We start from the raw sequence: 55,039 nt of genomic DNA, 5'->3' as shown, positions 1-55,039 counted from the left end.
ACCCTGACCGAGATCGTGCTGATGCACGACCCACGGGTCGACTTCGTCTACCGGGGCGATCCGGCGATGATGAAGCTCGTTCCGCAGCATAAACGCCTGCTCGACCAGCCAGCCCATCTTGGGCTGCCGATCGGGAACCTGTCGAGCCAGTTCTTCGCGAACGTCTATCTAGATGTACTCGACAAGCGCGCGAAACACGTCCTCGGAGCGCGGCACTATATCCGGTACGTCGATGACTTCGTGTTCCTGCACGAGTCTCCAAAACGCCTGACTGAGATTCTCGCCGACGTGACGGCGTTCCTCCCAGAACGCCTCGGTGTTCGGATCAATCCACGCAAGACCATTCTTCAGCCGGTAGCCCGAGGCGTGGACTTTGTAGGGCAAGTTATCAAGCCGTGGCATCGCGTGACGCGCAAGCGCACGCGCAACGAAGCGCTTCGCCGCGTAATCGCAACGCCGGTCGATGATCTGATGTCAGTTGCGAACTCCTATTTCGGCCTATTGGGACAGGCGACAGCCAGCCACTATGACCGCGCGCGGCTCGCGAACGTCGTGCGATCGCGCGGGAAATCGGTCGATCAGAATTTCACGAAGACCTATCGGGGCGCATAACAACGCGACGGTCTATGAAGACCGGATCGCCTGAAACACATAAATCAAGATTTAACTCCGCAAGCGGACTGAAGGAAGAAAATGAATGCTCTGTTTTGGGTTATGGGCCGCGTCGACGGTCGCCTTGTCCTGAACATCGAGGAAGTCGCCGACACGATCGGCCTCGAAGTCCAGACCGTCTACAACCAACTCGGCGCGGGCGCGTTCCCGATTCCGATGCGGAAACAGGGTAAGCGATGGTTCGCTGATGCGCGCGACGTGGCCGAATACCTAGATGCGCAGCGCGAGCTAGCCCGGCAGGCCCATGACGCGCTACGGAAGCGAATGGGAATCGCAGCATGAACAAAAAAGCCGCGGATGCTAAGCACCGCGGCTTTTTTCTTATTCGCCTGTCGACACAGGGAAGTCCCGATGTAGGTCTCGCGCGCGGACTTGCGTATAGCGACGAAGCATCTTCCAGTCTCGATGCCCGCTCACTAGCGCGACTTGCTCGATCCGGTATCCCTGCTCAAACAGCCGCGAGACGCCTTCATGGCGAAGGTCATGGAACCGGAGGTCGACGATCTTCAACTCGCCGCAGGCGCGCGGGAAGATCGATGAGAAGCTATGCGCGTTGTAAGGGAAGACAAACGGACCACGCCGCGGCTGTCGACTGGCGATTTCGAACGCCTCGCCGAGAAGAGGGACAGTCTGATTGTTCCCGATTTTCTCTTCAGGATGCTTTCTATCGCGGATGACGATCGTCCGGTTTTCGCTGTCGAGGTCATCCCACAGAAGCGACGTTATCTCGCTTGCGCGCATCGCCGTCGCGACCGCGAACCGGATAATGTCAGACATCGGAATCACCTGACGCGCCTTGCCGTCGAAATGGCGGCAGAGCGCCTCAATCTCCTCCGACGTCGGACGCCGGTCACGCTCCTTTGACTTCGACAGCAGCCCGAGCATTTTCAGCGCGGGCCTCGCCTCGCGCACCGGCTGAGCCCGAAACGGGATTTTCCAGACCGTGCGCGCGACCGTCAGAAGCCCGCTCAGGTAGTTGAGTTCCAGACCGATCGTGACGCCGCCTGCGCCCATAGCGTTGCGGCGCTTCGCGTAGGCGATCATCGAAACGTCATCAAGCGACGCGAGCGAATCGTTCTTCATATGGCGGCGTAGCATTTTGAGCGCGCCGCGCTTCGATTTCCTGAATGGCCCAAACTCCTCCTCATAGCGGGTGACTAGGCTCGGAATGGTAAAATCCGCCAACGCGCGCGCGTCAGCAAATCCGCCGCTTCGAATCTCATCCTCGGCTTTCGTCGCCCACGCGACCGCCTGGGCTTTCTTATCGAAAGTCCTAGCGACGGGCTTATGCCCCTTAATTCTGACTTGAGCGCGCCAACGCTCGCCGACCTTGATGTAAGTTGCCATACCGTTCCCCGAGTAACATTTCAGTAACACCAACAGGGCAAATACTACCAAATAAGTAGCGTAATTGGGAAGAACCGCTACCGAAGGCGAAATACTTAACTCATTGATTTTTATGAAAAGCACTGCAAAATCAAGGCCGCGAAAGGTAGCCGTTGCCCCGATGATGGATTGGACCGACCGCCACTGCCGCTCGCTGCACCGCTTCATCTCACGGCACACGTGGCTGTATACCGAGATGGTGACGACAGGCGCCCTGCTCCACGGCGACGTGCCGCGCCATCTCGCGTTCACGCCCGACGAAGCGCCCGTCGCGCTGCAACTGGGCGGCAGCGAGCCCGACGACCTCGCCCGCTCGGCCAAGCTCGGCGAGCAATGGGGCTACGACGAAATCAACCTGAACTGCGGCTGCCCGTCCGAACGCGTCCAGCGCGGCGCATTCGGCGCGTGCCTGATGAACGAGCCGCAGCTTGTGGCTGACTGCGTGAAGGCGATGCGCGACGCGGTCTCGGTGCCGGTGACGGTCAAGCACCGCATCGGCGTGGATGCGGTCGAGGACTACGCGTTCGTGCGAGATTTTGTCGGCACCGTCGCGGATGCGGGCTGCACGGTTTTCATCGTCCATGCGCGCAACGCCATCCTCAAAGGATTGAGCCCGAAGGAAAACCGCGAGATTCCGCCACTCAAGTACGAATACGCCTGGCAGCTCAAGCGCGATTTTCCGCAGCTCGAGATCATCATTAACGGCGGCATCAAGACGCTCGACGAGGTGGCTTTGCACCTCGAGCACGTCGACGGCGTGATGCTCGGCCGTGAGGCTTACCACAACCCCTACGTGCTGGCCGGTGTCGATGCGCGCTTCTATGGCGCCAGCGAACCCACGCCTACGCGCGACGACATCGAAGCCAAGCTGATGCAGTACTGCGCGAGCGAAATGGCGCGTGGCACACATCTGGCCGCGATCACGCGCCACGCACTGGGGCTGTACCGCGGCGAAGCCGGCGCGCGCGGATGGCGGCGCGTGCTGTCGGACAATCGCAAGCTCGCCAAGGGCGACCTCGCGATCTTCGAGGAGGCGCGCGCGCACCTGCGCAGCCCTATGGAAGCGTCGCCCGCGCTTTCTTCTGAAATATTTGAATAAAGGGGCTAGGCAAGCCCGATCCACTATGTATATAATCTTGCTTCTTGATTGATGCCGCTCAAAAAGCAGCGCTAGCAAGGAAGCAGTAACAGTGGTGGCTGTAGCTCAGTTGGTAGAGTCCAGGATTGTGATTCCTGTCGTCGTGGGTTCGAGTCCCATCAGCCACCCCAAGAAATTCAAGCAAAAAGCCCGGTTCATTGAACCGGGCTTTTTGCTTTCTGGCGTTCGATTAGCTGCTCCCTCCTCTCCGCCATCAACTCAGCGAATGATCAGTCCCGTGGAGTCCTTATGAATTCCATCACACTACGGACTGCCGGCGACTCAACACCTTAATGCCCAAAGCGGCCTTTACCGTATGCAGAATGAGTAATTCAGGAAAATCTATTCACCACGAATAATATGCAGGACGCCAAATCAATAAATTCGAAAATATCGATGACATCCCGCCGTCACACTTGCGTAAAATCGCTTTCCACAGCGGGATAAATCCAATAGCACGCAATCGACGACGGAAATATCGACACCATGGAAAAATGGCTCGAACGACGCTTCACGCTTTCTGGCCGCGCCACGCGCCGCGAGTACGCCAGCACGATGGCGCTGTTCCTGATATTCGTTTACGCGCTCGACATTTTCACGCCCGAAGACGGGCTCGGCAACACGCTCCCGGCCACGATTCTCGGCATAGTGATTGTGTGCGTGGCATTCTGGGTTCTCATTGCTGCAATGGTGCGCCGGCTCCACGATATTGGCGTGAGCGGATGGTGGTGGTGGTTGATGGCAGCCATGCCGCTTGCCCAGATCGGCGTGGTGCTGCTGCTGTTTGTAGGCCCCGATAAATTCAACCGGACACGCTTTTATCCGGACCCACGCAAAAGCGAGGCGCACGCCTTCTGAAGCGTGCAAATTACCGGGCGGCGCCGTGCCGGCAACGAAGTAAGCCTCATTGCACAGCACCGCCGTCGATCCACGCGCGCGCCGCCTCGAAACCCGCCTCGGCCGCCGCATGCTCGGTCGACCAGAGGCGGTCGATATGGACCAGTTGCCAGTCGGTTACCAGGGCGCCGGCCTTGAGCACACGAAAGTGCGCCTTCACGCCCGTGAGCACCTGCTCGACCGCGACTTCGATATCGTAGTCCTTGTAGCGCTCTTCGTAGTCGCCCATGTCGATGCCTTTCGGCTCCATGATCGTCTCTCCGTCGTGGCTGAGTGACCCATCCTCGCACTTCCACGCCGAGCGCACAACTAAACTCACAAGCGCGCGATCGACACCTCCGTCGACTTCACGAGCGCGACGACTTCCGAGCCGACTTTCAGCTCGAGTTCGTCGACCGAGCGCGTCGTGATGACCGACGTGACTACACCGAACGGTGTGTCGACGTCGACTTCCGATACCACCGACCCGCGGATGATCTCCTTGACCTTGCCGCGGAACTGGTTGCGCACGTTGATGGCGGAAATGCTCATTGATTCGGCTCCTGAAGTTGATAAACGAAAATCGTCGGGTACGGGTTCTTTGCCCCGCAGTTACACTGCCCAGCGCACCTCGGCGGGTCGCAGGCCATAAGGCATTTCGTTGGCACGCGGCGCATGCGCGCTCGCAGGCGTCTCGCTGCCCAGCACGCGCCGGAGCACGCGTTCTTCGATCCCGGCAAAGCGTGCATCTGCGCGAGCTCGCGGGCGTTCGAGCGGCACGCGCTGGTCGAGTGCGATACAGCCCTGCTCCACCAGCAAAATGCGGTCGCCCAGCGCGACGGCCTCGTGTACGTCGTGGGTGACCAGTAGCGCGGTAAAGCGATGCTCGCGCCAAAGGCGCTCGATCAGCGCATGCATTTCGATGCGCGTGAGCGCGTCGAGTGCGCCGAGCGGCTCGTCGAGCAGCAACAGGCTCGGCCGGTGCACCAGCGCCCGCGCGAGCGCTACGCGTTGGCGCTGCCCGCCTGAGAGCCGCGCGGGCCATTCATCGGCGCGGGCGAGCAGCCCTACTTCATCGAGCACCGCGCGAGCGTCGTCGCGCGCCCCGCGCCCAAGCCCGAGCATCACGTTCTGGAGCACCGTCTTCCACGGCAGGAGCCGTGCGTCCTGAAACATCATGCGTGTCTCGAGCGGTGCGCCGTGCTCGTCGCGCCGCGTCAATTCGCCGGCATCGGGCGCTTCGAGCCCGGCGACGAGCCGCAGCAGCGTGGACTTCCCGCAGCCGCTTCGCCCCACGATCGCCACGAAGCTACCGCGCTCGATCGAAAGGTCAAAGCCATCGAGCACGACGCGATCGCCGTAGCGCTTGCTCACGCGACGCAATTCGACGGCGGGATCGTTCGCACGCGCGCCGCTGCGCGCAGTTGCCGTTTCTGTCGTTACTGGCGTGCGATGACCCTGATCGCCGGCGTGAATCCGTTGCGTGCCACGCGGCTCATCGGCCTCATGCGCTTCGCGCTCCTGAGTGCGCGGCAATTCGATCTCGGCCTCGAGATCGCGGCCCGCGACGCCGCCGAAGTGAACCGCCAACGTGCTTGCGTTCATGCATCGCTCCCTTGTTGATAGGCGGGGTGCCAGCGCAGCGCGACGCGCTCGAGCCATTTGGCGAGCCAGTCGGCGAGTTTGCCCAGCGCGGCATACAGAAGAATGCCAACCACCACCACATCGGTCTGAAGAAATTCGCGCGCGTTCATCGTCATGTAGCCGATGCCCGACTGCGCGGAAATCGTTTCTGCAACGATCAGCGTCACCCACATCAGCCCGAGCGCGAAACGCACGCCCACGAGAATCGACGGCAGCGCGCCCGGCAAAATCACCTCGCGATAGAGCGCAAAACCTCTGAGGCCGTAGCTGCGCGCCATCTCGATGAGGTTCGCGTCCACCGAGCGAATGCCGTGAAAGGTATTCACATACACCGGGAAGAACACGCCGAGCGCGACGAGAAACACCTTCGCCTGCTCCTCGATACCGAACCAAAGGATCACGAGCGGAATCATCGCGAGCGCAGGAATATTGCGGATCATCTGGATGGTCGAGTCGAGCGCGGTTTCAGCGGGCTTGAAGAGCCCAGTGGCAAGACCGAGCACGAGACCGATGCTGCCGCCAATCGCGAAACCCGAAATCGCGCGCCACGTGCTCACGCGCACGTCCTGCAGCATCTCGCCCGATTCGATGAGCGACCAGGCGGCCTTCACGACCGCGAGCGGTTCGGGCAGCACGCGTGTGGAAAGCGCGCCGCTGCGGGCGGCCAGTTCCCATGCGGCGAGAATCGCGAGCGGCACGAGCCAGGGAGCAATGCGGGCGAACGCCTTGCGCCCGACGAAGGCGAGTGGCCGCCCGCTACGTGGGGCTACGGCCGCTCCAGCGGCAGTCACGGCGGATTGATTCATCGATATGTCATCCTTATCATATTGCGCGGTTCGAGCGATGAGGCATCCGCGGGTGTCGCCACTCGGCGGCCTGACGCGCTATTGATTGCGGATCAGCTCTGGCTCACCTTCGGCAGATACTGATTGCCGACCACCTCACCGAACGGACCGGAGACTGGACCATCGGACGTCTTCGTACGACGCCCCGGCAAGAGCGGGAACACCAGCTCGGCAAAACGGTAGGATTCCTCAAGATGAGGGTAGCCAGAAAGAATGAAGGTCTCGATACCCAGTTGCGCGTACTCCTTCATGCGCTCCGCAACCTGTTCCGGATTGCCGACCAGCGCGGTGCCCGCGCCGCCGCGCACGAGGCCCACGCCCGCCCACAGGTTCGGATACACCTCCAGTTCCTTGCGGGTGCCGCGCTTGCCGCCGTGCAGCGCAGCCATGCGGCGCTGGCCTTCGGAGTCCATCTTGTTGAACGCGGACTGGGCCCGCGCAATGGTGTCGTCGTCGAGACGGCTGATGAGGCGCTCCGCTGCTGCCCACGCTTCTTCTTCGGTCTCGCGCACGATCACGTGCATGCGAATGCCGAAGCGGATCTTGCGGCCATGTCGCTCGGCCCGTGCGCGGATATCGGCGATCTTCTTTGCGACGGCCTCGGGCGGCTCGCCCCACGTCAAATAAGTATCGATGTGCGCGCCCGCCATGTCGTGCGCAGCCGGCGACGAGCCGCCGAACCACAACGGCGGATGCGGATGCTGCACCGGCGGATAAAGCGCCCTGCCCCCCTTCGAACTCAGGTGCTTGCCTTCGAAATCGATAGATTCATTCGTATGCGAAGCGGCCAGCAGCTTGCGCCAGATATGCAGGAATTCGTCGGTGATTTCATAGCGCGTGTCGTGATCGACGAACACCCCGTCGCCTTCGAGTTCGGCGGCGTCGCCTCCCGTCACGACGTTGACGAGCAAGCGTCCGTTCGAAAGGCGATCGAAAGTCGCAGCCATGCGCGCGGACAGCGCCGGCGACGAAAGACCCGGGCGAATCGCGACGAGGAACTTCAGGCGCCGCGTCACGGCAATCAGACTCGATGCCACAACCCACGCGTCTTCGCATGAACGGCCCGTCGGCAGCAGAACGCCTTCGTAACCGAGCGTATCGGCCGCGACAGCCACCTGCTGGAAATAGGCGAGATCAGCGGCGCGTGCGCCTTCGGCCGTACCCAGATAACGGCTGTCGCCATGGGTCGGGATGAACCAGAACACATTCATGCATTGCTCCTGCTTTTGTTCGAGCCGTGAAACGGAAATTCGGGGCGCGGCCCATGCGATTGCAAGGACCGAAACACCGGCGAGGCCGGCAGAGTCGATTACATCGGCGGGGTCACAACGGTGGCGCCGTCTTCATGGAGACCCAGTCTAGGGATCGCCCTAAGCGTTTTGAACGATTTTTTTTAGCTTAGGTTTTCCAATTTCGTGCTTTACGCGACGCTTTAACATACGCCGGTGCAATCACAGGCGCGGCGCGCCGATATAATGGCCCACACATCGACAATAATCCGGCCGGCCGCGCTTTTACGCCTTTTCATTTCAGGCATGCGCGGTCCTCGCCACGCAATCCTCGCGCCTCCTCATGCAAAAACTGATTTTGCCGTTCGTATCCGGCTTTCTGGCCTCACTGTTCTTTCGCGAGGCAACACTCGCGCTGCTGCACGCGGCGCAAGTCATCGACGCCGCCGGCTTCTCCACCGAGCCGTTCGCACCTGTCGGCCTGCCCGAATTCCTCGTCAATGCAATCTGGAGCGCGCTGTGGGCCATCCCGATGACGTGGCTGCTGCGCATCTCGCCGTCGCGCCCCGCGCCGTGGGTGCCGGCGTTCGTGTTCGGCGGCATCGTGCTCACTGCCGCGATGCTGTTCGTGGTCGATCCGCTGCGCGGCATCTGGCCGAGCGGCAACATGCTGCCTCGCGTCGCCATGGGCTTTGCGTCGAATGCGGTCTGGGGCTGGGGCGCACTCGTGTTCATGCGCGCTTTCATGAGCGAAACCAGCGAAGACTGAGCCGGCTCACGTGCGCGGCGCAAGATGCAGGTGCACCGCGCGCAGTACCCACCGGAGCAGATCTAATCCGGCAGCGCCCTCAGCGGATGCCCGGCCGCATCCCAAGGGCTCTTGAACATCGCCTGCACGTCGGCGGGCGGCACATCCTCGATACGCGCGAAACGCCAGTGCGGATCATTGTCCTTGTCGATAATGCGCGCGCGTATGCCTTCCATCGCGTCGCCCAAGGCAAAGCTCGACCGCGTGAGATCGAGATCGCGGCGCAACACATCGGCCATCGAACCTTCCGCCATCGACACCGCCTCTAGCGACACCGCCATCGACAATGGCGAGCGCTCGCGCAATACCCCCACGATCTGCTCGGCCCAGTCGCTTTGCGCATCCTTCGCATCGCGCTTCACGCTCTCCAGCGACGCCAGAATCGCCGCCACTGAGGGCCGAGAAAAATGCTGATCGATCCATGCGCGCGCAACGGCCAGCGCGGAGCACGCTACACCGCGCTGCACCGCCTCGCTCGAAGCGGCAGCGCCGCGAATCCGTTCGACGATTTCCTCGCCCGTTGCGAACGGCTCGGTCAGCAGTGCATCGAGCAGCGCGGGCCGCGCCGATTCGTCGATGAACACATCGGCAAGACCGGCGTATAGCGCGCTGTCTGCATCGATCGTCTCTCCGGTCACGGCGAGATAGCGCCCGAGCGCACCCGGCGTGCGCGCGAGGAACCAGCTCATGCCGACGTCGGGAAAGATCCCAATGCGCGTCTCCGGCATCGCCATGCGTGTCGTGCTGCCCACCACGCGCAGTCCGCCGGTGCGATGCGCGCCCTGCGAAATCCCCATACCGCCGCCCATTACAACGCCATTCAGCAGCGCGATATAAGGTTTCGGATAACTGAATATTGCATGATTCAGCCGGTATTCCTCGATAAAAAACGTATCAAGCGCATCCTGATCGCCAGCGCGGAACGACTCATGGAGAAAGCGGATGTCACCGCCCGCACAGAATGCGCGCGGATGACGCGTGTGCACGATCACGGCGAGCACTTCGGGGTCGTCGCGCCAGGCGTCGAGCGCGGCCTGCATCGAGCGAATCATCGCCGTGGACAGCGCGTTGAGCGCCTGCGGGCGATCGAGCTCGATGAAGCCGATGCGGTTCTCGACCTGCGTGAGCACGTACTGCGCTGCATCGGCGGCAAAGGCGCTTGCGGTGACTTCCTGTGACATGGCAATCGATCGATCAGGATGAAAGCACGATGAAAAAATGCGATCTGCGACAGCGCGCGCCATGCTCACGCCCTCAGCTAACCGCGCCCAGCGAGGCTATCACGACGGGCCCTCCTGCGCTTTCTCCGCTGCACGAGCCGGTGGCAGCGAACCGCCAAGCCAGCCACCGAGCCCGGCGTCGACGATCGGCGCCAACGACGCTTCACGCGCGAACCCCGGCCCGATCAGCGAAAACATCACCACGCCATGGAGCATCGCCCATAACGCGCGTGCGAGCAGCGCAGGCTCGCCTTGCGCGCCGCTGCGCAAATGCCCCGCGTTCGCAAGCGCTTCCAGCGCATCGGCAAACAAATCCGCTACGCGTGCGGCCTCCTCGCAAGGCAGCGCATCGCCCGGTTCGCCAAGCGCCGGCGGTTCGCTTGCCTCCCGCGTTTGCGCCCGGCCCGCCCCGTGCGCCCTAGAACGGCCACCCTCTCCCGGCTCCATATACATGAGCCGGTAAGCCTCCTGATGCGCGCGCCCAAATGCGACATAGGCATGCGCCAGCGCATGAAGCCGCTCCCACGGGTCGCGGATCTGCGCGCATGGTTCGAGATGCGCAAGCAACTGTGCAAAGCTCTCGCGTCCCAACGCGCGGGCAATCTCATCGCGGCTGTCGAAATGGAGGTAAAGCGAAGCCGGCGAATAGCCGATCGCCTCGGCAAGCTTGCGCATCGAAAGCGCATGAAGCCCGTCACGCGTCACGATGCGTCGCGCGGCATCGAGTATGCGCGCGCGCAGTGCCACGCGAAACGCGGTGGCGTCGGGATCTTTGGGTTCAGCGGTGTTCATGAGAACAGCCTGGGCGCGATTATCGAACCATCGCGCCGAACTCGTGCGGCGCGGGTACGCGCAGCGTCGTCAGGAAAACAGACGGCCCGGCGGGAAATGGCCGCTTTTGAGCAGTACCGGCGTGCCGTTGCTGAGTTCCAGATGCGTACGCGCGACAGCCTCGATGCGGGTGCGTCCCGCATCGAACGCCTGCATCCACGCCTCGCGTCCAGCGGACAGCGCACCGAAATGATCTTCGAGCGCCTCGACGGAGATCGTGCAGGGCACGCGCGCACCGTCCACCAGCGCCGGAAATCCCACGGTGAGAGTCGCATCATGCCAGGACGGCGCCTCGGAAGGGAAACGGATATCCATGTCCAGCCCCGTTGAAAATCTGCAGAAGAAAACCCGCGCCGGCGGGAGGCGAGATCGCATCCCATGTTACTCGCTGCACGCCGCGACAGGACCGATACGCGACATCGGGCGCCGTGCAAACGCTAGACGAATGGGCATGGAACCTGCAGCATTGGAACATGCCCGGCACGCGAGAAAAGCGCGCCATACAACCCTTTCACTATTGCAAGCGCGGCCTTGCATAAAGCAGAGCGCCAGCCCCGTTCAACGCAGGAGAACTATGGAATCGCACCTGAGAGGCCAATACTTCGAACAAAACCGCGAAATACCGGAGCCGCAGGCCGCGAGCCGCTGGTTCACTTACGCGCAGGAAAACGGCATCGAGGTCTCGCGCGCGATCAGCCTGTGGGAAGACGCGGCCACGCCCGAAGGCGAACGTAGCCGCGAGACCATCGCGAGCAGCGGCATCCGCATCGTGCCGCCTGAATACTGAATGACCTCGGTGTGGCCGCAGTGCGGGCTCGCAGTGCGGGCTTAGTGAGCCTGCATTTTTGAAAACAGATTCAGCACGACCACACCGGACACGATGAGCCCGAGTCCGAGCACCGCGGGCAGATCGGGCACCTGCTTGTAGAGCACCATCGCGACGAGCGTGATGAGCACGATGCCCACGCCGGACCAGACGGCGTAGACCACGCCCACGGGCAGATTCTTGAGCGTGAGCGAGAGACAGTAAAACGCGACGCCATAACCGGCGACTACCACCGCCGATGGCACGAGCCGCGAAAAACCCTCCGAAGCGCGCAGCGCGGACGTGGCAATGACTTCGGCGACGATGGCGATGATGAGAAAGAGCCAGGGAGACATGCGCATCGCGTCACGCCTTCGCAAGCGCGAGCTTGCTGTAGTCGGCGCCGAGATGCGCGCACAGCGCCTCGACCACGAGTTCGTGATCGGCGCGCTGCGGCAGGCCCGAAACCGTCACCGAGCCGATCACGCCGGCGCCCGCGACGGTCAGTGGAAATGCGCCGCCGTGCGTGGCGTAATCGGCCACGGGCAAGCCGTTTTTCTCGGCGAGCGAAGAGCCCGACTGCTGCACGCGCAGGCCGATTGCGTACGAACTACGCCGGAAATGCTCAACCACGCGAGACTTGCGGCGCGCCCACTCGACGTTTTCGGGCGTCGCGCCGGCAAGCGCGCAGAAGAACAGTGGCAAACCAAAGGTGCGCACGTCAATGACAACCGCGTGCGAACGCGCAACAGCAAGCTCACGCAACGAAGCGCCGAGTTGCCAGGCGCGATCGGCGTCGAAACGGGGGAACACCAGCGCGTTTTCCTGCGCGGCTATCGATTGCAGATCGAGGGCGATGTCCATGAGAGGTGATGAGGCTGAGTCAGGGGCGAAAAGGTTGGGCGGCGCGCGACTTCTGCTGCGGCAACCGGGCACACGATTCTAGCCTGGCGCCCTGCGCAAACGGCCCGGGTGCAGCCTCGCCCGCCCTGTCCGCAATCGTTCTGCAATCGGTCAGAAGGTTATTCGTTAATTGTTGTTGCGCCGCGGCGAGATTTGCCCTATAATCTTTTTCTCTGACGGACGCGGGGTGGAGCAGTCTGGCAGCTCGTCGGGCTCATAACCCGAAGGTCGCAGGTTCAAATCCTGCCCCCGCAACCAAAGCCTGTTCATGTTCGAGGCTTTGCGAAAAAATCGTCGTGCCATCAAACCCGCTTCGGCGGGTTTTTTGTTGTCCAGCGAAATCTGTCCCGAACACGGGCAATATTGGGGGACCGTTCCATGAAGAAACGAGCATTCGTTTGTTTGGCACTTGCTGCCGCCTCTATCGGCGTGGCCAGCATGGCATACGCGACCGATGTTAACGTGGGAATCAACGTGGGTACCCCCGTCCCTGTCGTGGTCGCGCCGCCACCGCCCGCCGCTATCGTCGTCACGCCTGGTTGGCATGGCGACCGCTATTGGGATGGCCGTCGTTACTGGGACCGCGACGACTGGGAACGGCACCATCACCACGACAAAGGTTGGCACTGCCCGCCCGGACACGCCAAGAAAGGCGAATGCTAATCGGGCATCCCATCCGGTTACGCACGTAGCATGAAAAGAAGCCCGGCCTCGCGCCGGGATTAATGAGATGGTCAGCCTCTCCCGCCGCCGACGTAAAAACAGCCCCGATCTGGGTACCCGGTCGGGGTTTTTCATTGGCGCATCGTGTGCCCGGTTGCTCATGCCAAGGATGAAGCCTGACGCATTGTTCGAGGTAATCCCGGCTGAAATCGACCGATTTCCCATCGGCACACCAGCAGACGCGCCCCGCTATACCGGGAATCCGCGCCCGCTCCCGTCGCCCCGCCCTGCGGTGATACACTCGCATCACCCATCCCCCTATCGTGCCCATGAAATTCTGCTCGACTTGTGGTCAGGCGGTCAGCCTGCTCGTTCCGCCCGGCGACAACCGCGAACGCTACGTCTGCTCGCACTGCGGCACCATCCACTACCAGAACCCGCGTAACGTGGTCGGCACCGTTCCCGTCTGGGAAGACAAGGTGCTGCTGTGCCGCCGCGCGATCGAGCCGCGCTACGGCTACTGGACGCTGCCGGCGGGCTTCATGGAGATGGGCGAGACGACCTCCGAGGCCGCCGCGCGCGAAACGCTGGAAGAGGCCGGCGCGCGCGTCGAAGTACAGAATCTCTTCTCGCTGCTGAACGTGCCGCGCGTGCATCAGGTGCATCTGTTCTATCTCGCACGCCTGCTCGACCTCGATATCGAAGCCGGCGAAGAGAGCCTCGAAGTGCGCCTCTTCGAAGAACACGAAATCCCGTGGGACGACATCGCGTTCCCCACCGTTGGCCAGACCCTGCGTTTCTTCTTCGCCGACCGCCAGTCGGGTAGCTACGGCCTGCACACGGGCGACGTCCTGCGCTCCCTGCGCGACGGCTGACCGGCGTTACGGCGATGGTGCCCTGGCTTTCGCCCGACGACCCGTTCCCGCCTGTCGAGCGCGCCCTTGGCGCGTCGAGCGGCGCGCCGGGACTGCTTGCCGCAAGCGCCGACCTGTTGCCTTCGCGCCTCGTCGACGCCTATCGGCACGGCATTTTCCCGTGGTATTCGGACGGCCAGCCCGTGCTCTGGTGGAGCCCCGATCCACGCATGATCCTGCGCCCCGACGAGTTCAAGGTCTCGCCCTCGCTCAAGAAAACGCTCAAGCGCGTGCTGCGCGACCCCGCCTGGGAAATCCGCGTCGACAACGATTTCGCCGCCGTGATGCGCGCCTGCGCGAACGCGCCGCGACGTGGCCAGCGCGGCACCTGGATCACCTCCGATGTGATCGATGCCTATTCGAGCCTGCATCGCATTGGCGACGCGCACAGCATCGAAGCGTGGCTCGACGGCCAGCGCGTGGGCGGCCTCTATGGCGTCTCGCTCGGCAAGATGTTTTTCGGCGAATCGATGTTCGCGTCCATCACCGACGCCTCGAAGATCGCACTCGCCGCACTCGTCGCGCATCTACGCCGCAACGGCGTCGAGCTAATCGACTGCCAGCAGAACACCACCCATCTGGCCTCACTAGGCGGGCGCGAAATCGGGCGCAAGGCGTTCATCACCCATGTGCGCGCGACGGTGGGCGCAGGCGCGATCGGCTGGCGTTTCGATAAAAGCGTGCTCGCCGATTGGGTCCGCCAGGACCACGCCGACAACAGCGCCGTATCCGTACTCTAAGGCCACTCGAAGGCACGCGCCAAAGCACGCTCACGCCCGCCAGGCATGCACGGCGGCGCGTAATTCGATGGATGCCCGTCAGGCGTCAATGTTAGTATGCAAGGAGAAAACGTCGCATCCGCTGCGCGTGGCGCTGCGCGACGATCCGAACCGCTACGAGAGCTGCCAACGTGACGCATCCGAACGAGCTGCCGCTTTCACCGCTTTCCGCGCTGCAATTCTATGCAACGGCGCCCTACCCCTGCAGCTATCTGGAGGGGCGCATCGCGCGCTCGCAAGTGGCGACGCCCAGCCATCTCATCAACTCCGACGTCTACACCGATCTCGTGAAGGCGGGCTTCCGCCGCTCGGGTGTCTTCACCTATCGCCCGTACTGCGACGGCTGCCGCGCCTGCGTGCCGGTGCGCGTGCCGGTCGAGCGCTTCACGCCTAACCGCACCCAGCGCCGCGCCTGGAAGCACCATGGCGAACTCGTGGCGACGGTCGCTCCGCTCCATTACGACGAGGCACACTACGCGCTTTACATGCGCTACCAGTCGGCGCGGCACGCGGGCGGCGGCATGGATCGCGACAGCCGCGACCAGTACGAGCAGTTCCTGCTGCAAAGCCGGATCAACTCGCGCCTCGTGGAATTTCGCGAGCCCGATCCGCAGCGCCCCGACGAGCCCGGCACGCTGCGCATGGTGAGCATGATCGACATCCTCGGCGACGGGCTCTCCTCGGTCTACACCTTCTTCGAGCCCGACAGCCCGCACACGAGCTACGGCACCTACAACATCCTCTGGCAAATCGAGCAGGCGCGCAGTCTGCAACTACCCTACGTCTATCTCGGGTACTGGATTCGCGAGAGCCCGAAAATGGCCTATAAAGCCCGCTTTCAGCCGCTCGAAGGCCTCTTCGACGGCGTCTGGTGTGCGCTTGGGCCCACTGGCGAAGCTGCCGAAAGCTAGCCCGCAAGCGGCGCCACGGCGATCTTCCCGTGCATGCGCCCGGCACCCTGCTGTTTGCGATGAATGGCGTTGTGAACTGCGTTGTGAACTGCGCCGCGGACTTTGTCGCTAAAATGACGGGTTCTCATTTTTCCGGCGCCCACGCCTTTTTCCAGTGTTCAGCACCCTTTATCCGCTCGTCCGCGACCGGCTCTTCCGCATGGACGCCGAAGACGCCCACCACCTCTCCCTGCGCATGATCGGCGCTGCGGGCCGCACGGGCATGGCAAGCCTCATCGCGCCGCGCGTGCCCGACTCGCCGCGCACCGTCATGGGTCTCACGTTCCGCAATCCGGTGGGTCTCGCCGCGGGCCTCGACAAGGAAGGCGCGGCCATCGACGGATTCGCCGCGCTGGGCTTCGGCTTTATCGAAGTGGGCACGGTCACGCCGCGTCCGCAGCCGGGCAATCCGCGGCCGCGCATTTTCCGCCTGCCCGAGGCCGGCGGCATCATCAACCGGATGGGCTTCAACAACCAGGGCGTCGAGCAGTTCGTGAAGAACGTGCAGGCTGCGCGCTATCGCGGCATCCTCGGCCTGAACATCGGCAAGAACGCCGACACGCCGATCGAGCGCGCCGCCGACGATTACTTGTTCTGTCTCGAGCGCGTCTATCCGTTCGCGAGCTACGTGACGATCAACATCTCGTCGCCGAACACGAAGAATCTGCGCCAACTGCAGGGCGGCGGCGAACTCGACGCCCTGCTCGCCGCGCTCAAGGACAAGCAGCAGCGTCTCGCCGATATGCATGGCAAGCTCGTGCCGCTCGCGCTGAAGATCGCGCCGGACCTCGACGACGAGCAGATCAAGGAGATCGCCGACACGCTCCTGCGCCACCAGATCGAAGGCGTGATCGCGACCAATACGACGCTTTCGCGCGCCGCCGTCGAAGGGCTACCCAACGCAAGCGAAACCGGCGGTCTCTCGGGCCGCCCGGTGTTCGACGCTTCCAACGAGGTGATCCGCAAGCTGCGCGCCGAACTCGGCGAGCAGGTGCCGATCATCGGCGTGGGTGGCATCTTCTCGGGCGAGGACGCACGCGCGAAGATCGCCGCGGGCGCTTCTCTCGTGCAGGTCTATACGGGTTTCATCTACCGCGGCCCGGCGCTCGTTGCCGAATGCGCGCGGGCGCTGGCCTCGGGCCGCGCGTGAGGCTATAGTTTCAGGCCATGTGCGACGCATGGCGCGCATCGGGCCATGAACGCCGCTCCAGAAGACGGCAGGTCCGGGGAATCCTCGGGCTCGCTACAAAACCGCAGCAAAACAAGAGGAAAACAATGAAAGTCGCCTTGCTGAAAAAGCTCCTTGCGCTCGCACTCGTCGGCGCATCGTTCGTTGCAGCGAGCGCCCACGCCGAAGACCTGCTCGATCAGGCGAAGGCGCGCGGCACGCTGCGCATCGGCCTCGAAGGCACGTTCCCGCCGTTCAACTCGAAGGCGCCCAACGGCGATCTGGTTGGCTTTGACGTCGACATCGCCAAGGCCGTGGCCACGAAGATGGGCCTGAAGCCCGAATTCGTCACGACCGAATGGAGCGGCATCATCGCGGGTCTGCAGGCCGGCAAATTCGACGTGATCGTCAACCAGGTGGGCGTCACCGACCAGCGCAAGGCCGTGCTCGACTTCTCGCCGGCCTACACGTACTCGGCCGCGCAACTCATTCAGCGCAAGGACGATACGCGCCAGTTCACGTCGCTCGAAGAGCTTAAGGGCAAGAAGCTCGGCGTGGGTCTGGGCACCAACTACATGGACATGGCGAAGTCGGTGCCGGGCATCGACGTGAAGACCTATCCCGGTGCGCCGGAATACCTGCGCGACCTCGCGGCCGGCCGTCTGGACGCGGCGCTCAACGACCGCCTGATGCTCGCCTACCTGCTGAAGAACTCGCAGCTGCCGCTGCGCACGGGCGCGATGGTCGGCACCGGCAACCCGTCGGCCATTCCGTTCAAGAAGGGTAATCCGAAGTTCGCCAAGGCCATCGACGACGCCATGGCCCAACTCGAAGCCGACGGCACCTTCACGAAGATCTCGGACAAGTGGTTCGGCATCGACGTGACCAAGCCGATCACGAAGTAACGATGCAAGTCACGGGGCGGCATCCCAGGGCGCCGCCCCTTGTTTTTTATAGCTCGCCTCGCGAGCGCTTCCCATCCCCGTCCTCCCATGCCCATCTCCACGCTCATCATCCAGTCGCTGCCGGTGCTCGCGCAGGGCGCGGTACTGACGGTCAAGTTCGCAGTCCTGTCGATGATCTTCGGGCTCGTCGGCGGTGCGGTGCTCGCGCTCATGGGCATCAGCTCGAACCGTTCGCTCGTGTTCATCGCGCGCGTGTACGTGAGCCTCATGCGCGGCACGCCGCTGCTCGTGCAGATCTTCGTGATTTACTACGGATTGCCGAGCATCGGCATCTCGCTCGACCCCACGCCCGCCGGCGTGATCGCGCTCTCCGCGAACGTTGCGGCCTATCTCTCCGAGAGCATGCGCGGCGCGATTCTCGGCATCCACAGCGGCCAGTGGCTCGCGGCCTATAGCCTGGGGCTCTCGCGGCGCCAGACGCTGCGCTACGTGATCGCGCCGCAGGCGCTGCGCATTGCGGTGCCGAGCCTCTCGAACAGCCTCATCAGCCTCATCAAGGACACGTCGCTCGTTTCGGTCATCACCGTGACCGAACTGCTGCGCAGCGCCCAGGAGATCATCGCTTCGACGTATCAGCCGCTGCCGCTCTATCTCGCGGCCGCCGCCGTCTACTGGGTGCTCTGCCAAGTGCTCGAGTGGATCCAGCACTGGTATGAAAAACGCCTCGCGCTGCCCGCGCGGCATTGAGTGTCACTGAGGGGGCACTGAGGGGACACTGAGCGTCACTCGCAGTCGAAGCGCAAGCCGAGCGCCGCGCGAGCGGCATCGGCCATCGCGATCATGCGCCTCGAGGTCTCGTGCGGCATGACCGGGCTCTCCAGCACGCCGGCGCGCAGCAACTCGCAAAAGTGCGCGGTCTCGTAGTTCAGGCCGCCGCCTTCGAAGGGCTCGTCGAACTCGACCGTGCGGCCGTCGACATAGCGAATCGTCGCGCGCGCCGGGTTCCACCAGTTCGCATGAATCGTTACGTTGCCGAGCGGCCCCGCCAGCAGCGCATCGCCAAAACCGTGCAGGTCGAGCCCGCAGAAGAGTTGCGCGATGCCGTTTTCATGCTGGCAATTGAGGCTTGCAAACGTATCCACGCCCGTGGCGCCCAGACGCCCGAAGGTCTGCACCTCGCGCGGCGCGCCGAGCCAGTCGACCGCCAGAAACATCTCGTACACACCGATGTCGAGTAGCGCGCCGCCCGCGTGCTCGAACGAAAACGACGGATGGTCGGCGGGAACGTTGGCAACCGAGCAGCCCGCGCGCACGAGGCCCACGGGGCCGATGGGATCGGCCTGCAAATGCGCGCGCAAGGCGCGATATAGCGGATAGAACGGCGGCTTCATCGCCTCCATGAAGAGACGTTGCGCGCGCCGCGCGGCGTCCAGCACGCGCTCGAGTTGCGCGCCATTCACCGTCGCGGGCTTTTCGCAAAGCACGTGCAGGCCGGCCTCCAGCGCCGCGACCGCATAGTGCGCGTGGCTGTCCTGCAGCGTCGCGATATAGACGGCGTCGACGCCGCTCGCGAGCAGCGCCTCGAAACTCGCGCACGCAGTGGCGCCGAACTCCTGCGCAAGCGCCTCGGCCGGCGCCGCGCGGCGCGACCACACCGCGCCCACGCGGGCGCCTTGCACGTGCGCCACGCCCTGCGCGAAACGGCGCGCGATGCGTCCGGCGCCCACGATGCCCCAGGTTATCGTGGCCGATGTGCTTGCGTTGCTGGTTGCGCTGCTGTGCCTTGAATCGCCCATGCCTTGCCTCGTATCGCCGATTGTGTCGATTGCGTGATCCTGCACGCCGCGCACCGGACACCGGCCGCAGCGAAGCAAAAATACGCACGATACGGGCTTGCGCGCGCGCAGGCAACCGCGCAGTGAATCGCGCAATTATTCACGCAGTCGAACGCTCATCAGACGCTCAGGCAACGCACGAAAGCGTTAGCGCGGCTCGACAACCTCGGGCGAAAGCGCGCTGTGAAGTTCGTCGGCGGTGAGTTCGATCATGGCCATCGCGGCCGCGCGCGCGTCCTCGGGCGCACGTCGCTCGATCGCGTCGACCACGCTGCCGTGCGCGTTGACCACGTTGATCCAACCGTCCTCGCGCTGGCTCAGGATGGGACCCACGAGCGTGAGCGCGCCGCGAATGATAGCCGCCATCTGCTGATAGAACTGATTGCCGCTCGCGGCAAGAATGCGCGTGTGCAGGAGCGTATCGGCAGATTCGCAACCCGCTTCGCCGGGACTCGTCTGGCGCAGCGTCTCGTAGGCCTCGCGAATGCCGGTGAGATCCGCCGTGCTCGCGCGCTCGGCTGCCAGCGCACACGCGGCGGGCTCGATCAGCGCGCGAAACTCGATCACGTCGCGCAGAAAATTCTTGTCCGGCTTCGCGCGAAAACGCCAGCTCACTACGTCTTCGTCGATCATGCGCCAGTCGCGCATGGGCCGGATGCGCGTGCCGATCTTGGGCCGCACGTCGAGCATGTGGCGCGCGAGCAGCATGGACAGCGCTTCGCGCATGACCGTGCGGCTCACGTCGAATTCCTTGGACAGGACATCCTGCGGCGGCAGAATCGCGCCGTAACGTTCTTCGACGATGCCCGAAATCAGGCCATCCATGACCTTGCTCACCAGTGAGCGTTCCTTATTCCCCAGTTCCATGACCCCTCCCCCGATGCCGCGTAAGCGCGCCTGTTTGACGGTTGCTGCGTGGGCCCTAGTGCTTCGTCGAACTTAGTCATACGTTGCCATGCAAATTGCATGACCCGCCAGCCAGGATATCTCCTGACGCAAGGATCGCGCGGCAAACGCCCTGTCCGTACCCGCTTTTCCGAGTTCTCCCGAGTTGGTCCCGAGTTTCTCCCGATAGGCCCTTTGGTTTCCCGATTTTTGTGATTTACCGCTTTTTCGATGTCAATTCGTAAGCAGTCTGTATGGATTCTCCTGCCTACTTTCTTGGCCCTGCGAGCGCGTCTTCGTGTTCTCCCGCACGCCCGTACTGATCGTCGAAACGCACGATGTCGTCTTCGCCGAGATAACCACCCGACTGCACCTCGATGATCTCAAGCGGCGTCTTGCCAGGATTTTCGAGCCGGTGCTTCACGCCGAGCGGAATGTAGGTGGACTCGTTCTCCGAGATCAGGAACACTTCGTCGCCGCGCGTCACGCGCGCCGTGCCGCGCACGACCACCCAGTGCTCGGCGCGGTGATGATGCATCTGCAACGAGAGCCGCCCGCCTGGCTTCACGACGATGCGCTTGACCTGGAAGCGCTCCCCGCGGTCGACCGAGTCATAGCAGCCCCACGGCCGTTCGACGCGGCGGTGATGCTGCGCCTCCTCGCCGCGTTGTGCCTTGAGCTTGCCGACGATCGCCTTCACGCTCTGCACCCGATCCTTGGCCGCGACGAGCACCGCATCGGCGGTTTCCACCACTACCACGCCGTGCACGCCCACGCAGGCAACAAGCCGGCCATCGGAGTGCGCGAAACTCTCGGTCGAGTCTTCGAACAGCACCCGCCCGCGCGCGACATTGCCGCTCGCGTCCTTGTCGGAGACCTGCCAGACGGCGTCCCACGCGCCAACATCGGACCAGCCCGCCACGAGTGGCACGACCACGCCCGCCAGAAGCGCATCGGCGCCCACGGACTCCATCACCGCGTAGTCGATCGAATCGGAAGGACACGCGGCCAGCGCCGCCGCATCCAGATGAATCGCGCCGTCCGCATCGACGTTCGCGCGCTCGAAGGCCTGCGCACACTGCGTCGCGATGGCGGGCCGGCAGCGCGCGATGGCCGCGAGCCACACCGAAGCGCGCACCACGAAAATACCGCTGTTCCACCAGTAATCGCCGGAAGCGACGTAACGCGCGGCAACCTCGGCATCGGGCTTTTCGACGAAACGTTCGATGGTGCGCGCACCGCTCGCGCCAAGCGTCGGGCCGGCGCCGATGTAGCCGTAGCCCGTCTCCGCGCGTTGCGGCGGCACGCCGAGCGTGACGATCGCTCCACGCGCCGCGTAGGTCACGGCGTCTTCCAGCGCGGCGGCAAACGCGGCCCGATCGGCGATCAGGTGATCCGCGGGCATGGCGACCAGGATCGGATCGCTATCGTTTTGCGGCGCTTTTGCCGGCGCATTTACTGATGCGGTTTCCGCCGCTGTTTCGACTGTTGCCTGCGCCGCGCATGCGGCGAGCGCAGCCACTGTAAGCGCCGGCGCGGTGTTGCGCGCGACCGGCTCGAACACGACGCGCGCCGCCATGCCGCTGCGGCCGAGCCGGTCGGCGGTCATGTGGCGCAGTTCCTCGCTGCTCACGACGAGCGGCGCGGCCTTGCGCACCGACGCGCCACCGCGCGCATACACACCATCGAGGCGGCGCACGGTGGCCTCGAGCAGCGACTCGCCATCGAGCAGGTCGATCAGCTGCTTGGGGCAATGTTCGCGCGAAAGCGGCCATAACCGCGTTCCCGAACCGCCGGCCAGCACGACGGGCTGGACGACGAGTGCGACTTCGGGTTCATTGGCCGCGGCAATCAAGCCGGCCTGCGTAACGACCTGGTTCATGCAGGAAGCTCCCCGTTCGGATATCTGGTCCCGGACAGGCGCGGCATCGTGTGCTGACTCGCGCCCCCTGGGCATTCGGACTCCATTGGAGCAAAGCGCAGCGAGCGACTCTGTACGCATACCCACACTGATCGCACGAGTGGCGTGCCGTCGAGCAACGAGAGATTTGCGCACGCACGTGCTGAGCAAGTACGGCCAGGCATCCATGTTTCAGGAGCGAACATCTCCGTGCAGATTGCCTGCGGCGCAACACAACTGAATCAAATTCGAACGGTTCCGCGTGCGTTACGCGCGGACGGCCGCAGTCCTCGATCACGCGTGTTTCAGCATGGAGTCATTTTTGAACATGCGCCCTTGAACACCAAATAAACCAATAAATTCAATTACTTGCCAAGTTACATCTAGTTACAAAATGCTCCGGCGGCACCCGGGCCTGCCCTAAGCGTCGTACAGATTTGAAACAAAAACGGCGAATTGCTTAGGTGCGTTCGCACCGTTACACCCGCAAAGCCCCGCGCACACGAGGTTTGTGTCGTTCTGGCACACACCCTGCTTAGTGGGATACGCCACACAGCGTGACGCATACAGCCGATATAGCGCACGCATTCGGGACTATGGGGCCGGCACGACGAACCAATAGCCGCTACGGGAAGCGGCAAACAAAAAACGGTTCGACGACCGGAACGAAAAGACAAGAGGCGGTGAAGGCCGCTTCGCACGAGGACCAAAATCATGTTGACCCTTCAATCGGATCTGCACGGCAACCATTTGCTCGGAGCACTGCCGTCACACGAGTGGCAAGCACTCGCACCGCATCTCGAACTCGTCCATCTGCGCACCGAACAACTGCTCTGCGACTCCGGCCAGCGCATTCATCACGTCTATTTTCCGACCACGGCCATCATCTCCATGCTCTCGACGATGGAAGACGGCAGCTCCGTGGAGATCGCCGCGGTAGGCCGCGAAGGCATGACCGGCGTGCCCGTGCTCACGGGCGGCGAAACCATGCCCAATCGCGTGCAGGTGCAATGCACGGGCTTCGCTTATCGCATGAGTGCGCAAAGCCTGCGCCAGCAGTTCGCGCGCTCGGACTTTCTGCGCCGCCTCATGCTGCTCTACATGCACGCCCTGCTCACGCAAGTGGCGCAGACCGCGGCCTGCAACCGCCATCATTCGCTCAGCAAGCAGCTGTGCCGCTGGCTCCTGATCGAAGTGGACCGTGTGGCGTCGAACGACTTGACGGTCACGCAGCAGCTCATCGCGGACATGCTTGGCGTGCGCCGCGAGGGCATCACCGAAGCGGCCGGCAAGCTGCACGACGAAGGCCTGATCCACCACAGCCGCGGCCGCATCCGCGTGCTCGACCGCAAGGGCCTCGAAGCCCGCGCCTGCGAGTGCTACGGCCTCGTGCGCCGCGAATTCGACCGCTTGCTGCCGCGCCTTCATCAAGCGGAAACGGTGGAATGAGCGAATCCTTGGCCGTCACGACGAGACAGCATCGCTTTCTCGTCATGACGGCTCGGGTCGCGAAGCCTGCCCGCATGGCCACATCATCAGGATCCCTGAACGATTTGCGGGCACCTGCAAAAGGGACTTGCTCACTTGACGGCGCGCGCACCGCATAACAGTGCTCGCGCCGCCGCTCGTGCAGGCTATCAGCCCTTGTAATCGATGCGTTCGACGCCCGACTCGCCGCCGAGCAGGCACAGGTCGGCGCCGCGTGCCGCGAACAGGCCCACGGTCACCACGCCGGGCCATGCGTTGACTTGCGCCTCGAGCGCGCGCGGGTCGCTGATGCTCAGGCCCTTCACGTCGAGAATCTCATTGCCGTTGTCGGTGATATAGGGCGTGCCGTCCTTCTGCACGCGCAGCACCGGCACGCCGCCCAGCGCCGTCACGCGGCGGCCGATGGCCGTGCGCGCCATCGGCACGACTTCGATGGGCAGCGGGAACTGGCCGAGCACGTTCACGCGCTTGCTGGCGTCGGCGATGCACACGAACACCTCCGACACCGACGCAACGATCTTCTCGCGCGTGAGCGCCCCGCCGCCGCCCTTGATCATCGCGCCCGATGCGTCGATCTCGTCGGCGCCGTCCACATAGACAGGCAGCGATTCGATCTCGTTCAGGTCGAAGATCTTGAAGCCGTGCGCTTCGAGGCGCGCCGTCGTCGCAACCGAGCTCGATACGGCGCCGCGATAGCGGCCTTTGCTGGCGGCCAGCGCGTCGATGAAACAATTCGCAGTCGAGCCGGTGCCGACGCCAATCACGGCGCCTTCCGGCACATGCGCGTTGACATAGTCTGCGGCGGCCTGGCCGACCAGTTTCTTGAGTTCGTCTTGAGTCATGATGGGGAGCTGCCCGAGGAGGGAAAAACGCGGAAAACGCATAGTTTACCGGAGTTGCGTGTCACCGCTGCCGCGACTATGCAAGCTGCGCACCGATGCACGATGTCTCGCGCACCTCGCGCAACGCATTCAAGGCGCCGTTTCGTTCGCGCCTGCCGGCGCGGGCGTCGTCCGGTCGACATATTTGTCGAGCAGCGCCTGCGCAATCGCATCGGTTTCGGCGTCGGGCGTGCCCGAGTAGTCGCGTGGCCGAAAGTGCATCTGGAAGGCTGCGAACACGCGTCGCGTGCGCGCGTCGAGCACGCCATCGGTCGGGACCTCGTAGCCATAGCGCGCAAGCTTCGTTTGCAGGCCGAGCACGTCGGCCGGCGCGTCGGGAGCCCGACCCGCGAGGTCGGCCTTCACGGTCGCGTCGTCGGGCCATGCGCCCACGCCGGCCTCGTAAAGCTGTTTCCACGGGAACAGCGGCCCCGGGTCGATCTTGCGCTGAGGCGCGATGTCGCTATGGCCCACCACGCGCGTGGGCGCAATACCGTAACGCGTGACGATGTCCTTCGAGAGCGCGATGATCGCCGCGACCTGATCGGGGGGCCAAGGCGCCCACTCGCGCGGCAGAGATCCTTCCTGCGTAGCTTGTGATGTTGCCTGTAGGTTGTCGAGCGGTCCCGGATTGACGTTTTCGATGCCGATCGAAGCCGCGTTGAGCTCGGTCGTGCCCTGCCACTCGCTCACGCCCGCGTGCCAGGCGCGTTGCGCTTCGGGCACGAGTTGCAATACGACGGGCTTGCCGTCGCGCATCGGCGGATGCACCGGAACGAGGTAATGGGCGCTCACGTTCTCGCGCGTCAACTCTTCGAGCGCGGTGGGTTCATCGCCCTGCGTGTAGTGCTCCACGAGAAAGCGGATGCGCGAGTCGGTGCTGCGCGCGTGATATTGCGTGTCGGCAACGTAGCCGCCGCGATCGACCATCGTGGCGGGCGCGCACGCGGCAAGCGCCAGCGCCGCGAACGCCACTACGCCGAGCCTCGACTTGCGCAGGATCGACATGCGCGGGACGCGTCAGCGCGCGACCGAACGTTGACGCACCGCCTCGAACAGGCACACGCCCGAGGCCACCGAAACGTTCAGGCTCTCGACCGTGCCCGCCATCGGAATCTGCATGACCTCGTCGCAGGTTTCGCGCGTGAGGCGGCGCATGCCCTCGCCTTCGGCGCCCATCACGAGCGCGACGGGGCCGTCGAGCTTCGTCTGGTACAAGCTCGCGCTCGCCTCGCCCGCTGTGCCGACCACCCAAACGCCCGCGTCCTTCAGTTCGCGCAGCGCGCGCGCGAGGTTCGTGACGGTGATGTACGGAACCGTATCGGCCGCGCCGCTCGCGACCTTCGCGGCGGTGGCGTTCAGGCCCACGGCGCGATCGCGCGGCGCGATCACGGCGTGCGCGCCGGCCGCATCGGCCACGCGCAGACATGCGCCGAGGTTGTGCGGATCGGTCACGCCGTCGAGCACGAGCAGCAGCGGCGAGCCCTGGATGCCGTCGAGCAGCTCGGCCAGGTTCTGCGCGAGCGGCAGGTCGTGCACGCGCGCGACCACGCCTTGATGGCGCTCCGTGCGCGCGAGGCCCCACAAGCGCGTCTCGTCCGCGGCGATGATGCGCACACCCGCTTCCTTCGCTGCGTGCAGGAAATCCTGCATGCGGCGATCGCGCCGCGTCGTGTCGTAATAGACATCCTCGACCGTGGACGCGTCGTGCCGCAAGCGCGCGGTCACCGCATGAAACCCGTAAAGAACCTTGAAACGTGACATGACTGGATACAACCTCTGATGAGCGGTTCGCAGCGCACGTGGCCTGCGGCCTTGTGCGTTGAGTCTCGTGTTTTGAGCCTCGCGCCGCGAACGAGTGTGATTCTGCCGGCCGACGCGCGGTCCGGGTACGCCCTGCCCGCGTCGCTGGCCATTTCGATGGCCACCGAGGCGACAAGCCCGGCGTGTCTATTAAACGTGCATGCGCCGCGCGGCATTCGCGGCGCGGCGCATGGTTGCTACCCACGTTGCGCGCTCTCGCGCGCAACGTGGCTTCAGCGCTTCTTGCGCGATACCGGATTCTTGGCCGCCGATTTCGACGCTGCGCGCTTCTTCGCGGTCTTCGCCGCGCTGCGCGCCGCGCGCGCTTCCTTCACGGCCGCGCTCTGCGCCGGCGCGGCCTTCTTGCGCCGAGCGTCTCCGGCCTGGCCGCCTTGCCCCCCCTGGCCCTGCTGCATCGAACGCACGCGCGGACCACCACCCTCTTGCGGCCCACCACGTTCCTGCTGGCCTTGCCCGCCGCGATTCAGAGCGGGTTTGACCGGCGTATCGCGCACGAGGCGGAAATCGATCTTGCGCGCATCGAGATCGACGCGGCTCACCTGCACGCGCACGCGGTCCGAAAGACGATAGCGGATGCCGGTACGCTCGCCGCGCAACTCGTTCTTGATCTCGTCGTACTGGAAATAGTCCGAGCCGAGTTCCGTCACATGCACAAGGCCTTCGATGAACAGCGAATCGAGCTGCACGAAAATGCCGAACGACGTCACGCCGCTCACCATGCCGCCATATTCCTCGCCAAGCTTGTCGCGCATGAAATAGCACTTGAGCCAGGCTTCGACGTCGCGCGAGGCTTCATCGGCGCGGCGCTCGTTGGCCGAGCAGTGCAGGCCAAGTTCTTCCCAGATTGCCGTATTCGCGCCGCGTGCGCGCTTGCCGCGCTTCGCCTCGTCCTCTGCCTGCATCGCGCGGGCGCGCGGCGAGAGGGCCGTGTTGAGCTCGACGCCTTCGGGCGCCGCCGGCTGATACTTCTTGCCCTGCAGGATCGCGTAGATCGAGCGGTGCGTGAGCAGGTCGGGATAGCGGCGAATCGGGCTCGTGAAGTGAGCGTAGGCCTCGTAAGCAAGGCCGAAGTGGCCGATGTTGTCCGGGCTGTAGACGGCCTGCTGCATCGAACGGAGCAGCATCGTTTGCAGCATCTGCGCATCGGGCCGGTCGCGGATGTGCGCCATCAGCGCCGCGTAATCGCTCGCGTGAGGCGTGTCGCCGCCGCCCAGCGAAAGACCCATGCCGCGCAGGAAGGTGCGCAGGTTCTCGAGCTTTTCCGCGCTCGGCCCCGCGTGCACCCGGTACAGGCCCGGATGCTTGTTGCGCTTCATGAAGTCCGCCGCGCAGACGTTGGCCGCGAGCATGCACTCTTCGATCAGCTTGTGCGCATCGTTGCGCTGGCGCGGCACGATCTGCTCGATCTTGCCCTGCGCATTGCAGACGATATATGTCTCGGTCGTATCGAAGTCGATCGCGCCGCGTTTCTGGCGCGCCGCGAACAGCGACTTGTAGACGCCATAGAGGTTCTGCAGATGCGGCATCAGCGTCGCACGCCGCGTCGCCTCCGGCCCCTTGGTGTTCTTGAGCACCGCGGCGACCTCGGTATACGTGAGGCGCGCAGCCGAATGCATCACACCTGGGTAGAACTGATACGCCTTGATCTCGCCGCGCGCGGTGATGACCATGTCGCACACGAGCACGCAGCGGTCCACGTGCGGATTGAGCGAGCACAGCCCGTTCGAGAGCTTCTCGGGCAGCATCGGAATCACGCGGCGCGGGAAGTACACCGAGGTGCTGCGCTCGATGGCGTCCACATCGAGCCCGCCGCCCGGCTGCACATAGTGCGAGACGTCCGCGATGGCCACGAGCAGACGGAAGCCGTCACCGCGCCCGACCTTCATCGGTTCGCAGTAAACAGCGTCGTCGAAGTCGCGCGCATCTTCGCCGTCGATGGTGACGAGCGGCACGTCGCGCAGATCGACGCGATAGCGGATATCGGTCGGACGCACGGCGTCGGGCAGCTTCGCGGCCTCGTCGAGCGCGGGCTGACTGAACTCGTGCGGCACACCGTACTTGCGCACGGCGATCTCGATCTCCATGCCGGGATCGTCGATGTCGCCGAGCACCTCCAGCACGCGGCCGAGCGGCTGCGAGTGGCGGCTCGGGAAGTCGGTGAGCTCGACCACCACCACTTGCCCGACCTTGGCCTTCTTCGCGTTCTGCGTGACGAGGATGTCGTGGCCGATGCGCTTGTCTTCGGGCGCGACGATGAGCGCGCCGTTTTCGTTCAAGAGCCGCCCGATCACGCTGCGGTTCGCGCGGTCCGTGACCTCGACGATATGCCCTTCCGGACGCCCGCGGCGGTCGTACCCGACGATGCGCGCGAGCACGCGGTCGTTGTGCATGACCTTCTGCATCTCGCCTTGCGGCAGAAACAGATCGTCCTGGCCGTCGTCGCGCACGAGGAAGCCGTAGCCGTCACGATGGCCCTGGACGCGGCCCGCGACAAAGTTGGAAGGATGCGCAAGCTGATAATGGCCGCGCGAGTCGAGCCGGATCTGCCCGTCGCGCTCCATCGCAGCGAGCCGCCTGAAAAACCCTTCACGCTCCTGGCGCTTGATGGCGAGAGCCTCGGCGATATCGTTCGCGGTACAGGGCGATTCGCTGGTCCGCAGCACGCCGAGAATCTCTTCGCGGCTGGGAATCGGATAGGGATATTTGCTCAAGGGCTTGTCGATGGTTGTTCTCGTGGCGTGGACAACGGATAGTGCGCGGACACGGGAAATCATGCCGCGCCCGGTCTTGCTGCGAGGCATTCTAACACCCGAGCCGCGCCCAGCAATTCAGCGTGGAAGCTTGCGGATGCCCGCTGCACGCGCCTCACGCGCCGGACTCACGACCAACGCCAGGAGTGCACTTTTTTCTCAAACTTCCTCAAAAGGGCCTTGACAGGTCCTACAGACGCGCTAGAATCTCGTTCTCTGCTGCACAACAAGCGCAGCAGCAAGTAGTAAGCGACACCTTGCCCAGGTGGCGGAATTGGTAGACGCACCAGGTTCAGGTCCTGGCGGTGGCAACACTGTGGAGGTTCGAGTCCTCTCTTGGGCACCAAGATTCAAAAAAGCCGGCTTTATGCCGGCTTTTTTCGTTTCCGCGCAGCACGATCCGCAGCTCAATATGAGCACACTGCGCCGAATGTTTCGCGGCTTCCCGCACGCGGATACAGATCTTTCGCGATGTGAAGATTTTTTGAAAACATTGATTGACAGCGCTCGCAAACACGCTATAATCGCTGTCTAGCTTGAAGACGTGCCCAGGTGGCGGAATTGGTAGACGCACCAGGTTCAGGTCCTGGCGGTGGCAACACTGTGGAGGTTCGAGTCCTCTCCTGGGCACCACGCTTCTTCAAGTAACGGTTTCATCAAAAAGCCCGCAAATTGCGGGCTTTTTTGTTTTCTTCAGATCCACCAGTCACTCAATTTGGCCGTAATCACGACCGGATCGGCACCACCGCGTGCTTGCCATGAAACTCGCTGATTTGGCGGGTTGAAGTGCAGGCCGTAGTTCGCGACCAGAGGACTTCTTTTCTTGTCATACCCCCCACACGGTGCCCGATCTCTGCTGCGGAAGTGGGTGCCACGCCAAGACTGCGATTCCTGAAATGATCGACCGCCAGATAGGTGCGCTGCGGGTCGTCCATTCCATAGATGATGAAAGGTTGACCCTGTGTTCGCTTGAGGTAGTGCGCGGGATCCGGAGCGCCGAGCAAAATGGCGTTGATCTCGTCGACCATGATTGAAGTCACCTTCATCTCTGCTCCCCGCCGATTGAAGACTGAACGGACGTGCGTTACTCCAAAAGCATCTCGTTATGTTTAGTGGTATACATTGAAATCGAACCAACGGCGCCTGAACCGCATCGTCGGCACGAGTTCAAGCCATGAAACATGGAGCAGAAATGGAAATCGTCGTTATCGCCGCGATCATTGCCGTGGGCTTCGGCGCCGCGGCGACGTGGTTGATTGCGACCCGATTGCCGGCCGAGTGGATCGAGCGCGGCCAGACCGAGGGACGCTACGCGGCGCTATCCACAGCGGACGACACCAACGAAGCGCCCGACCCGCACCGCGTGCAGGCACGCACTGATTCCCGGCGGGTGCGCCGTGCGCGCGTACGTGCGTTGCCAGCGGCAGCGCTCATGCGAAGGTTGCGCACGCACCCGGACGGCGGCGCGCAGGCGTGCGGAGCACCCTATTCCGATAGCACGAGCCGCCCGCCCCGTTATTAACTACTCGCCCGCGCCCAGCGGATTGCGAACGAACGCCCTGTCAACATGCCCAGCGGGCTTGGCAGACTGGAAAATCCAGCGCCGCCGCATCGGCTGCAACACCACCTTCGCGCACACCCCCGCCATCATTGCGATACAGGCCGCGAATTCGAACACCGTGTTCCAGCCGCCGTGCACTGCGAGCAGCGTGGCAACCGGCACCAGCAGCGCAGCGGTCCCCTTCGCCGTATAAAGCGTGCCAGCATTGCCCGCCGCGTAGCGCGCGCCAAAGGTGTCGGCGCAGGTGGCCGGGAAGTTCGAGAAGATGTCGCCGTAAAACAGGAACACGAGCCCCGAAAACAGGATGAAGAGATACGGGTCGTGGCCGAAGTAGCGCAGGCCGAGTAACGCGAGCCCTTCGCCGAGGAAGGTGATGAACATCGTGTTCTCACGGCCGATCCGGTCCGAAATAAGCCCGCACAGCGGCCGCGTGAATCCATTGCACAGATTGTTGACCGACAGCGTCATCGTCAAAAGCGGCAGCGTCATGCTCATGAACGTCACCGGCATCGAGGCGAAACCGTACGACTTGGCAATCGGCCCGATCTGAGCGGTAGCGATGATGCCGCCCGTGGCGACGCACACGAACATCGCGTACATCACCCAGAACAGCGGCGCGCGGATCATCTGCCGCGTCGTGTAGTCGGTCTTCGTAGCCACCACGCGCTGCACGCCGGCCGCATGCGCGGGCGGCTTCGGGCGCACCATCACGAGCGCGAGCGCCATGATGCACACGCCTTGCAGCAAACCGAAAAAGACGAAGGCCGTTTCGTAACCCGAATGCTGGATCATGCGCGCAATCGGAATGACCGTGAGCGCCGCGCCCGCGCCAAAGCCCGCCGCCGTCATACCCGCGGCGAGCCCGCGCCGGTCCGGAAACCATTTGAGCGCCGTGCCCACGCACGTGCCGTACACGCATCCCGCGCCGATGCCCGAAATCACCGCCGCCAGGTAAAGCACCGGCAATACCGGCGCCCACGCGTCGAGCACCCATCCAAGCGCCACGCAGCATGCGCCGCCCATCACGACCGGACGCGGCCCAAAGCGGTCCACGAGCCAGCCTTCCACGGGAACGAGCCACGTCTCTGTCACGATGAACAGCGAGAACGCGAGCTGAATGGCAGCCTGTCCCCAATGGTGCTTCGAATCCATCGGCACTACAAACAATGTCCATGCATACTGCAGATTGGCGACTAGCCCCATACAGGCGACACCGGCCACGAGCTGCACCCAGCGGTTGTGCCGCCGCGCCGTATAAGGGGCGTCGATGCGATCGGTTTGTGCCACGTTTGTCTCTCCGTCGTACGGTGATCCGCCAGTCCCGGCGGTCTTGCGCGCGGCCGGGGTCTCGCCGTGCCGCGCGCTACTGCTTCGTCAAGCCGTTTCTAGTTGTCTGAGCAGAGCATCGACACTACCCTTTGCGTCGCCAAACAGCATTCGGGTGTTCTCCTTATAGAAGAGCGGATTGTCGACGCCCGCGTAGCCCGTCGCCATGCTGCGCTTGGAAACCACCACGGTGCGCGCCTTCCACACCTCGAGCACCGGCATGCCGGCGATCGGGCTGCCCGCATCCTCCTGCGCGCCCGGATTCACGATATCGTTCGCGCCGATCACGAGCACGACGTCGGTGTTCGTGAAGTCCTCGTTGATTTCGTCCATTTCGAGCACGATGTCGTACGGCACCTTCGCCTCGGCGAGCAGCACGTTCATATGGCCCGGCAAACGCCCGGCAACCGGATGGATGCCGAAGCGCACGCGCACGCCCTGCGCACGCAGCCTGCGGGTGATTTCGCTGATTGTGCTCTGCGCCTGGGCGACCGCCATGCCATAACCGGGCACGATCACGACCTCGGAGGCGTCGCGCAGCAACGCACCCACCTCGTCGACCGAAGTCGCCACCACTTCTCCCTGCGGCGCGGCGCTCGACGTGCTGGCCACGGCGCCAAAGCCGCCGAGAATCACCGAGACGAAACTGCGGTTCATGGCGCGGCACATAATGTAGCTGAGGATCGCGCCGCTCGAGCCCACCAGCGCACCGGTCGTCACCAGCAGGTCGTTATCGAGCATGAAGCCGGTTGCCGCGGCCGCCCAGCCCGAATAGCTGTTGAGCATGGACACCACCACCGGCATGTCCGCGCCGCCGATCGCCATCACGAGATGCACGCCCAGCACCGCCGCAATCGCGCACATCGCGCCGAGCGCGGCGAGCGCATACGGGCCATCCGGTGCGCCCACGAAAACATAACCGAGCGCGATGCACACCGCGAGCGCCACCGCGTTCATCAGATGCCGGCCGGGCAGCACGAGCGGCTTGCCGCCCACCGTGCCCTGCAACTTGAGGAACGCTACGATCGAACCGCTGAACGTCACGGTGCCGATGAACGCGCCGATATAGATCTCCGTGTCGTGAATCCCTCGCTCGACGGCGCTCATGGCGGCGGCGGGCGAAAGAAAGCTCGCGACGGCGATGAGCGTTGCCGCAAGGCCGACGAAGCTGTGCAGCACGGCCACGAGTTGCGGCATTTGCGTCATTTCCACGCGCCGTGCCAGCACGGCGCCGATGCCGCCGCCCACCAGCGCCGCGCCAAGCGCGACTTCGAGCCCCGCCCCGCCCGTGACGAGCAGGGTGGCGAGCACGGCGATCGCCATCCCGCAGATGCCGAAGAGATTGCCGCGCCGGGCGCTAGCCGGATGACTCAGCCCGCGCAGGCTGAGGATGAAGAGCGTGGCCGAGCCGAGCCACGCCATATTGCCGATTCCACCAAGCATGACTTCAGTCTCCTTAGGTCCGTTGGAACATCTTGAGCATGCGCTGGGTCACGAGGAACCCGCCTGCAATATTGATTGTCGCCACCACGAGCGCGACGCCCGCGAGCACCTTCACGACCGTGCTCGTTTCCGCACCGCCGGGATTCAGCAGCGCACCGATCACGATGATCCCGCTAATGGCGTTGGTCACGCTCATGAGCGGCGTGTGCAACGAAGGCGTTACATTCCAGACCACCTGATAGCCCACGAAGACGGCCAGCACGAACACCGTGAAGTGCGCCACGAACGCAGGCGGCGCGACGGCGCCGAGCGCGAGCAGCAACACTGCGGCCACTGCCAGTGTGACGAGCGGCCATGCACTGCGGCCACGCGTTGCGGCAGCGTCCGGGCCTGCGCCATGTGCGGAAGTCGCTGGCTGCACGGTCTTCGCCGGTGCGGCCGGAGCCACCGCCGCCGTCGGCACCGGCGGCGCGGGCCAGCAGAGCTTGCCCTGCTCCATGACCGTGGTGCCCCGCTGCACGACATCTTCCATGTCGATCTTTAGTTCGCCATCCTTACCAGGCGTGAGATCGGTCAGCAGATGGCGCAGGTTCGTCGCATAGAGCTGGCTCGACTGATTCGCCATGCGGCTCGGCAGATCGGTATAGCCGATCACCGTCACGCCGTGCGCATGCACCACTTCGCCCGCGCGCGTGAGTTCGCAGTTGCCGCCCTGCTCCGCCGCCATGTCGACGATCACGCTGCCCGCGCGCATGCACGCGACCATCTCTTCGTCGATCAGGCGCGGCGCGGGCTTGCCCGGGATCAGCGCGGTCGTGACGATGATGTCCACCTCGCTCGCCTGGGCCTTGAACAGCGCCATCTCGGCTTCGATGAACTTCGCGCTCATCACCTTCGCGTAGCCGCCACCGCCGCCGCCTTCTTCCTCCACGTCCACGCTCAGGAATTCGGCGCCCATGCTCTCGATCTGCTGCCCGACTTCGGGCCGCGTATCGAATGCGCGCACAATGGCCCCCAGTCCGCGCGCCGCGCCGATGGCCGCTAGACCGGCCACGCCCGCGCCGATCACGAGCACCTTGGCGGGCGGCATCTTGCCCGCCGCCGTGATCTGCCCGGTGAAGATGCGTCCGAAATGTTGCGCGGCTTCGATCACCGCGCGATAGCCCGCCATGTTCGCCATCGAGCTCAACGCATCGAGCTTTTGCGCGCGCGAGATGCGCGGCACGCAGTCCATCGCGAGCACCGTTGCATTGCGCGTGGCGAGCACGTCGAGCAGCGCGCCGTTCTGCGCGGGCCAGATGAAGCTGACGAGCGTCGCGCCGGTCTTCAGGCACTGCGCCTCTTCGATCGACGGCGGACGCACCTTGAACACGATGTCGGCGTGCGCCCAGAGTTCGGCCGCGTTTTCGACGATGCACGCGCCCGCCTTGCGATACGCTTCGTCGCTGTACGACGCGCGCTCGCCCGCACCGGCTTCGATCTCGATCTCGTAGCCGAGCTTGATTAGTTGTGCGACGCTTTCAGGTGTCGCCGCTACGCGCCGTTCGTCTTCGAATGCTTCGCGGGGCACCGCAATGGTCATTGCCATGTCGAACCTCCGCGCGTGGATGAAGCGCTATTGCTGGCGCGAGGAATCGGCGGGGCGCAAAGGCCCCTGGCGCGCCGATGGCGTGGCCATGTCGTCATGAAACGTCTCCTGTGTCGGCCGGAGTAAGCGCTTCAGCACTTACTCCGGTCCCATGCAAAGCCCAGATGTTGAAATTGTTCGTGTGCGACGAGTCTTGCGCGTCGCGCCCTGCGCCGCGCATTGTCTCGTTGCGTGTCGCCGGAACCGCTAGCGCGGCGGGTTGACGGTCCCTAGATCGCCGAGTACGACGAGCGCTGCCTCGCGGGCGCCCGCTATGGCGGCAGCCTCGCTGGCGAAAACAGTCTCGTCGGCCACGCGCTGCTCGGGGAACACGGCGGCGCGCGCTGCGTGCTCGTCGTCCTCGTCCTGCTGGCCGTGGATGGCGGCAAACGCCGCCCATCCGCCGTTGTGTATGAATTGACGGGCCGAGAGTTCGACCTCGTAATGTCCGAGTCTTTCTGTATGCATCGAAGCGCTCCGTGCGGACCTGGATAGGGGAATCAGGCGATCTCAGGCCAGCCCGCAGGCTGGCTCATTGGCTCACGACTGTTGGGCCTGGGCTTCGAGCTCGTTGATGCGCTTGCGCAGATTGCGCTCTTCCTGAAAACGTGCGGTCTCGTCGCGAATCACGGCCACGATGCCCGTGATCTCGCCTTGCTGCCCATGCAGCAGCGCAACGGTAAATGCGATGGACAGTGCACGCCCGTCCTTGTCGACGGCGGGCACGCGCAGCACGTCGTTGCCGTAACGCGTCTGCCCCGACGCCATCGTCTTGTGATAGCCGTCCCAGTGACGGCCGCGCAGCCGCTCGGGAATGATCAGGTCGAGCGTCTTGCCCATTGCCTCGTCGCGCGTAAAGCCAAACATGCGCGTAGCGGCGGGATTCCAGTACGTGATGTCGCCGGCGGCGTCCGAGATAACGATGGCGTCGCCGATAGCGTCGGCAAGCTGGGCGAAATCGATGGCGGTTGACATGGTATGGGCTATGAAGGGAAAGGATTGAATCGCCGGAGCGCGGCGCGCGCGACCCTCATGCGCGCACCGCGCTCCGCTGGCCTGCGGAGCGTCCCGTACCTCAGACCGCGCGCGCCTCATGCAGCGCCGCGATCTGCTGCGGCGTGTAGCCAAGGTTGGCGAGCACTTCGTCGGTATGCTCGCCGAGCAGCGGCGAACCCGTGATTTCCGGCTTCAGATCCGAGAACTTGATCGGGCTGCCCACGGTGAGATACGTGCCGCGTTCCTTGTGCGGGACTTCGACGATGGTACCGCTCTCGCGCAGCGACGGGTCATTGGCGATTTCCTTCATGCTGAGCACCGGCGCGCACGGGATGTCGAACTTGCGCAGAATATCGACGGCCTCGAACTTGGTCTTGTCGGCAAGCCACTCCTCGATCACCGCGAAAATGTCGAAGATATGCGGCTGGCGCGCCTGGGCCGTCTTGTAGTCCGGATCGTCGATCCACTCGGGCTTGCCGATTGCGCGGCAGATCGGCTCCCACGCATGGCCCTGCACCGTGAAGTAGATATACGCGTTCGGATCGGTTTCCCAGCCCTTGCACTTGAGCACCCAGCCCGGCTGGCCGCCGCCGCCCGCGTTGCCGCCACGGGGCACCACGTCGCTGAAGGTGCCGTGCGGGTACTGCGGATACTCTTCCAGATAGCCCACGCGATCGAGACGCTGCTGGTCGCGCAGCTTCACGCGGCACAGGTTAATCACGCTGTCCTGCATCGAGACGGCCACTTTCTGGCCCTTGCCGGTCTTGTCGCGGCCGATCAGCGCCGTAAGAATGCCGATGGCCAGGTGCATGCCCGTGTTGCTGTCGCCGAGCGCTGCCGCGCTGACCGTGGGCGGGCCGTCCCAGAAGCCCGTGGTCGAGGCCGCGCCGCCCGCGCACTGTGCAACGTTCTCATAGACCTTGAGGTCGTCATAGTGGTGGCCTTCGCTGAAACCCTTCACCGAAGCGACGATCATCTTCGGGTTGAGCTCCTTGATGCGCTCCCACGTGAAGCCCATGCGATCGAGCGCGCCGGGGCCGAAGTTCTCCACCATCACGTCCGACTCGCGAATCAGTTTCTCGAGCACTTCCTTGCCTTCCGGCTTCTTGGTGTCGAGCGTGAGCGAACGCTTGTTGCTGTTGAGCATCGTGAAGTACAGCGCGTCCGCTTCGGGAATGTCGCGCAACTGCGAGCGCGTCACGTCACCGGCGCCCGGGCGCTCCACCTTGATCACGTCCGCACCGAACCACGCGAGCATTTGCGTGCATGCGGGGCCTGCCTGTACGTGCGTGAAGTCGATGATCTTGATGCCGTCGAGGGGTTTGCTCATGTTCTGGCTCCTGATTAATGTGTCCTGTGAGACTCAGCTTATTTCTTCATGGCCGCGCTTTGCGGATTGAGATTCGTGAGACGACCGCTTTCGGTGCCGGCCGATTCGTCGATCACTGCGTTGATCAGCGTGGGCTTGCCCGACGCGATCGCTTCGAGCAGCGCCGCAGTCAATTCCTCGGGCGTCGTAGCCTGGTGGCCGATGCCGCCGAACGCCTCGATCATCTTGTCGTAGCGCGCGCCCTTCACGAACACGGTGGGCGCAACGTCGGCGCCGCCGGTCGGGTTCACATCGGTGCCGCGATACACGCCGTTGTTGTTGAAGACGATCGTGCAGACCGGCAGGTTGTAGCGACAGATGGTCTCCAGCTCCATGCCGCTGAAGCCGAACGCGCTGTCACCTTCGATCGCCACGACTTGTGTGCCGCTCGTGACCGCCGCGCCGACCGCGAAGCCCATACCGATGCCCATGATCCCCCACGTACCCGAGTCGAAACGCTTGCGCGGCTGGTACATGTCGATCACGGCGCGCGCATAGTCGAGCGTGTTCGCGCCTTCGTTCACCACGTTGATGTCGGGACGCGTCTTGAGCACGTCGCGAATCGCGCGCAGGGCGCTGTGGAAATTCATCGGCGTCGGGTTCTTCTCGAGCGTCGCGGCCATCTTCGCGAGATTCTTGTTCTTGCGCTCCGCAATGGCGCCGAGCCATTCGGCGCTCGGCTGCGGGAAGTTCGAGCCCATGCCGGCGACCAGCGCCTCAACACACGAACCGATGTCGCCGATCACCGGTGCTTCGATCGCCACGTTGCTGTCGATCTCGGTGGGTGCGATGTCGATCTGCACAAAGCGCTTGGGCGACGGCGCACCCCAGGTCTTGCCCTTGCCGTGCGAGAGCAGCCAGTTCAGACGCGCGCCGATCAGCACGACGGCATCCGATTCGGCGAGCACGAACGAGCGCGCGGCGGACGCGGACTGCTCGTGCGTGTCGGGCAGCAAGCCCTTGGCCATCGACATCGGCAGATAGGGAATGCCGCTCTTCTCAACCAGCTCGCGGATTTGCGCGTCGGCCTGAGCATAGGCTGCGCCCTTGCCGAGCAGGATGAGCGGGCGCTTGGCCGTCTTGAGGACTTCGAGCGCGCGCTGGACCGAGTCGGGAGCGGGCAGTTGGCGCGGCGCGGCATCCACGACCTTGATCAGCGACTGCTCGCCCTTCACGGCGTCGATGGTCTGCGCGAGCAGCTTGGCCGGCAGGTCGAGATAGACGCCGCCCGGGCGGCCCGAGACCGCAGCGCGGATCGCGCGGGCAATGCCGACGCCGATGTCCTCGGCATGCAGCACGCGGTAAGCGGCCTTGGCATACGGCTTGGCAGCGTTGAGCTGGTCCATTTCCTCGTAGTCGCCCTGCTGCAGGTCGACGATCTCGCGCTCGCTCGAGCCGCTGATGAGGATCATCGGGAAGCAGTTGGTGGTGGCGTTGGCGAGCGCGGTCAGGCCGTTGAGGAAGCCAGGCGCCGAAACCGTGAGGCAGATGCCCGGCTTCTTCGTCATGTAACCCGCGATGGCCGCGGCGTTGCCCGCGTTCTGCTCGTGCCGGAAGCCGATGAAGCGCATCCCTTCGGCTTGGGCCAGACGCGCGAGGTCCGTGATCGGAATACCGACGAGACCGAAAATCGTGTCGATGTCGTTGAGCTTCAGCGCGTCGATGACGAGGTGAAAACCATCGGTCGTCGGTTGCGCTTCCTGCGCAGGGCTGTTCTGCGCGTCGTTCATACCTGCTTCTGCCATGACGTCTCCTCGTTGGCGGGGCGTTGGGTTACTCGTGATATACAATATTCCACACACAATATTAGTCAAGCATTTTTTTGAGATCCCCGCTCTGTGTAGCAGCGTCAGACGCTACTATTTATTACGGAGTCCAAATTTACTGACCAACGGCAACACTTGAAAAAGCACAACAGCGGCACGCAATGTGTACGCGCGAGCCGCTCAGTCTAGAAAGTCGCAGTTCGCCTCGACAAATAACGCAAGATCGATCGAATGCTGGCGCACGAGCCGCTCTACTCTCTCGGTATCGCGGGCCTCGAGGGCCTCGATGATCCGCATGTGGTCCACGATCGATCGTGACGCGCGATCGCTCTGCGCGATCGTCATGCGCCGGATCGCTCGCACATGCATGAAGATGTTCTTGATGGTCTCGACGATGATCGGCGACTTGGACAACTCCACCAGCGCTTGATGAAACGTGATGTTCGCTTCCGAGTATTCCTCGATGTGCTCGGTGGGTTTGTCCTCGCCGAAATCCGCGAACATATGGCGCAAACGCGCGATGTCCTCATCGGAAGCGCGCTGTGTGGCGAGCCGCGCGGCAATGCTTTCCAGCGCGGCCCACATATAGATCATCTCGACGATCTCCTTGCGGGTCTTGCGCAAAATATAGACACCGCGCCGCGGCACAGTACGCAGGAATCCTTCCTGTTCCAGCAGCGTCATGGCCTCGCGCACCGGCGTGCGGCTCACGCCGAGCTTTTCAGTCAACTCTTTTTCGTCGAGGCGAATTTCGTCTCGCGAGCGGTAGATGTCGGTCTCTGCAATCGCCTGCTTGAGTTTCGCGTATGCCTGATCGCGCAGCGAAACCGTGGCGTGGATGGGTTCGAGCGTCAAGCTCAGCGGGGACAACCCCGCTACGTCCTGGAGTTCGGCAGACATCGGTGGTTTATCTCCAACGTTGTGTTTAGCCGGCGTTAAGATCAAATTCCATATGTGCCATACAATATATCAGAAGCAAGCACGTCACCAAGCGGGTTTACGCGTAGGCCGATCGTCAGTCTCGCATCTATATGCGATTCTTTATATAAATCTAAAAAAACTTTAACTATCGTTTATTCATCTACGCTTCTACGATTGGCTCACGTCATCTGAACTCATACGGAGACCAGCCATGAGCCACTCTTCAGCCAGCCGGACCACGGAACACGATCAGCACCTGCACAACCAGTTGAGCGCATTCAATTCCGCCTTTGCCGAACTCGGACTGCGCTTTCGCTGGGATGCCACCACGCTTTACTCCCTCGCGGCGATCAAGGGCGAGGCGGCGCGCCTCGCGTCCTATATCGAAACGCATCATGCGCATTTGCTGAACGCGTACAGCATCGACTTTCTGTGCGAGGCGATTCTCGAGCGCAAGAACGCGCAAGCGCCCGGCGAATGGTCGCCGGGTCACGTCGCGCAGCACACGGGAACGAAGGGAGCGGCCGCCGAAGCGGCACACGGAGGATGGGGTTGGAGCGAGTTGCATCTGCCGGCATTGGCAGGCGCCTGATGCTCGCGAGGAAGGAAAGAGGTTCGGTGCGCCGCGTTAATGCACGTCAGCGCGCGGCGGCCTCCTCTTCCTGCAGCTTGCGCCAGAGAATCTTGCCGCTGCCCGACTTCGGCAACGCTTCGACAAACTGAACGATGCGCGGCGCCTTGTAGGCCGCCATATTTTCGTGCGCCCACGCGACGATCTCCGCTTCGCTCACGCTGCCCACCTGCTTCGGATCGAGCACCACGACGGCCTTCACGGTCTCGCCGCGCTTCGGGTCCTGGGCGCCGATGATGCAGACCTCCTTGATGGCGGGATGCCGATACATGAGCGCCTCGACCTCGGCCGGCCACACCTTGTAGCCGGACGCGTTGATCATGCGCTTGAGGCGGTCGGTCATGAAGTAATAGCCGTCCGCGTCGCGCCGCACGAGGTCGCCGGTGCGCAAAAAGCGCTTGCCGTCGCGCTCGATGAAGGCCTCGCTCGTTGCCTTGGGGTTGCCCCAGTAGCCTTGCATCACTTGCGGCGCGCTCATGATGAGTTCGCCCGCCTCGCCCTCCGGCACCTCTTCGAACGTGATCGGATCGACGATGCGCGCATCGACGTCGAAGACCGGAATGCCGAGACACTGCGCCTTCGGGTGCTGCGGTGGATTGATATGCGTGGCGGCCATCGTCTCCGACATGCCGTAGCCCTCCACGAACTCGAGACCCGTGAGGTCGCGCAGCTTCTTGACCACGGCATCGGGCATGGTCGCGCCGCCGCCGCGCATCGCGGAGAGACTCGACAGGTCGTATTCGCCGACGCGCGGATTCGACAGGAAGTCCACGACCATCGTCGAGATCGACTGCCAACACGTGATGCGGTAATGCTCGATCGCGCGCGCCGCGGCGTCGCGGTCCCAGCGCGGCAGGATCACAATCGTGGAACCGTTGTAAATCGGGCTGTTCATGCCGCCCTGCATGCCGGTCACATGAAACAGCGGCAGCACGGAAAGCTGTACGGCATCCTGAGTATTGCCGAACCAGACGCAACCACCCACGGCCGTGGACATCACGCTGCGATGCGTATGCATGCAGCCCTTGGGCTTGCCCGTGGTGCCCGACGTGTATGGCATCACACACAGATCGTCCGGTCCTGCCGTGAGTGCGCCGGGCGTGCAGCCCGCCGCCAGCACGTCGGCCCAGTGCGCGACGCCCGGCCCCTGCACGTGGCGCGGCGCACTCACGAATTCGGGCGGCGTTGAGAACGGTTCGTTCTTCAAATAATCGCTGTACGTGGCGACAAGCAGATGCCGCAATCCCTGCCCCTCTCCCGCGCCCACCAGCGACGCGATGCGCGGATACAGATCCTGCGCGACGAACGCGGTGGTCGCACCGCTATCTTCCACGTAGTGCGCGAGTTCGTCGGTGAGATTCATCGGGTTGACGGGCACGACCACGGCATTCGCGCGCAGGATGCCGTAATAGGCGATCACCCATTGCGGACTGTTCTGCATATAGAGAAGCACGCGGTCGCCGGCCTTCACGCCGCACTCCGTCTGCAGATAACCCGCCACGCGCTCGGCCTCGTCCTTGAACTGCGCGAAGGTAACGGGCGTGTCGTAGAAGACGATGAAAGGCTTGTCCGGATAACGCGCGGCTGAAACCTCGGCGTTATAGAACAGGTTCGTGGCGGGAAGGCTCAAGTGCGGCGAGAGATGCGAAGGCCAATATGGCGAACTCGTGCGCGACGCAGCGGTAGTGGACTGAGGCATGGCGGGTAATCGTCTCGTGAGCGTGGTGGAATTCGTGGAACGCGTGCAATTCGTGCGGCGTCAGGCGATGCTCGCGCCGCCGTCGATCGCCAGGTGCTGGCCGGTGACATGACGCGACGCGGCGCTCGCGAGAAACACCACCGCGCCCTTAAGATCGCTTTCGTCGCCGAGGCGATGCAGCGGCGTACGATCGATCACCGCTTGCCCGGCCGTATCGAGCAGGCCCGCCGTCATCTTCGACGGGAAGAAGCCCGGGCAGATCGCGTTCACGTTGATGTTGTACTTGCCCCACTCGGCGGCGAGCGCGCGCGTGAAGTTGATGGCTGCGGCCTTCGAGGTGTTGTATGCGATGGCCTGCATGTGGCCAAGCGATCCCTTCAAGCCCGCGACCGACGCAATATTGATGATCTTGCCGCGCTGCGCGGGAATCATGCTGCGCTTGCCCACTTCGCGAGCGAGGAAAAACGGCGCGTTGACGTTGAGGTTCATGACCTTGTGCCATGCCTCATCGGGATAGTCCTCCGCCGGCGCGCCCCACGTCGCGCCCGCATTGTTCACGAGAATGTCGATCCGACCGCATGCCGCCAGCGTTTCATCGACTAGAGGCTTGACGGCCTCGGCACGCTGCAGGTCGCTCACGATCGTCGTGACTTCGATGCCGCGCGCCTGCAGATGCTGCGCCGCCGCAGCAAGCTCGTCGGCCTTGCGCGCCGTAATGACGACACGGCAGCCCATTTCGCCGAGCGCCTCGGCCATTTGCAGCCCGAGCCCGCGCGAGCCGCCCGTGATAAGCGCCGTCTGTCCACCCAATTCGAACATTTCCCTGACCTGCATGCTTGCGTCTCCTTGATATCTACTGGCCCCGTTCCGCATGACGGAATACGCGGGGGATCAAACCGATTCTAGTGAATCTGTCCATTCACCGGAATCAGGAAAAGCACGGTCGTTCATTGTGCTCGATGGCTTGCACCTGCGCAGCAAAGCTGCACCGACGGCAGATGGCGCGCAGCGGCGACGCTCATTTTAAGAAGCCTCCGATATCGACCGGCCATACCCCTCAATAGGATTTCTCCGATAAATATTCCTGACACCCCAGCAATGACCATTGATCCGGAACAGCGACTCTTGCAAGCATTCGTCGCGCACGCCCACTGCCCCTCCGACCCTGCGCTACTGATCCAGATTTGCGAAGCGCTCGTCGGCGTGAAGCGCGACGAGCACATACTGCCTTGGGCCGAAAAGGGCCTGATGCTCGACCCGCACAACCGCAGTTTCGTTCACGCGCGCGCCCGCGCGCTGCGCCTGCTGGGCCAGCATGCGCAAGCGGCGCAAACGTGGATCGATTTCGCGGCGCTCGACTGGTCGCCACTGTTCTATCAGGCAAGGCTCGGCCGCGACCTTTACCTGAGCGGCGACACCGCACGCGCCATCGCGCTGCTGGAGCACGTGGTAAATGGCTCGACCGACGACCTCGATCCCGACAAGCTGCGGGCGCGCAAATGGCTGGCCGAGGCGCTGCTCAGCGCGGGAGACGCGCGCGGCTTCGCGCACTGGGTCTGGCGCAATCGCGGTGACAGCGGCAACTACCGCTACGGCACGGTGCCGATGTGGGACGGACAATGTGACCTGCGCGGCGAACGCGTGCTGGTCACGCACCAGATGGGCTACGGCGATCAGTTCATGATGTTCGGCAGCATCGCGCATTGGCGCGCGGCCGGGGCGGAGATCATGGTGACCTGCGACGAGCCGATCTACCGCGTCGTGGAAGCGTCGCTGCCCGACTGCCATGTAGTGGCCGCGCGCCGCCCGCTCGCCCAGCGCTCGCCATTGGACGCAGAAACGCTGCCCGCCGTCGAGGCATTCGCACCGACGATGCAAGCCACGCTACTGCATCTGCCGATGCTCGCGTCCCGCCTCCAGCCGCGCCCCGATCCCTGGTTCGCAGCCTGGATACGCGCGCCGAAACTCGCGCGCGACCAGGCGGCAAGCTGGGCGCAGACGTTGCGCGCCCAGCACCCTGGCAAGGCGCTGGTTGGCATGTTCTGGGATTGTGCGCAGCGCCATAACCGCAACATGCGCAGCAAGGAGCGCAGTTGGGCCGGCCTGCGCTCCTTGCCGCTCGCGGCGCTCGAGCGTCTCACCACGAACCCGGCGCTCTGCGCTCACGTCCATTTCGTCAGCCTCCATCACCCCGCGGCGGAGATGTTGGGCGGCTCGCCGCGCGGCAACATCGCCCACTACGCGCCGGGCATCATGACGTTTGGCGACACTGCTGCGTGCATCGAACAACTGGACGCGGTGATCAGCGTCGACTCGGGCGTCGCCAATCTCGCGATCATGAGCGGCAAGCCCACTGCCGTGCTCGTCAATCCGGCCGGCGAGTGGCGCTGGGGCGCGGCCGGCACGCGTTCGCCCTGGATGCGCGACGCTCACGTGCTGCGCCAGACCACCATCGGCGACTGGGACGATGTCGTATCCCGCGCCGCCGAATGGCTGATGCAACGTTGAGTTTCAGCACCTTCGCATTCAATCAGAATTGCAGATAATTCCCGGAAATACCGCGCACGCTTCATTCGCCAGGCATTCGATTTTTAATTCAAATAAATTACGTTTTATTTACTATTAAAACAATAACCTTTCGATCGATAAGGCCCGATAAACCGATTCTCCAGGGATTTGTCCCGGTTGCGCGGGACATTCCTGCAAATGTTTAATGCGCAGCGTACACTCGTACGGAGCTCGCCACGCGGGGCCGAGCACGCCATGCGCGCAATGCCGGAAAACAGGGACAAGCGCGGCCACATGAGGAGAACAACGCCATGAGCTGGACGCGAGAGCAGAAGAACGTCACCATCGCAGCGTATTTGGGGTGGACACTCGACGCATTCGATTTCTTTCTAATGGTGTTCGTTCTGAAAGATATCGCCACTGAATTCAATACCCAAATCCCCGCCGTTGCATTTGCCATTACGATCACGCTGGCCATGCGCCCGTTAGGCGCCTTGATCTTCGGCCGACTCGCCGACAAATTCGGCCGCCGCCCCACGCTGATGGTCAATATCGCGTGCTATTCGCTGCTCGAACTGCTCACTGGCTTCTCGCCCAACCTCACGACGTTCATCGTTCTGCGCGCGCTCTTTGGCGTGGCGATGGGCGGCGAATGGGGCGTGGGCTCCGCGCTCACCATGGAGACCATCCCGCCGAAGGCGCGCGGCATCGTCTCGGGCCTCCTGCAGGCCGGTTACCCGAGCGGCTATCTGCTCGCCTCGATCGTATTCGGCGTGCTCTATCAGTACATCGGCTGGCGCGGCATGTTCTTCGTCGGCGTGCTGCCCGCGCTGCTCGTGCTCTATGTGCGCGCGCACGTGCCCGAGTCGCCGGCCTGGAAAGAGATGGAAAAGCGCGCACGCCCGAGCCTGCTCTCCACGCTCAAGCACAACCTCGGCCTCTCGATCTACGCGATCGTGCTGATGACGGCGTTCAACTTCTTCTCGCACGGCACGCAGGACCTCTATCCGACCTTCCTGCGCGAGCAGCATCACTTCGATCCGCATACGGTTTCGCTCATCACCATCACGCTGAATATCGGCGCGATCGTCGGGGGCATTTTCTTCGGCTCGCTTTCGGAAAAAATCGGCCGCCGCAAGACCATTTTCATTTCGGCGCTGATCGCGCTGCCGGTGCTGCCGCTCTGGGCGTTCTCATCGGGCGCGATGCTGCTCGCGCTCGGCGCGTTCCTCATGCAGATTTCCGTGCAAGGTGCGTGGGGGGTGATTCCGGTACACCTCAATGAAATCTCGCCCGACGAAGTGCGCGCAACCTTCCCCGGCCTCGTCTACCAGCTCGGCAATCTGCTGGCTTCCGTGAACGCCACGATGCAGGCCTCGCTCGCCGTCACGCACGGCCAGAACTACGGCATGGCGATGGCGATCGTCGCGGGCACGGTGGCCGTCGTGATCGCCGTGCTGATCCCGTTCAGCCGCGAGCGGCGCGGCATCGACATGACGCAGGCCGCCAAGCAGATGACCGGTTGATGCGGCGCGCGGCCCGGCGCGAGATAGTGCAAGATGGCGGGAGACCACGCCACGCCCGGAGCACGACAATGAGCGAGACGCCACCGCCGCCACTGGCTCAACCCGACACAAACCCGGCAGACCCGGCGCCACCGGAAACGGATGGCGTCTGGTACGCCTCGTATCCGCCGGGTGTCCCGCACGAAGTCGACGTGACGCAATACGCCTCGCTCGCTCATTTCTTCGACGACTGCACCGCGCGCTTTCGCGACAACGTGGCCTACGTGAGCGCCGGTTCGCCGATGACCTATGGCGCACTCGCCCGCAAGGCCGCCGCGTTCGGCTCATGGCTGCAGGGCGTGGGCGTGCAGCCCGGCGAGCGCGTCGCCATCATGCTGCCCAATACGCTCCAGTACCCGGTCGCGCTATTCGGCGCGTTCAAGGCCGGGGCGGTCGTCGTGAACGTCAATCCGCTCTACACGGCGCGCGAACTCGCGCACCAGTTGAAGGACAGCGGCGCGCAAACCATCGTCGTGTTCGAGAGCTTCGCGAAGACGCTGGAAACCGCGTTACCCGGCACGCGCATCGAGCGCGTCGTCCTCACGCAACTGGGCGATCTGCTGGGCGCAGGCCTCAACCTCAAGGGCCGCTTCATCAACTTCATGCTGCGCCACGTGAAGAAACTCGTGCCCGCGTACCGGCTGCCGCCCAGCGTGCGCACGGTGCGCCTGCTCGACGCACTCGCCGAGGGTGCGCATGCGCCGCGCGCACCGGTGGCGCCGCAGCGCGACGACCTTGCCTTCCTGCAATACACGGGCGGCACCACGGGCATAGCCAAAGGCGCGATGCTCACGCATGGCACGGTCGTCGCAAACGTACTGCAGGCGAAAGCGTGGATCGCCGGGCAGCTCGAAAACGAGCGCGAAACCATTCTCACGCCGCTGCCGCTCTATCACATCTATTCGCTCGCCGTGAACGCACTGTGCTTCATGGCGATTGGCGGGCGCAACATCCTGATCGCGAATCCGCGTGACATGCCCCGGGTGATGAAAATTCTGCGTCACGAAACGTTCAGCTGCATCAGCGCGGTCAACACGCTCTACAACGCGTTCCTCGAAAACGAAGCATTCCGCCAGCGCGATTTTTCGGGCCTCAAGCTAGCGATGGGCGGCGGCATGGCTACGCAGCGGGCCGTCGCCGAACGCTTCAAGGCGGTCACCGGCAAGCCGATCGTCGATGGCTACGGGCTCACCGAGTGCTCACCCATCGTGGCGATGAATCCTGCCAATCTTCAGGATTTCGAAGGATCGATCGGGCTTCCCGCACCGTCCACGCAGGTGCGTTTTCGCCGTGACGACGGCACGTGGGCGAACCTCGGCGAGCCGGGCGAGCTATGCGTAAAAGGCCCGCAGGTCATGAAGGGCTACTGGATGCGTCCTGACGAAACGGCGCGCAGCTTCGTCAATGACGGGTGGTTCGCGACCGGCGACATCGGCGTCATGGATGCGCGCGGCTATATCCAGCTCATCGACCGCAAGAAGGACATGATTCTCGTCTCGGGCTTCAACGTGTACCCGAACGAAATCGAGGATGTGATCGCGCTGCATCCGGGTGTGCGCGAAGTCGCGGCCATCGGCGTGCCGGACCCCGTGCAGGGCGAGCGCGTGAAGGTGTTCGTCGTGCGCCGCGACCCCGCGCTCACCGAGGACGCGCTGATCCAGTTCTGCCGCCAGCAGCTCACGGGCTACAAGGTGCCGCGTCTCGTCGAATTTCGCGCATCGCTGCCGCAAAACACTATCGGCAAGATTCTGCGGCGCGAATTGCGCGACGAAGAGATCGCCAAAATCGCCAAGCCGGGCGCGGGTTAAGCCCGTAGCACGATGCAGCCGCGCGGGGCCGCGAGACGCTCCAGCACGAAGCGGTCGGAGCCACGCAGCGCACAGAGGGCGACGGCGGGCGCTACAGCGCGGGTTTCGAGGCGGCGCGCAAGCTGCGCGTGCCACAGCGTGCCGATGTCGTCCGCGCATTGCGCGCCGAGTGCGAACGCCGGCACGCGCATTCGCGCCGCTTTGCCCGCGAGCGCCCTGCCCTGTTCCAGCGCCGGGTCGTAGATCGCCACGCGCACCGGCGGCGCGCCAGGCCGCCACGCAAGCGTCACCGTGCAGGCCGCCGCAAACGCGCCACTCGCTGCATGAAGAAAGGTCCGCCGGTTCATCGCGTCGCCCCCAGTTCTGTGATGCGGATGAACGCCTCACGTATAGCCGCGCATCGCGCGCCACGCGGCCGGCCACACTCCCTGCTTGCCTGGCGCCAGCACGCCCTGCGGATCGAGCGCATCCTTCACCGTCTGCGCGAGCCGCAGCAGCGCGCCATCGTTGAAGTCGTACTGCGCCGCCGCGTAATCCATGTAGAGCAGATGCGAGCGGTACACGCCATAGCCTGCCGCGCGTGCATCGCTCATCAGCGCGCGCAGCAGGTCGCCTGCACGCGCGGCATCCTCGCGCCGCTCGCGCGCGAAGATCGCCGCGAACACATGATGCAAACAGCGCCCCGCTGCCGTGAAGCCGCCGTAGTAATCGAAGCCGTATTCCGCCGCGCGCGCTTTGACGAGCGCGTACTGGCGCAGCGCGTCGCGGCCATCGGCGGGACACAGCGGCGAGAAGTCCACGTGCGCGCCTTCTCCGCCCGGCCAGTCGAGCATGCGAAACGCGCTCATCGATGGAATACCGGCCATGTTGCGCTCACCGCCGCCCTGCGGCTCCTCGCTGCCCGCATAGCGTTTCGCGAACGCACGCGCGTGCGGCACCACTGCGAACGCGCGCTCGACCTGGCGGCGCTGCAACTCGATCACATCGGGCTCGCCGTAGAGTGCGTAATGCAGATTCCAGCGGCCGATATCGAGGTCGCGCTGCATGGCTGCAACGGCCGCTTCGGGCATCGGCCCGTCGCCCGCGTACCAGCGCGAGCGCGGCGCAATGCTGGCGGCGCGGCGGATCGCGCCTTCGATCACCGCATGCTGCGCAATCGTGCCGCCCAGTTGCAACGCGCGCAGCGTATCGACGATGGCGCCCAGATCGTCCTCGCGCGCAAACTGGATTTCGCCGATCACATAAGCGGGCGGCGCCGGCATCAGCCAGAGCCCCATCTTCGTGACGATGCCGTAATTCGATTGCGTGAAGAGCGCGTCGAACGATGGCCCGTAGCCCGGCTTGTAGAGCTGCCAGGCCGTGCCCGTCCCGATCGCGCCCATGCCGGTGCGCACGATGTCGCCGTTGGCGAGCACGATTTCCATGCCGCACTGCGCCGCTGCATGATCGCCATATGCGGTGTAGCCGAAGCCGCGCTCGAGCGTATTGCCGATCACGCTGCCCCATCCCGCCGCCGGCGGATCGACCCATAGCTTCAAGCCGTGTTCGCGCAGATGCGCATGGAGGTCGAAGTAGCTCACGCCGGGCTCGACGAGCGCCCACGCGAGCCGCTCGTCTACGTCGAGCACGCGGTTCAGGCGCTGCAAGTCCAGCACGACCGATCCCGCGAGGCGCGGGGCCGCGCCGCCGTATGCGAAGTTGCGGCCCGTGGAGACGGTCCAGAGTGGCACGCGCGCCGCGTTGGCGACGCGCAGGATCGCGCGAATCTCGTCGACGTCGGCCGGCAGGAGCGCCGCCGAGGGCGCAAACGACGACGCATCCTCAATGGGCGCGAACGGATCGAAATACGGCGCGAGTGCCGCGCCCCCGCGGCAAACGTTGGGCGCGCCCACGATGGCTTCGAACGCAGCGAGCGAGCGCGCAAAGCGCGCCGCGCTCATGCCGGGCGGCAACACGCGAGCCGACTCGGATCTGTGCGACGCCATCGCGCGCCTGTCACCATTGCGCCGGCGTGCCGCCGAGCGCGCCGCACACCTCATAGGCGATCGTGCGCAAGCGAGCCTCGGTGGCCGGACCGGACAGTGCATAGCCCATGCCGCCGGTGCTCCAGTAGAAGGTGCGGCGGCTGCCGTCGCTCAGTAGATGCACGGCATCGCGATCGCGGCCCGATGCGCTCACGTAGAGCGTGAGCCGCGCCCCGGCGTGGTTCTGATACATGAACTGCGCCGCCGGCCCGGCCGCGCCCGGCAAGAGACGGCCGCCGACGAGCGCATAACCGTATTCGCCGAGCGGCGGAATGGCGAGCGGCTTGCCTAGCCGCTTCGAAAGCCACGCGACGAGGTGGGCCTCGTCCGCCGCGCCCACCTCCACCGGATGACGCACTTCCGGCGAGTACACGGCATAGGCAATGTCGGCGCGTCGCGCGAAGCCTTCCGCGTCGCGCGCCAATGATGCAGGGGCCTGCCCCAAGTCCGCCACGCTCGTCACGCCCGCCGTCTCTCCCTCGCCCCACGAGCCATTGGGGAACCACTGCGGCATCAGTGCGCCCGCCGCCACCGCGAAGCCCGCACCCGCGACAGCCCAAGCCGCCGCGAGGCCCGCGCGCCGCCACCACGGATCGCGCCGCCTCAGCACCAGGTATGCCGGCGCGGCGGCTTCGTCGCCGGCACCGCACAGCGTTTGCAACGCGGCCTTCTGTGCGCGCCAGGCCGCCACGCGCTGCGCGGCATGCTCGTCGGTCGCCAGCCGCGCCTGCACGGTCACGCGCGCGTCGGCGGGCAGTTCGTCGTCGAGCCAGGCGCCCAGCGCGGCAAGATCCATGTCGGAGTCCGAATCAAGCGGATGGACCGGAGGCGGCATCGAGCCATGCAGCGCACCGCCATCGGGCGAAGCCGCTGGTGCTGAGTTCGCGCGCTCGCGTTCGAGTTCGTCGTCGTTCATCGTGTGGTCCCCACCACCCTAAGCGGCACGACATGCCGCGCCGGATCCTGCACCGGTCCCCTGTCGAGCAATGCGCGCAAATGCTCGCGCGCACGCGAAAGCCGCGACATCACGGTGCCCGCCGGTACGCCGAGCACCGTCGACGCCTCCTGGTAGCTCAACTCCTCCACGCACACCAGCAGCAGCACCTCGCGCTGCGCGGCGGGAAGCTGATAGAGCGCGCGCTGCAGATCGCGCAGCACGAGGCCGTCGACTTCGCCGTGCGGCGCTTCCAGCGTGCGCCAGGGCGCACTTTCATCGTCTACCGCAATCTCGCGCCGCCCTCGCAACTGGTCAATGTAAATGTGGCGCAGGATCGTCAGCAGCCAGGCGCGCAGGTTGCTGTCCGGCCGAAACGACGCGGCGCGCGAAAGCGCCCGCTCCGCGGCGTCCTGCACGAGATCGTCGGCCCACGCGGCGTCGCCGGTGAGCGCACGGGCATAACGACGCATGGGCGCGAGCTGCGCGACCACTTGCGCTTCGAACTCCGCAGACGGGCGACGCAGCATGGCGCGCGGGACCCGGTGGCGTGGCTAACGGTAAATCAGTAACCGCCGCCGCCCGATGAACCGCCCGAACTGCTCGTCGAGCTGCCGCCGCCTGAATTCATGTCGCCGCACGCGGTAACCGAACCCGAGACCGCAGCCATCGTCAGACAGAGAAGACAGGCAAAAACAATGCGAAACCGCTTCATGGTCATCTCCTGCGCAGGGTGAACGTCGTGCGCGGCTCATTGCGCTCATCTCGAACCGTCGGCGTCGACAACTGATAAACGTAGCACGCCAGCGTCTTATTCCCGGCTCATGATGGCGCACTTGCCGCGCGCGTGCGTCGCCGCACGGAACGCACACGCGGGAGTCCGGAAAATCGCCATTCAGTAAGGTGCTGGAAAGGTCAGATGCGCTCGTGCGCAAAGGCAGCGAAATCCGTGACACATTCGCCCGCGCTTTGCACTACGCTATGAACGTATGCGCCGCGGCCGCGTCTGATAGTTCGAGACCCGCTTTTGTGGATCTTTGCGGACATACAGCGTGTCAGCCCTGCAATTCCGCCATTGCGGCCGCGAGCCGGTATAGTTCTGCAATAAAGTATGTCAACGCACGCGCGCTTGGCCGGCGCAAGGTAGAATTCCGGCGAGCAAACGTTTCCAAATGAATTGCGGCATTGCGCCGCCTAGTCAAAATTCGTCCATGCCTTCCGCAGAATCGCACCCGCAAAACGACTTCATGAACGCCGCGCGCAAAGAGCGCAAGCGCGTCGAAATCTATCTGGTCAACGGCATTCGTCTGACCGGATGCATCGAGTCGTTCGATCAGTACCTGGTGATGCTGCGCACGCCTGTCGGCCTGCAAGGCATCTACAAACGCGCCATCTCCACCATCCAGCTCGACACGGGCACGCGCCCGGGTCCGCGCACGCCGCGCCCCTCGCACGGCGAGCACACGAGCCGTGGCCCGCATGGCAACTACGGTGGCCACGGCGGTCATGGTTCGCGCGAGCCACGCGAATCGCGCGAACCGAGGGATCGCGAACCGCGCGAATCCTGGTCGGCGCCGGGCTCATCCACTTCGCCGGGTTCGTCCGAGCGCCCCGCCCAGGACGGCCCAGTGGTCGTCACGCGCCGCCGCCGGCTCTACGGCACCGTGAACAACGGTGGCAACGGCGGCGAAGGCTCGAACAACAGCTGAGCCATGCGCGTGCGTGCCGCGCGCGCTTTTTCAGCAACGGCCGATCTCACGAAGCGCAAGCGCGCGGGATCTGGCCATGTACTTGTGATCTTCGTCTTTGCGTTATTCTGAAGGTGACTCTCTTCGCCAGGAGAACGCCATGAGTGCATCCAAACCGAAGTCTCCTCAGCCCTCGCAAGAAGACGCGCTCGACGAAGCGCTCGAGGAGACTTTCCCGGCGAGCGATCCCATCGCGGTCGATCCTCCCCCCTCCAGACCGAAGCCCGCCGACGACACCGGCAAAGGCCGTACCAAGCATCATCGTCACGGCAAGCATTGAGGCGCGCATCGGCGCCCCAGGCGATCCGTATGGGTTATGGCTCCGTTGCACGGTCCGCCATCGCCCACCAGGAATTCGTCAGGTTTTCGCGAAACATCGCCCCCAGAAACAACGAAGGCGGCGCGTCATGGACGCCCGCCTTCGTCTCCCATCCCTCGTGCCTGCAACCGATTACCGGACCGGCAAGCCGCCCTCGACCTCGCGTTGCAGTTCCTGCACCTGGCGCTGGGCCGCACGCAGTTGATCCTGCGCAGCCGCCTTCTCGACCTGAAGCGCATTGGCCTGGATGCGCGCCTGCTTCTGCTGATCCGCAACAATGGACTGCTGTTGACGCGCGATCGCGAGATCGGCCTGCAGGCGATTGGCGTGATCTTGCGTCAACGCGAGCATGCGGGCCGTGTACACCTTTTGCGCCTCGAGGCGCGTGCGGCGGATCTCGACGTCCGACAACTGCAACGTCTTCTGCACGAAATCGCGGTAGATCGCCTCGGCGCGCGTCTCGTCGCTGGTCTTGATCACGCGCCAGAACGTCTTGTTCTGGAACAGCGTCACGTAATAGGTCATCTCCTTGCCGTAGAACAGGAGACTCGTCCCGTAAGTGCCGTTGTAGGTCGTGCGCAATTCATTGAGATCGGAACCGCGGATCATCTGCTGCAGCTCGGCCACATTGCCTGCGGCGTTTTGCTGCGCCTCTTCCTGCGTCAGCGCGACAGGCGCACCGGGCAACGGCTGCGCGCCCGGCGCCACCTGCGGCTGCACCGCCGTGGTTGCCGGATCCTGGGCAGCCATGTTCGCGGCCACGTTGACCGTCGACTGCCCGGCCGGTTGCGCAGCCTGCGGTTGCATTTGCGCGCAGCCGGCTTCCAGTCCCCCAAGCAGCATCAGCGCGGCAAGCGCAAGCTGTCGAACTCTCCACTTGTCGTTCATGAAGCCCCTGTTTTGTACAGTTCTTTTGTATGATTTTACAAAAACGCACAATTATTACTCACTTTCGCCGGTTACGGGCTCCTCGTCGAAAATTTGGTATTTGAGGATCTCTTCCCACAACACTTTGCGGCTGATTCCCAGATATTGGCCCGTGTCCTTGCGACGCCAGCCGTTCGCATCGAGCGTGGTCCGCAACCGGCTGCGCTCGGCCATGTCCCCCTTGCTGCGATCGACGATGGGCGCCTGCGCCGGCTCCACCGGCGCTGGCTGCACACCGCCCGACCCCGCAAGGAGCCGCCGCAGGCGCGATGCGTCCCAGCTGCCCATCTGCCGCACGGTCACGCCGACCCGTTCGGCCAGGTTGCGCAGCTCGCGCACGTTGCCCGGAAAGCGCATCGCCGCCACTGAGTTGGCCAGTCAGTCAGGCAGCTCCGGCAGCGCCCCGAGCCACTCGCCGCCCACCACCGACGCCACGAACGCCTTGAAGAGCGCGATCTTGTCCACCGGACCGCGCTCCTCGATCGACGGCACGATCAGCTCGATCACGGCAAGCCGATGCGTGACAGGCACATCGGCGGATTGCTGCGCGGCACGCTGCACAAGTTTT

56 protein-coding genes, 4 tRNA genes and 1 pseudogene (1 of these 61 running past the window's edge) are annotated in these 55,039 nt (G+C 64.1%); 25 read left to right on the top strand and 36 right to left on the bottom strand.

Features of this window, described 5'->3' with window-relative positions; all coding sequences use genetic code 11:
- A protein-coding gene (locus HV773_RS03840) for an RNA-directed DNA polymerase (protein WP_465263015.1) crosses the window boundary here: on the top strand, positions 1-612 show its final stretch. Its footprint begins 723 nt before the window's first position; the window shows 612 of its 1,335 coding nt (coding positions 724-1,335); its start codon lies beyond the left edge, outside the window; its stop codon occupies positions 610-612.
- An 81-nt stretch (positions 613-693) separates the two neighbouring features.
- The gene (locus tag HV773_RS03835) at positions 694-954 is read left to right on the top strand and encodes a helix-turn-helix transcriptional regulator (protein WP_246282184.1); all 261 of its coding nucleotides are present in this window, start codon (positions 694-696) and stop codon (positions 952-954) included.
- Between the two features lie 39 nt (positions 955-993).
- On the opposite strand, the gene HV773_RS03830 is transcribed toward HV773_RS03835, so the two are convergent.
- On the bottom strand, positions 994-2,019 hold the full coding sequence (locus HV773_RS03830) for a site-specific integrase (protein ID WP_175194211.1): 1,026 nt from the start codon (positions 2,017-2,019) through the stop codon (positions 994-996).
- Positions 2,020-2,131: 112 nt separating this feature from the next.
- Here HV773_RS03830 and dusA point away from each other — a divergent pair, with 112 nt between their 5' ends.
- From dusA to HV773_RS03815, 3 genes are all read left to right on the top strand, one after another.
- Complete coding sequence (gene dusA / locus HV773_RS03825; RefSeq protein ID WP_175194209.1) at positions 2,132-3,157, top strand: tRNA dihydrouridine(20/20a) synthase DusA; 1,026 nt, start codon at positions 2,132-2,134, stop codon at positions 3,155-3,157.
- 94 nt (positions 3,158-3,251) lie between these two features.
- Positions 3,252-3,327, top strand: a tRNA-His gene (locus HV773_RS03820).
- A gap of 355 nt (positions 3,328-3,682) precedes the next feature.
- Positions 3,683-4,054, top strand: a complete 372-nt coding sequence (locus tag HV773_RS03815; protein WP_129562174.1) for a DUF805 domain-containing protein — start codon at positions 3,683-3,685, stop codon at positions 4,052-4,054.
- Positions 4,055-4,100: 46 nt separating this feature from the next.
- Here HV773_RS03815 and HV773_RS03810 read toward each other — a convergent pair whose 3' ends face one another.
- From HV773_RS03810 to ssuD, 5 genes are all read right to left on the bottom strand, one after another.
- Positions 4,101-4,343 (bottom strand): DUF6566 family protein, encoded by a 243-nt coding sequence (locus HV773_RS03810; protein WP_129562175.1) that lies wholly within the window; start codon positions 4,341-4,343, stop codon positions 4,101-4,103.
- A 65-nt stretch (positions 4,344-4,408) separates the two neighbouring features.
- On the bottom strand, positions 4,409-4,624 hold the full coding sequence (locus HV773_RS03805; RefSeq protein WP_129562176.1) for a TOBE domain-containing protein: 216 nt from the start codon (positions 4,622-4,624) through the stop codon (positions 4,409-4,411).
- A gap of 60 nt (positions 4,625-4,684) precedes the next feature.
- On the bottom strand, positions 4,685-5,677 hold the full coding sequence (locus HV773_RS03800) for an ATP-binding cassette domain-containing protein (protein WP_129562177.1): 993 nt from the start codon (positions 5,675-5,677) through the stop codon (positions 4,685-4,687).
- Complete coding sequence (ssuC, locus tag HV773_RS03795; protein ID WP_129562178.1) at positions 5,674-6,522, bottom strand: aliphatic sulfonate ABC transporter permease SsuC; 849 nt, start codon at positions 6,520-6,522, stop codon at positions 5,674-5,676. The genes HV773_RS03800 and ssuC overlap by 4 nt, the downstream gene beginning before the upstream one ends.
- 92 nt (positions 6,523-6,614) lie before the next feature.
- Positions 6,615-7,772 carry an FMNH2-dependent alkanesulfonate monooxygenase gene (gene ssuD / locus HV773_RS03790; protein WP_129562179.1) on the bottom strand — a complete coding sequence of 386 codons (1,158 nt, stop codon included), beginning with the start codon at positions 7,770-7,772 and terminating at the stop codon, positions 6,615-6,617.
- A 361-nt stretch (positions 7,773-8,133) separates the two neighbouring features.
- Here ssuD and HV773_RS03785 point away from each other — a divergent pair, with 361 nt between their 5' ends.
- A complete protein-coding gene (locus tag HV773_RS03785) occupies positions 8,134-8,559 on the top strand; it encodes a hypothetical protein (RefSeq protein WP_129562180.1) in 426 nt (141 codons plus the stop codon).
- A gap of 62 nt (positions 8,560-8,621) precedes the next feature.
- Here HV773_RS03785 and HV773_RS03780 read toward each other — a convergent pair whose 3' ends face one another.
- The 3 genes from HV773_RS03780 to HV773_RS03770 all read right to left on the bottom strand — a co-directional run bounded on the left by HV773_RS03780 (position 8,622) and on the right by HV773_RS03770 (position 10,964).
- A complete protein-coding gene (locus tag HV773_RS03780) occupies positions 8,622-9,779 on the bottom strand; it encodes an enoyl-CoA hydratase/isomerase family protein (RefSeq protein ID WP_129562181.1) in 1,158 nt (385 codons plus the stop codon).
- Positions 9,780-9,878: 99 nt separating this feature from the next.
- A complete protein-coding gene (locus HV773_RS03775; RefSeq protein WP_129562182.1) occupies positions 9,879-10,610 on the bottom strand; it encodes a TetR/AcrR family transcriptional regulator in 732 nt (243 codons plus the stop codon).
- 69 nt (positions 10,611-10,679) lie between these two features.
- Positions 10,680-10,964, bottom strand: a complete 285-nt coding sequence (locus HV773_RS03770) for a DUF1488 family protein (RefSeq protein ID WP_129562183.1) — start codon at positions 10,962-10,964, stop codon at positions 10,680-10,682.
- Between the two features lie 259 nt (positions 10,965-11,223).
- Between HV773_RS03770 and HV773_RS03765 the strand changes: the two genes are divergently transcribed.
- The gene (locus tag HV773_RS03765) at positions 11,224-11,436 is read left to right on the top strand and encodes a hypothetical protein (protein ID WP_129562184.1); all 213 of its coding nucleotides are present in this window, start codon (positions 11,224-11,226) and stop codon (positions 11,434-11,436) included.
- 41 nt (positions 11,437-11,477) lie between these two features.
- On the opposite strand, the gene HV773_RS03760 is transcribed toward HV773_RS03765, so the two are convergent.
- Together HV773_RS03760 and HV773_RS03755 are read right to left on the bottom strand one after the other, a co-directional pair.
- A complete protein-coding gene (locus HV773_RS03760; protein WP_174220053.1) occupies positions 11,478-11,810 on the bottom strand; it encodes a DMT family transporter in 333 nt (110 codons plus the stop codon).
- A 10-nt stretch (positions 11,811-11,820) separates the two neighbouring features.
- On the bottom strand, positions 11,821-12,318 hold the full coding sequence (locus HV773_RS03755; protein ID WP_129562186.1) for a heme-degrading domain-containing protein: 498 nt from the start codon (positions 12,316-12,318) through the stop codon (positions 11,821-11,823).
- Between the two features lie 220 nt (positions 12,319-12,538).
- Between HV773_RS03755 and HV773_RS03750 the strand changes: the two genes are divergently transcribed.
- The 8 genes from HV773_RS03750 (at position 12,539) to HV773_RS03715 (ending at position 18,483) form a co-directional block, all read left to right on the top strand.
- Positions 12,539-12,615: transfer RNA gene (locus HV773_RS03750), tRNA-Met, on the top strand.
- Between the two features lie 120 nt (positions 12,616-12,735).
- Positions 12,736-13,020: a hypothetical protein gene (locus HV773_RS03745; RefSeq protein ID WP_129562187.1), complete on the top strand. Its 285-nt coding sequence runs from the start codon at positions 12,736-12,738 to the stop codon at positions 13,018-13,020.
- 329 nt (positions 13,021-13,349) lie between these two features.
- Positions 13,350-13,895 carry an NUDIX hydrolase gene (locus tag HV773_RS03740; RefSeq protein WP_129563341.1) on the top strand — a complete coding sequence of 182 codons (546 nt, stop codon included), beginning with the start codon at positions 13,350-13,352 and terminating at the stop codon, positions 13,893-13,895.
- A 14-nt stretch (positions 13,896-13,909) separates the two neighbouring features.
- Entirely contained in the window at positions 13,910-14,674 is a 765-nt protein-coding gene (gene aat, locus HV773_RS03735; RefSeq protein ID WP_129562188.1) for a leucyl/phenylalanyl-tRNA--protein transferase, read from the top strand.
- Between the two features lie 170 nt (positions 14,675-14,844).
- Positions 14,845-15,624, top strand: a complete 780-nt coding sequence (locus HV773_RS03730; RefSeq protein ID WP_129562189.1) for an arginyltransferase — start codon at positions 14,845-14,847, stop codon at positions 15,622-15,624.
- 154 nt (positions 15,625-15,778) lie between these two features.
- A complete protein-coding gene (locus tag HV773_RS03725; protein ID WP_129562190.1) occupies positions 15,779-16,813 on the top strand; it encodes a quinone-dependent dihydroorotate dehydrogenase in 1,035 nt (344 codons plus the stop codon).
- Positions 16,814-16,938: 125 nt separating this feature from the next.
- Positions 16,939-17,736, top strand: coding sequence for a transporter substrate-binding domain-containing protein (locus tag HV773_RS03720; protein WP_129562191.1), 798 nt, complete (start codon positions 16,939-16,941; stop codon positions 17,734-17,736).
- A gap of 87 nt (positions 17,737-17,823) precedes the next feature.
- The gene (locus HV773_RS03715) at positions 17,824-18,483 is read left to right on the top strand and encodes an amino acid ABC transporter permease (RefSeq protein WP_129562192.1); all 660 of its coding nucleotides are present in this window, start codon (positions 17,824-17,826) and stop codon (positions 18,481-18,483) included.
- 35 nt (positions 18,484-18,518) lie between these two features.
- Here the strand turns inward: HV773_RS03715 and HV773_RS03710 are convergent, their stop codons facing one another.
- From HV773_RS03710 to HV773_RS03700, 3 genes are all read right to left on the bottom strand, one after another.
- On the bottom strand, positions 18,519-19,532 hold the full coding sequence (locus HV773_RS03710) for a Gfo/Idh/MocA family protein (RefSeq protein WP_129562193.1): 1,014 nt from the start codon (positions 19,530-19,532) through the stop codon (positions 18,519-18,521).
- 186 nt (positions 19,533-19,718) lie between these two features.
- Complete coding sequence (locus HV773_RS03705) at positions 19,719-20,438, bottom strand: FadR/GntR family transcriptional regulator (protein ID WP_129562194.1); 720 nt, start codon at positions 20,436-20,438, stop codon at positions 19,719-19,721.
- Between the two features lie 286 nt (positions 20,439-20,724).
- Positions 20,725-22,338, bottom strand: a complete 1,614-nt coding sequence (locus tag HV773_RS03700) for a mannose-1-phosphate guanylyltransferase/mannose-6-phosphate isomerase (protein WP_129562195.1) — start codon at positions 22,336-22,338, stop codon at positions 20,725-20,727.
- Between the two features lie 732 nt (positions 22,339-23,070).
- On the opposite strand from HV773_RS03700, the gene HV773_RS03695 reads away from it, so the two are divergent.
- Positions 23,071-23,805 carry a Crp/Fnr family transcriptional regulator gene (locus HV773_RS03695; protein WP_129562196.1) on the top strand — a complete coding sequence of 245 codons (735 nt, stop codon included), beginning with the start codon at positions 23,071-23,073 and terminating at the stop codon, positions 23,803-23,805.
- Positions 23,806-23,993: 188 nt separating this feature from the next.
- Here HV773_RS03695 and rpiA read toward each other — a convergent pair whose 3' ends face one another.
- From rpiA to rnr, 4 genes are all read right to left on the bottom strand, one after another.
- Complete coding sequence (rpiA, locus tag HV773_RS03690; protein ID WP_129562197.1) at positions 23,994-24,686, bottom strand: ribose-5-phosphate isomerase RpiA; 693 nt, start codon at positions 24,684-24,686, stop codon at positions 23,994-23,996.
- A gap of 129 nt (positions 24,687-24,815) precedes the next feature.
- Positions 24,816-25,733, bottom strand: a complete 918-nt coding sequence (locus tag HV773_RS03685) for an N-acetylmuramoyl-L-alanine amidase (RefSeq protein ID WP_129562198.1) — start codon at positions 25,731-25,733, stop codon at positions 24,816-24,818.
- 12 nt (positions 25,734-25,745) lie between these two features.
- The gene (gene rlmB / locus HV773_RS03680) at positions 25,746-26,489 is read right to left on the bottom strand and encodes a 23S rRNA (guanosine(2251)-2'-O)-methyltransferase RlmB (protein ID WP_129562199.1); all 744 of its coding nucleotides are present in this window, start codon (positions 26,487-26,489) and stop codon (positions 25,746-25,748) included.
- Positions 26,490-26,761: 272 nt separating this feature from the next.
- On the bottom strand, positions 26,762-29,323 hold the full coding sequence (gene rnr / locus HV773_RS03675; protein WP_174220054.1) for a ribonuclease R: 2,562 nt from the start codon (positions 29,321-29,323) through the stop codon (positions 26,762-26,764).
- Between the two features lie 235 nt (positions 29,324-29,558).
- On the opposite strand from rnr, the gene HV773_RS03670 reads away from it, so the two are divergent.
- Both HV773_RS03670 and HV773_RS03665 read left to right on the top strand, forming a co-directional pair.
- Positions 29,559-29,645, top strand: a tRNA-Leu gene (locus HV773_RS03670).
- A 200-nt stretch (positions 29,646-29,845) separates the two neighbouring features.
- Positions 29,846-29,932, top strand: a tRNA-Leu gene (locus tag HV773_RS03665).
- 92 nt (positions 29,933-30,024) lie between these two features.
- Here HV773_RS03665 and HV773_RS03660 read toward each other — a convergent pair.
- The gene (locus HV773_RS03660) at positions 30,025-30,345 is read right to left on the bottom strand and encodes a hypothetical protein (protein ID WP_175194207.1); all 321 of its coding nucleotides are present in this window, start codon (positions 30,343-30,345) and stop codon (positions 30,025-30,027) included.
- A 146-nt stretch (positions 30,346-30,491) separates the two neighbouring features.
- Here HV773_RS03660 and HV773_RS03655 point away from each other — a divergent pair, with 146 nt between their 5' ends.
- Positions 30,492-30,821: a hypothetical protein gene (locus HV773_RS03655; protein WP_129562202.1), complete on the top strand. Its 330-nt coding sequence runs from the start codon at positions 30,492-30,494 to the stop codon at positions 30,819-30,821.
- Here the strand turns inward: HV773_RS03655 and oxlT are convergent, their stop codons facing one another.
- The 8 genes from oxlT to HV773_RS03615 all read right to left on the bottom strand — a co-directional run bounded on the left by oxlT (position 30,822) and on the right by HV773_RS03615 (position 40,287).
- Entirely contained in the window at positions 30,822-32,147 is a 1,326-nt protein-coding gene (oxlT, locus tag HV773_RS03650; RefSeq protein ID WP_227875295.1) for an oxalate/formate MFS antiporter, read from the bottom strand.
- 87 nt (positions 32,148-32,234) lie between these two features.
- Entirely contained in the window at positions 32,235-33,629 is a 1,395-nt protein-coding gene (locus HV773_RS03645; protein ID WP_129562203.1) for an NAD(P)(+) transhydrogenase (Re/Si-specific) subunit beta, read from the bottom strand.
- A gap of 13 nt (positions 33,630-33,642) precedes the next feature.
- Positions 33,643-35,217: a Re/Si-specific NAD(P)(+) transhydrogenase subunit alpha gene (locus tag HV773_RS03640; protein WP_129562204.1), complete on the bottom strand. Its 1,575-nt coding sequence runs from the start codon at positions 35,215-35,217 to the stop codon at positions 33,643-33,645.
- 246 nt (positions 35,218-35,463) lie between these two features.
- A complete protein-coding gene (locus tag HV773_RS03635; RefSeq protein WP_129562205.1) occupies positions 35,464-35,724 on the bottom strand; it encodes a hypothetical protein in 261 nt (86 codons plus the stop codon).
- Between the two features lie 72 nt (positions 35,725-35,796).
- A complete protein-coding gene (locus HV773_RS03630) occupies positions 35,797-36,231 on the bottom strand; it encodes a PAS domain-containing protein (RefSeq protein WP_129562206.1) in 435 nt (144 codons plus the stop codon).
- 100 nt (positions 36,232-36,331) lie between these two features.
- Entirely contained in the window at positions 36,332-37,582 is a 1,251-nt protein-coding gene (gene frc / locus HV773_RS03625; protein ID WP_129562207.1) for a formyl-CoA transferase, read from the bottom strand.
- A gap of 38 nt (positions 37,583-37,620) precedes the next feature.
- Positions 37,621-39,366, bottom strand: coding sequence for an oxalyl-CoA decarboxylase (gene oxc, locus HV773_RS03620; protein WP_129562208.1), 1,746 nt, complete (start codon positions 39,364-39,366; stop codon positions 37,621-37,623).
- Between the two features lie 201 nt (positions 39,367-39,567).
- On the bottom strand, positions 39,568-40,287 hold the full coding sequence (locus HV773_RS03615; protein WP_129563343.1) for a GntR family transcriptional regulator: 720 nt from the start codon (positions 40,285-40,287) through the stop codon (positions 39,568-39,570).
- A gap of 232 nt (positions 40,288-40,519) precedes the next feature.
- On the opposite strand from HV773_RS03615, the gene HV773_RS03610 reads away from it, so the two are divergent.
- Positions 40,520-40,900, top strand: coding sequence for a hypothetical protein (locus HV773_RS03610; protein ID WP_129562209.1), 381 nt, complete (start codon positions 40,520-40,522; stop codon positions 40,898-40,900).
- Between the two features lie 46 nt (positions 40,901-40,946).
- On the opposite strand, the gene HV773_RS03605 is transcribed toward HV773_RS03610, so the two are convergent.
- Together HV773_RS03605 and HV773_RS03600 are read right to left on the bottom strand one after the other, a co-directional pair.
- Positions 40,947-42,638 (bottom strand): long-chain fatty acid--CoA ligase, encoded by a 1,692-nt coding sequence (locus HV773_RS03605; RefSeq protein ID WP_129562210.1) that lies wholly within the window; start codon positions 42,636-42,638, stop codon positions 40,947-40,949.
- A 60-nt stretch (positions 42,639-42,698) separates the two neighbouring features.
- Positions 42,699-43,472: an SDR family oxidoreductase gene (locus tag HV773_RS03600; protein ID WP_129562211.1), complete on the bottom strand. Its 774-nt coding sequence runs from the start codon at positions 43,470-43,472 to the stop codon at positions 42,699-42,701.
- A 291-nt stretch (positions 43,473-43,763) separates the two neighbouring features.
- Here HV773_RS03600 and HV773_RS03595 point away from each other — a divergent pair, with 291 nt between their 5' ends.
- From HV773_RS03595 to HV773_RS03585, 3 genes are all read left to right on the top strand, one after another.
- Positions 43,764-45,146, top strand: coding sequence for a tetratricopeptide repeat protein (locus HV773_RS03595; RefSeq protein WP_129562212.1), 1,383 nt, complete (start codon positions 43,764-43,766; stop codon positions 45,144-45,146).
- Between the two features lie 311 nt (positions 45,147-45,457).
- The gene (locus tag HV773_RS03590) at positions 45,458-46,672 is read left to right on the top strand and encodes an MFS transporter (protein WP_129562213.1); all 1,215 of its coding nucleotides are present in this window, start codon (positions 45,458-45,460) and stop codon (positions 46,670-46,672) included.
- Positions 46,673-46,740: 68 nt separating this feature from the next.
- Positions 46,741-48,519: an AMP-binding protein gene (locus HV773_RS03585; protein WP_129562214.1), complete on the top strand. Its 1,779-nt coding sequence runs from the start codon at positions 46,741-46,743 to the stop codon at positions 48,517-48,519.
- Here the strand turns inward: HV773_RS03585 and HV773_RS03580 are convergent.
- The 5 genes from HV773_RS03580 to HV773_RS03560 form a co-directional block, all read right to left on the bottom strand.
- Positions 48,516-48,866: a hypothetical protein gene (locus tag HV773_RS03580; RefSeq protein WP_129562215.1), complete on the bottom strand. Its 351-nt coding sequence runs from the start codon at positions 48,864-48,866 to the stop codon at positions 48,516-48,518. The genes HV773_RS03585 and HV773_RS03580 overlap by 4 nt on opposite strands.
- Before the next feature lie 36 nt (positions 48,867-48,902).
- Positions 48,903-50,504 carry an FAD-binding oxidoreductase gene (locus HV773_RS03575; protein WP_129562216.1) on the bottom strand — a complete coding sequence of 534 codons (1,602 nt, stop codon included), beginning with the start codon at positions 50,502-50,504 and terminating at the stop codon, positions 48,903-48,905.
- A gap of 10 nt (positions 50,505-50,514) precedes the next feature.
- Positions 50,515-51,378 (bottom strand): anti-sigma factor family protein, encoded by an 864-nt coding sequence (locus HV773_RS03570; RefSeq protein ID WP_129563344.1) that lies wholly within the window; start codon positions 51,376-51,378, stop codon positions 50,515-50,517.
- A 77-nt stretch (positions 51,379-51,455) separates the two neighbouring features.
- Complete coding sequence (locus tag HV773_RS03565; RefSeq protein WP_129562217.1) at positions 51,456-52,007, bottom strand: sigma-70 family RNA polymerase sigma factor; 552 nt, start codon at positions 52,005-52,007, stop codon at positions 51,456-51,458.
- A gap of 35 nt (positions 52,008-52,042) precedes the next feature.
- The gene (locus HV773_RS03560; RefSeq protein ID WP_160113453.1) at positions 52,043-52,192 is read right to left on the bottom strand and encodes a hypothetical protein; all 150 of its coding nucleotides are present in this window, start codon (positions 52,190-52,192) and stop codon (positions 52,043-52,045) included.
- 496 nt (positions 52,193-52,688) lie between these two features.
- Between HV773_RS03560 and hfq the strand changes: the two genes are divergently transcribed.
- Positions 52,689-53,186, top strand: a complete 498-nt coding sequence (gene hfq, locus HV773_RS03555) for an RNA chaperone Hfq (protein WP_129562218.1) — start codon at positions 52,689-52,691, stop codon at positions 53,184-53,186.
- Between the two features lie 139 nt (positions 53,187-53,325).
- Positions 53,326-53,505 carry a hypothetical protein gene (locus HV773_RS03550; RefSeq protein WP_129562219.1) on the top strand — a complete coding sequence of 60 codons (180 nt, stop codon included), beginning with the start codon at positions 53,326-53,328 and terminating at the stop codon, positions 53,503-53,505.
- A gap of 171 nt (positions 53,506-53,676) precedes the next feature.
- On the opposite strand, the gene HV773_RS03545 is transcribed toward HV773_RS03550, so the two are convergent.
- The gene (locus HV773_RS03545) at positions 53,677-54,432 is read right to left on the bottom strand and encodes a DUF2968 domain-containing protein (protein WP_129562220.1); all 756 of its coding nucleotides are present in this window, start codon (positions 54,430-54,432) and stop codon (positions 53,677-53,679) included.
- Positions 54,433-54,486: 54 nt separating this feature from the next.
- Positions 54,487-54,990: pseudogene (locus tag HV773_RS03540) on the bottom strand (helix-turn-helix domain-containing protein); the annotation flags it as partial.
- Positions 54,991-55,039: the final 49 nt, after the last annotated feature.

Origin of the sequence: Paraburkholderia caffeinitolerans (genome assembly GCF_902859945.1) — a bacterium.
GTDB classification, from domain to species: domain Bacteria; phylum Pseudomonadota; class Gammaproteobacteria; order Burkholderiales; family Burkholderiaceae; genus Paraburkholderia; species Paraburkholderia caffeinitolerans.
The sequence above is the reverse complement of the archived record's forward strand: the minus strand, read 5'-3'. Positions and strand labels throughout refer to the sequence as shown.

Bases quoted from the DNA above. Each gene is read 5' to 3' on its own strand.
- HV773_RS03835 (WP_246282184.1), top strand. From the start codon at position 694: ATGAATGCTCTGTTTTGGGTTATGGGCCGCGTCGACGGTCGCCTTGTC.
- HV773_RS03830 (WP_175194211.1), bottom strand. From the start codon at position 2,019: ATGGCAACTTACATCAAGGTCGGCGAGCGTTGGCGCGCTCAAGTCAGA.
- dusA (WP_175194209.1), top strand. From the start codon at position 2,132: ATGAAAAGCACTGCAAAATCAAGGCCGCGAAAGGTAGCCGTTGCCCCG.
- HV773_RS03815 (WP_129562174.1), top strand. From the start codon at position 3,683: ATGGAAAAATGGCTCGAACGACGCTTCACGCTTTCTGGCCGCGCCACG.
- HV773_RS03810 (WP_129562175.1), bottom strand. From the start codon at position 4,343: ATGGAGCCGAAAGGCATCGACATGGGCGACTACGAAGAGCGCTACAAG.
- HV773_RS03805 (WP_129562176.1), bottom strand. From the start codon at position 4,624: ATGAGCATTTCCGCCATCAACGTGCGCAACCAGTTCCGCGGCAAGGTC.
- HV773_RS03800 (WP_129562177.1), bottom strand. From the start codon at position 5,677: ATGAACGCAAGCACGTTGGCGGTTCACTTCGGCGGCGTCGCGGGCCGC.
- ssuC (WP_129562178.1), bottom strand. From the start codon at position 6,522: ATGAATCAATCCGCCGTGACTGCCGCTGGAGCGGCCGTAGCCCCACGT.
- ssuD (WP_129562179.1), bottom strand. From the start codon at position 7,772: ATGAATGTGTTCTGGTTCATCCCGACCCATGGCGACAGCCGTTATCTG.
- HV773_RS03785 (WP_129562180.1), top strand. From the start codon at position 8,134: ATGCAAAAACTGATTTTGCCGTTCGTATCCGGCTTTCTGGCCTCACTG.
- HV773_RS03780 (WP_129562181.1), bottom strand. From the start codon at position 9,779: ATGTCACAGGAAGTCACCGCAAGCGCCTTTGCCGCCGATGCAGCGCAG.
- HV773_RS03775 (WP_129562182.1), bottom strand. From the start codon at position 10,610: ATGAACACCGCTGAACCCAAAGATCCCGACGCCACCGCGTTTCGCGTG.
- HV773_RS03770 (WP_129562183.1), bottom strand. From the start codon at position 10,964: ATGGATATCCGTTTCCCTTCCGAGGCGCCGTCCTGGCATGATGCGACT.
- HV773_RS03765 (WP_129562184.1), top strand. From the start codon at position 11,224: ATGGAATCGCACCTGAGAGGCCAATACTTCGAACAAAACCGCGAAATA.
- HV773_RS03760 (WP_174220053.1), bottom strand. From the start codon at position 11,810: ATGTCTCCCTGGCTCTTTCTCATCATCGCCATCGTCGCCGAAGTCATT.
- HV773_RS03755 (WP_129562186.1), bottom strand. From the start codon at position 12,318: ATGGACATCGCCCTCGATCTGCAATCGATAGCCGCGCAGGAAAACGCG.
- HV773_RS03745 (WP_129562187.1), top strand. From the start codon at position 12,736: ATGAAGAAACGAGCATTCGTTTGTTTGGCACTTGCTGCCGCCTCTATC.
- HV773_RS03740 (WP_129563341.1), top strand. From the start codon at position 13,350: ATGAAATTCTGCTCGACTTGTGGTCAGGCGGTCAGCCTGCTCGTTCCG.
- aat (WP_129562188.1), top strand. From the start codon at position 13,910: ATGGTGCCCTGGCTTTCGCCCGACGACCCGTTCCCGCCTGTCGAGCGC.
- HV773_RS03720 (WP_129562191.1), top strand. From the start codon at position 16,939: ATGAAAGTCGCCTTGCTGAAAAAGCTCCTTGCGCTCGCACTCGTCGGC.
- HV773_RS03715 (WP_129562192.1), top strand. From the start codon at position 17,824: ATGCCCATCTCCACGCTCATCATCCAGTCGCTGCCGGTGCTCGCGCAG.
- HV773_RS03710 (WP_129562193.1), bottom strand. From the start codon at position 19,532: ATGGGCGATTCAAGGCACAGCAGCGCAACCAGCAACGCAAGCACATCG.
- HV773_RS03705 (WP_129562194.1), bottom strand. From the start codon at position 20,438: ATGGAACTGGGGAATAAGGAACGCTCACTGGTGAGCAAGGTCATGGAT.
- HV773_RS03700 (WP_129562195.1), bottom strand. From the start codon at position 22,338: ATGAACCAGGTCGTTACGCAGGCCGGCTTGATTGCCGCGGCCAATGAA.
- HV773_RS03695 (WP_129562196.1), top strand. From the start codon at position 23,071: ATGTTGACCCTTCAATCGGATCTGCACGGCAACCATTTGCTCGGAGCA.
- rpiA (WP_129562197.1), bottom strand. From the start codon at position 24,686: ATGACTCAAGACGAACTCAAGAAACTGGTCGGCCAGGCCGCCGCAGAC.
- HV773_RS03685 (WP_129562198.1), bottom strand. From the start codon at position 25,733: ATGTCGATCCTGCGCAAGTCGAGGCTCGGCGTAGTGGCGTTCGCGGCG.
- rlmB (WP_129562199.1), bottom strand. From the start codon at position 26,489: ATGTCACGTTTCAAGGTTCTTTACGGGTTTCATGCGGTGACCGCGCGC.
- rnr (WP_174220054.1), bottom strand. From the start codon at position 29,323: ATGATTTCCCGTGTCCGCGCACTATCCGTTGTCCACGCCACGAGAACA.
- HV773_RS03660 (WP_175194207.1), bottom strand. From the start codon at position 30,345: ATGAAGGTGACTTCAATCATGGTCGACGAGATCAACGCCATTTTGCTC.
- HV773_RS03655 (WP_129562202.1), top strand. From the start codon at position 30,492: ATGGAAATCGTCGTTATCGCCGCGATCATTGCCGTGGGCTTCGGCGCC.
- HV773_RS03645 (WP_129562203.1), bottom strand. From the start codon at position 33,629: ATGCTTGGTGGAATCGGCAATATGGCGTGGCTCGGCTCGGCCACGCTC.
- HV773_RS03640 (WP_129562204.1), bottom strand. From the start codon at position 35,217: ATGGCAATGACCATTGCGGTGCCCCGCGAAGCATTCGAAGACGAACGG.
- HV773_RS03635 (WP_129562205.1), bottom strand. From the start codon at position 35,724: ATGCATACAGAAAGACTCGGACATTACGAGGTCGAACTCTCGGCCCGT.
- HV773_RS03630 (WP_129562206.1), bottom strand. From the start codon at position 36,231: ATGTCAACCGCCATCGATTTCGCCCAGCTTGCCGACGCTATCGGCGAC.
- frc (WP_129562207.1), bottom strand. From the start codon at position 37,582: ATGAGCAAACCCCTCGACGGCATCAAGATCATCGACTTCACGCACGTA.
- oxc (WP_129562208.1), bottom strand. From the start codon at position 39,366: ATGGCAGAAGCAGGTATGAACGACGCGCAGAACAGCCCTGCGCAGGAA.
- HV773_RS03615 (WP_129563343.1), bottom strand. From the start codon at position 40,287: ATGTCTGCCGAACTCCAGGACGTAGCGGGGTTGTCCCCGCTGAGCTTG.
- HV773_RS03610 (WP_129562209.1), top strand. From the start codon at position 40,520: ATGAGCCACTCTTCAGCCAGCCGGACCACGGAACACGATCAGCACCTG.
- HV773_RS03605 (WP_129562210.1), bottom strand. From the start codon at position 42,638: ATGCCTCAGTCCACTACCGCTGCGTCGCGCACGAGTTCGCCATATTGG.
- HV773_RS03600 (WP_129562211.1), bottom strand. From the start codon at position 43,472: ATGCAGGTCAGGGAAATGTTCGAATTGGGTGGACAGACGGCGCTTATC.
- HV773_RS03590 (WP_129562213.1), top strand. From the start codon at position 45,458: ATGAGCTGGACGCGAGAGCAGAAGAACGTCACCATCGCAGCGTATTTG.
- HV773_RS03585 (WP_129562214.1), top strand. From the start codon at position 46,741: ATGAGCGAGACGCCACCGCCGCCACTGGCTCAACCCGACACAAACCCG.
- HV773_RS03580 (WP_129562215.1), bottom strand. From the start codon at position 48,866: ATGAACCGGCGGACCTTTCTTCATGCAGCGAGTGGCGCGTTTGCGGCG.
- HV773_RS03575 (WP_129562216.1), bottom strand. From the start codon at position 50,504: ATGGCGTCGCACAGATCCGAGTCGGCTCGCGTGTTGCCGCCCGGCATG.
- HV773_RS03570 (WP_129563344.1), bottom strand. From the start codon at position 51,378: ATGCCGCCTCCGGTCCATCCGCTTGATTCGGACTCCGACATGGATCTT.
- HV773_RS03565 (WP_129562217.1), bottom strand. From the start codon at position 52,007: ATGCTGCGTCGCCCGTCTGCGGAGTTCGAAGCGCAAGTGGTCGCGCAG.
- HV773_RS03560 (WP_160113453.1), bottom strand. From the start codon at position 52,192: ATGAAGCGGTTTCGCATTGTTTTTGCCTGTCTTCTCTGTCTGACGATG.
- hfq (WP_129562218.1), top strand. From the start codon at position 52,689: ATGCCTTCCGCAGAATCGCACCCGCAAAACGACTTCATGAACGCCGCG.
- HV773_RS03550 (WP_129562219.1), top strand. From the start codon at position 53,326: ATGAGTGCATCCAAACCGAAGTCTCCTCAGCCCTCGCAAGAAGACGCG.
- HV773_RS03545 (WP_129562220.1), bottom strand. From the start codon at position 54,432: ATGAACGACAAGTGGAGAGTTCGACAGCTTGCGCTTGCCGCGCTGATG.